Below are 55,235 nucleotides of genomic sequence, written 5' to 3'. Positions count from 1 at the left end.
GGATCAGAGATAACCTGACGTGCCTCAATAACGGCGCGCGCGGTGTGGGGTAGCGAATGGGTCTGCATGTTGAGCTCCATCCAAGGGTTACGGATGGCCTCAAGCTGTGTCAGTAAATCTGAATTGTCAATTGTCGTGTGTCAGAAAAAATGAATTATAAATTCCGATGCGAGGCGGTACCACACTCCAGTGCGGGGCGATTGATGTCTTCCGAATTTCGAGAATTTGTTAGATGCAGGCACACATTGGTGCGCATTACACCGCTCCGCATCGCGCCAGCGCGGTAAGTTTGCTCTTGCCCGTTGGGGTTGTTGTTGGGGCCTGCTCTTCGCGCGCCACGGGGATCGCCTGGCAAGGTTCTGCTGAACTTAACGGGAGGTTGGGTGAACGCGAGCTCCTTACATGCCTTCCGTTACGTCAATTGGAGAGTGCATGTCTGGATTTTTTCATACGTTGGCGCGCCTCGCAGTGAGGTGCGGCGTTAGTCTGAGTTTTCTCTTTGATCCCATTCATTTTTTGCGACTTCGAGTGCTGGGAATAGCCGGTCTTGCACGTCGCCTGGCAGTTGGGAAAAGTCGCCGTTCATGATGAAGTTGAAGTCAATTCGATGGGTTCGGTAGAGGTATTTCATAACCTCCCGGTTGGGGTAGGTTGACCCCGAAAGTGCATTGCTCAAGACGGTCCGCGAGATGTTCGCGGCCCGTGCTAATTCCTTCAGTTGACCTAAGCCGGTGACCAGGAAGGCCGCGCGTAGCCTTATAGCTGTGGCCGCAAGACCCATGTCGTTGAGGTGGGCAAGTCTGGTTTTGGTCTCAATATCCATTCCGGCATTATCGCTTGGGTTCAGAATTTGTGAATTACGAGTGGCCTGAATCTTGACGCGCCAGAAAATCTGACGCAGCTTGCCTTCATGGATCAGTCGTTTTCCACCACCGTATCTTCGATTTGTGAAGCTCTCGGCCGTCGCCGAATTGCTGCGAGGATTGGCGTCCGCGTTACAGCAGTCAGTAATGCTGTGTCCGACGGGTGCTTTTCGGCGCGCTGGTTCGATGTGATCGAGCGCATGTGTCTGGAGGCTGGTCTCGACTGCCCCCGACACCTGTTTTCTTTCGTGGGGAGAGGTGGCGGGAGCACGTCTGGTTCCTTTCAACCGACTGCACAAGCGGTCCCAAAATCCGAGATCCATCATGTCCCAACCTCACAGAACACCTGAATTTCGTCGAGCTTCATACTCCCCAGACCAAATGTCCCAAGAAAGGATATTTGACCGCAGGCGATCGGCGTCGGTTGCGCGGCGTGGCCATGTCCATGCCATTGACCGTGATGCGTTCCTGCGCCGTTGGTCGCTGCTCATGATCGCCAGCTTCTCTACGCGCGAGCAGTGCGCGGTGTATTTCGACGTCACCTACCAGACGTCCTGCAATTGGTTCGACGGCTTGTGCCGCCCCTATGGCGATATTGTCGACCACGCAGTCGCGACTCTTCCGCGCTACGCTGAGATCATGCAGGGGCGCTGATGAAGTTCGGGCTTTCAGGTTGCCCGGGGCGGGGATCGGGGAGGGGTAGCATGACCTGTCCTCACTGAACCCGTCACGATTCCGGCCGCCCTCGGCGCGATGACAGAACCGGGATCGTGGAACCTGTGGCTGGCCCGGCCAAGAGCCGCATTAGCGGCAGGGCAAACCATTCATCGACGGTTCTTCTCCGTTCACGTCGATGAGAAGGGCGCGGCGGTGCCTCCCCGAAGACGCCGCCGCGTCCACCAATTTCAACAGGTATCCGATCGTGACCGTACCAAAAGATTTTAGCGAGATGCCTGCCATGTCCGACAGGCGCTGGGCGCAGTCGCTCGCCGACCCCCTAAGAATCCGTCCATCGGTGATCTGCCATGAGCCATGACGCGACCAACTGGGCCATCAAGCAGCGCGGCCTCAAGCCGACCACCAAGCTGGTGCTATGGCATCTAGCCGACCGTCATAACCCAGACTACGGCTGCTTCCCCCGCCAGGACACTCTCTGCGACGATGTCGAGATCTCTCGCGCCTCGTTGAATAGCCACCTCGCTATCCTCGAGGAACGGAGGCTCATCCGGCGCATTTCGCGCATCGATCCCAAGACCAAGCGCCAAAAATCGACCCGCTACATATTGGCCTGTGAGCCTGACTTCGCCCAAGGTGATGCTGATCCGTGTCCGGATTCTGGACACGGAACAGACGCGGAACATTCCGAGGGGAATTGCGAATACCTGGGCGACCCGTGTCCAAAATCTGGACATGGAGCCGTGTCCAGAAAATCGCCCGAGCCGTGTCCAGAAAATGGCAAAAGCCGTGTCCAGAATCTGGACACTAACCCTGTAAGGGAACCTTTAAGAGAACCAGTAAGGCGCGCAGCGGCGCGCAAGGCGGGCAGGGGTGCAAAATCGGTTGATCGCCGATCCCCTGAAAACCCGCTGCTCGGTGAGGCCGAACGGGTCGAGAGCTTCAACCAGTTTTGGAACATATTCCCGAACCCCGTCGAACGGGATGCTGCCCGCAAGGCCTTCGACGCCGTGCTTGCTGCTGGGGAGGCTGACGCCGAGCGCCTGACCACCGCCGCTAGTGCCTATGCCCGAAGCCCGCAGGTGGAATGCGGCTTTACCATGAAGCCCGCAAACTGGTTGGCTCGTGGCAGCTGGCGCGATCACTCCGGCGCCGAGGATGTCAAGCCGACCGGAGATGCAACCGCCGAACTCGACACTGTGGCGCTGGGCTGGGTTAAGCCGGTGAGGGAAGGGTGGAGCTACGCCGCCTCCGGCATCCGCCCAGGTGTTGCCCGCCACATGCTGGCCCAGGGAATGGTCACCGAGGCCGAGCTGCGGCGCGCAGGGGTGAAGCTATGAGCGCTCAAGAAGCAGCGCCCAGCGCAGAACGGGAAAAGACCTTCGGCAGCATCTCGGTTCGCGTGCTGGACGGTGGAGGCATAGAGATCATCAGGAAGGGCGCGTCTGGACGCGGCAAAACCCTGCGGCAGGTCATGTGGCACCCAGAGCAGATAGAGGCCGCATGGATTGCAGCATCGTCTCGCAGGGGTACAGACGCCCGCGACCAATCTTCCGCTCTGCGCTGGGCACTGGATGAGATCGCCAATGGCTAAGCTGCTGCGCATCCGTCGTCCCACCAGTGGCAAGGCCCCGGGTATGCCCAGCGCCTCGGGAAAGCGCATCGATCGGGAAGGGCCAATTCACCGGGAGATCCTTGATCACCTGAGGAGGCTATTCCCTACAGGCAAGGTGCATCACTCGCCCAACTCAATAGGGCTTAGCGGCAAGCAAATCATGCGCCAGATCGCTCATAACGAAAGCATGGGCACCATTAAGGGATGGCCGGATCTACAAGTGCTTCTGCCTGGTCCGCTTACCTTGCTGTTCGAGGTGAAGGCACCAGCCAATTACCCGGATCCGGACCAGAAGGTGCTCCATCACGAACTGCGGGCGCTGGGCTGCCTTGTGGCAGTGGTCCGCTCTGTAGCCGACGTGGACGCTGCGCTGGCCGAATGGTGTGTCAGCCCCATCTACCAGGCAAAAACAGAAGGGACAGTGCGCCATGAGAAATAGGCCGAGCGTCGATGATGTACGCGAGATCGTCAGGGGCGTTTCTGTCGAGACGGGCGTCGAGGCCGATCTGATCTGCAGCAATGGCAGGGCACGGACCGTAGTTAATGCCCGCCGGCTGGCCATGCGACGGGCCAGACACGCCCGGGCGAGCTACCTCACGATCTCGGAGGCGCTGGGCGTGGCACATACAAGCGTCATCCGCACACTGGTGCGGAATGAGGAATTGGACGCCCGCGCGCCCATCGATGCCGAGACCAAGGCGAAGCTTATGCCATTCATGCGCCTCGGCGGGCGCTGGTCACCCCTGACGATCGACGATTACGCTCGGCGCGCGGCTATGGCGACACACGAGGCGAGGCGCGCCATAGCTGAATTGCTCAGAATCGGGATGGTGGTGTCGTGCGGGGACCGTGTGGTCGCGGTCTATGAGCTCACCGACGCGGCGCGCGAGGTGCAGCAATGATGGCGCTGCTTCAATCCTTGCCGCCGAGCGCACAGGAGATCGCCGACGTGATCGGCCGGGAGCGCACGCTGTACCTGATCGGGCAGTTGCCACGCTCGGGCAGCCGCAAATGGCGCGTGAATCTCTATGTGCCAAAGCGGGTCAACCCGGATCATCCTCTGGTTCGAATGATCGGCTGGGACGATGCCAATCGGTTGGTGGATGAATTCGGCGGGATGATCCTTCAGCCAAGCAACTGCAACTTCCTGCATCGTGAGTTCAGAAACCGTGAGGTGCGGCGGTTGCGAGACGAGGGGTGGTCGATCAGCGCGATTGCCGACGCAGTCGAGATCTCGGCGCGGCAAGTGTTCTATCTGCTTGCAGACGCCAGCAGCGACTGACCTCTGGAAAGCACGGCAGCCGAAAAAAAATGGCTCGCAACCGTGCATGGACTCCCCCAGCCAGGCTTGATCGGATGCAGAAGCTGAAGGGTATTCATCGGGGTTGATCGGCGCAGAATTTTGTCTCATGTTCCCGGATGAGTGCCCTGTGAGCGGGCTTCAAAGCCGACCGGGTCAGTGCTGCCGCGCTGCCCGGTCGGTACCTTTCAGGAACAGTGCTGCTAGACGCGAGGTTCGACACCCTCCGACGACAGAACCGCACTGAGTCACGTACGCGATTCGCCATCCTTTCCCCGTTTCGACTGGCACACGGGCGCATCGAGTACGATGTATGGTCGTTTCCGCGGGACGATTTCGGCATTCAGGCTGTGGCAGTTGGTCGCACCAAAGTCAGTCGTTGGGTTGCATCCAGAGCATCATCCCCCCTTGGAAGACGGCGATCCTCAAGCAAAGGAACTGGCGACGAACAGGCAGGTGCCGTTTTTTGGCACGTCACAAAAGTTCTAAAAACACAGCCGCCTAATTTGGGTTGCGATTACCGCGGGGCTGTGTTGGCCTTCCGCTCGTAGTCTTGTGTTCAGTTGTAATTGTTTACCCATCAAGAAGATTCTTCACTGCACCCCCAATCGTTGCCTGAGGCTTTTTGTTTCGGACCAGGTCTTCGGCCGTCATCGGCAGCTTGATCTTCCGTAGCCTCGTTCCGATCCGGCGCTCAGATTTCAGAACGAACGGCCCGGTTCGCGAAAATGGCCACATGTATCTGGAGTTACAGGAATGGCTACCTTCACAGTATCCGCTGACTCGGTCGCGACCGGAACCATACAGCAGGAAAACGGCAATAACGTCGTATCCGCCGATACGCTTCCGATTGATGATTTCTTGGCAGGCCTAGGATTGGATTCATCCAATGCGGTCCTGCATATCACTATCGACGACAGCAACATCGTAACGGACGAGGATCTTGACGGCGATGGCGTCAACGACGCTTACGTCGCAAGTGGTACTCCCGTTACGTACATGGAAATTGATGTGTACGGCGACGGTAGTCTCGTCTACACGCTCTCGCCCCAGAACCCTAATCAGAATGAGTTGCATACCGACAATCAGGTCAGTGGCAACGTCAGCCAGTTCAATGGCTCGTTCTACATCCTCGATTCCGAAGGCAACCAGGTCGGAGAGATCGACGGCAACGTCTACCTGTCCAGCGATGGTGGATTTACGGCAGGCGAGAACAAGGTCGTCGATTCCCAGTCCAACGGCGGGTTCGTCATCGATGACATGGCTGTCTGCTACCTTTACGGCACGCGTATAATGACCTCGCGCGGCGAAGTTCGAGTGGAAGATTTGCGCGAAGGCGATCTGGTAGTTTGCCGCTTTGGTGGTTTGCGGCCCGTCCAGTGGATTGGTCGGCAAGCACTATCGGGCTTCCGAGCTCGTGGCCAGGAAGCCATCCGCTTTGCCCGCGGCTCGATCGCTGAGAATGTTCCGCGCGAACCCCTGTTGGTGTCGGCCGGTCATTCGATGCTGGTTGGTGAAATTCTGGTGCTTGCAGCTGACCTAGTGAACGGGATCACCATCACGCGCGAGAAGGCGCGGAAGAAATGGGACTATTACCAAATCGACCTTGGCGTTCATGACCTCGTCCTTGCCGAAGGCGCCTGGTCGGAAACCTTTGCCGACTGTGGGAGCTTCCGGGATCGATTTGATAACGCCCATGACTATCGCGTCCTCTTCCCCGATGAGGTTGCCCCCGCCGTTCCAGTTCTGTGCGCACCGCGTCCCACTGCTGGCGCTGACTATCTCGCCGCGCTCGAGCAGACGGCCCGTATTGCACTAGGTGTGAAGCGAGTCTCGCCCGCAGGTCGTCTGGAAGGTACCATCGAAGGGCTCGCCGCACCTTCGCACGTGACTGGTTGGGCAATGGATACCACTAACCCGGGACAGCCGCTTGCGTTGGACCTGGTACTGGATGGGGAAGTGATCGGTACCACGATTGCCTGTGTCCCTCGTAGGGGTAAGGCCCGCAAAGGACAGATGGGCTTTGTGTTCAGTGGTGACGCGGTCCTATCCATGGACGAGCTCCAACGCGTAGCTGTCCGGCGCGCCGAGGATGGCCAGATCCTCGCGCCGGTACTTTACGCCAACCCGGGTCCAATGCACGGCCACGTCGATCTCATCGAGTCGAACGGCAGGATCGATGGTTGGGCGCGGGACAAGGTGCATCCCAATCACCCGGTGCTGCTGGAGGTGCTGCTCGGCAGCGAGGTACTTGGTACGGCGTTGGCCTGCCATCACCGTCCTGACCTTGCGAAGGTCGAGTTCGGAAACGTGGCGTTTTCCTTCCAAGCCGGGCGCGCGTTGTCCGTCGATGAGATGGCACTCGTCCAGGTGCGCCGGGCAGGGGATGCTGCCATCCTGCCTCGTAGTGACTCGACCCGCCTGATCACCGCCCAGACGGGTGCCACGAAGGCCGCGTAACAAAACGAAGTGACTTCAGGTCGGGGCTCGGCGAAAGGCGGGCCCCGGCGCTAGAACTCTTCCCAAGTGGATACGCTCAAATCAGTCATTGCTATACGACCGAACTTAACTGACTGCCCCAAATCGGCCTTCATCTCTCGGTCGGACTGTCACATGCTTTCGGGTGCATCAGCGACTAGACGTTCGCAAGCGTCCAGCTTAGTCGACTACTTTAGCGCGGCGTTTCGGCAAAGGTGATAATGCAGCAACTTACTGCTCTTGCGCACAAGCCTCCACGGCGAACGCGGAAACGTGTATCAGACAAAAAAATAGGAACGGCCTTCGAATCGTGCGTTACGGTCCGGGCTGGTAGGGAATAGAGGGCGATAATACTGAGTGTAGGGGTGACGGTTGAGGAAACTTAGTATCAGCGCGAGGCAATACGCTATTCGGCGTTGCGTTAAGCTCATTCGCAGAAGATTTAGAAAAAACAAAGAAGGGCATGACTGGTCGATACCCGCCAAGCAGCGACAGGTTAGTGTAGTAGATCTCTGGACCGGTCAGGAAAGTGAAAAGGCATTCTGCATTCGACCTCCCGTAAAGGCGCCTCGAATTATTTGCTTGGAGCGGAATGCTGAAGAGACGTTGTCTTTCGCGCGAATGATGCGAAAGAATTTCCATATTATGAAGGCGGGAAAGAACACTGAATTTATACGTCGCAAAGAAGGAAAAATGCCACGTATCAAGTCGTACTTAGATTTTTCAGGCGTGGAATATATCTCTACTGCTGGAGCGGTAATTATCGCATCTGAGTATCAAAAGGTAAAGGAAATTACTGGTAAAATCCCTCCTGCTGTTAACTTAGATTTGTGGTCAAAGGAGGCGTTTGATACGCTATTTGGCATCGGATTCTTTGAAGCTGTGGGGCTGGCGTCCGACGGAAGTCATCATGTGTATCAAAGCTCAAATTCAAAAATTCTCAAAGTGATTTCAGTTGGTAGGCGCGATGACATAAAGCTTCCTTTGATCGGACGTTATATCTCCGAGCTTTATGAATTTATTCATCCTGGAACCTCCGTTCCTAAAGAGGTTGTGCGGGAGACACTCACTTCGATCTCCGAAGGAATTACTAATACTCTTCACCATGCATATGACGACCCGGATGCCGACTACAGTCCGGAGGAGAAAATATGGATTACGGCATCCGCAGATCGGAGCGATGGGTCGCTAACAATCGTGCTTTTGGACCATGGTCGAGGTATCCCTGTTACCTACCCAAAGTTAGAACTCAAAGAAATTGTAACCCTCGCCGTCGAACGTTTAACCAAGAACTCGGGGGGGGTAGGCAAGGACGCCGCTTACATCGCTGCGGCGATGAGGTATGGTCGTTCACAGACTATGGAACCACAGCGAGGGAAAGGACTTCCGCAGATGCGATCCCTGATCAGGAGATTGAACCACGGTGGGAGCATGACCGTTCGCAGCAATGCAGGATGGTGGCACAGGCCAGAACGAGGCCCGATTCGAATGGGGAACTGGCCTGAAAGCCTTGAGGGAACTCTGATTGAATGGACAATCCGCTTGCCAAGAGAGCTAGTATGATGCGGATAGATGTTGCGAAAGATTTCAGCCCATTTCCTATCGGAAGGTTCACACCGCGGGACGGTGAATACACTGGCCAATCTTTTAGAGAACTTCACCTTGTTCCGGCAATGAAATCCGTGCTTGGAACCTCGGAGCGGATTTACGTTGATATTGAGGGGCTAATAACTTTGGGCTCCTCCTTTCTTGAGGAGGCGTTTGGTGGACTTGTCCGTGAAAGTGGCTTCAAGCGCAGTGATGTGGAAAAATATATTGTAATTGAGTTCAAGGACCCCAGTTTGAAGTTCTATTCTGACGAGATATCAAAATATATAAGAGAGGCTTGATGTTCACGGGCCTCAATGTCAATGGTATCTTTATCTATTTGGCGGGCCTCCTTACCGGATATCTTGCTGTCCGTTATAGGTTGACGATCTCCGATCGCGCTTCCCAAGTCAGCGATCACATAAAGGACATGGAAAAGCTACATGAGGCGGCTGTAGCTTTCTGGTCGAGTCCGTCAGATCCTGAGAAAGGGGACGATAAGAAAATTAGAGTCCTGTCAGGCCTGACGGTCTTCATGAGAATCTATCCAGCTATTTCTCGCATGGCCTCTCAGAAATCGCCGCACTACGAGTCGCTGGTGTCTGAGTACTTTAGAGCTTGCACTGGTGGGAATTTTGACGATCCAAAGAGGCAAGCTGACTTGCCTAAGGCTGTCGAGCTTTCTAACGTTCACGCTCAGTTGGTTGATCTGCTGCGCCAAATAAGATGCGATCTGAGTTCTGTCTCAATGTTGATTGAAGACTCCATTAATCTGGCTAAAGGAACTTGGGAAAGTTTCAACAGTACATTCCTTAAGCCATAGGGTTTTGGAAGATGGTTGGATCTATAGCCAAGTCAAATAGGCCGGTGCCAGTGCTTCTCTGACACGGTGCTAATTGGTATCCAGGTGCTGCGCCACTCGACAGCGGGGATGATCCTACTCCCGAAGGGCAATCCCTAGGAATTTTGAACTGGTCGCCAAAAATTTCTGTGGCGTAAACAGACTGTTTCAGTCGTCCTACACGTGAGTAGGAGCTACAGCCGAAGCACGATCAACAGGTAAGTTCTCATCGCTGGTGGGTTTGTAGCATTTCGCTGCAGGCTCTACAGATGAAATCCCGCCAGAGGAACCACGCTTTCTGATCCCTCACCTTGCCGTCATTGACGCGAGGCTGAGGAATGAACGGACCACACTGGACTGACCAGCTCTTGGTGATCGCCGCGCTCGTTTGGGCATGGGTGACCGGCGAGGCATGGCGCGCCTCGGTGGCGGGCGCAGCTGGCGGCTTTGTTCGCTGGCTGATGTCCGAACGCCGCCGGATCCGCGAATTCTTCGTTTCGGTCGTCGCGGGCTGGTTGATGGCGACCTATGCCGCGCCCCTGATGCTGGCGGTGATCGAAAGCCATCTCGGGCCACTCAAGGGGGACGCGAGTGGCGCGGCAGGATTTGCCGCCGGTATCGCTGGCATGAGCATCGCCAAACTGATCCTGGACATGATCGAGGCGCGCACGCGCCGCATCACCGGGGGTGGGCAGTCCGATGCCTGAATGGGTGCGTGCCTGGATCCGTGAAGAACTGAAGACCTGGGCCTTTGTCGGCTTCTGCTTCCTCGCCTTGCTGTCAATCGGTTGGCTCTAGGAGGCGCAATGTCAGGCATCGCAAGGATCATCATGCACTGGACGGCGGGGAGGAACGCGGTTTCCGCGCTCGACCGTCAGCACTACCACTTCATTATCGACGGCGCGGGCATCGTCTGTGAGGGCGATCACGCCCCGGAGGACAATCTCGGGGCGCTGCGCGAGGGCAGCTATGCCGCGCATACGCACAACTGCAACACGGCTGCGATCGGTGTCGCGCTGGCGGGCATGGCCGGGGCCGAGGAAGCGCCATTCAAGACCGGATCATACCCGCTGGGTGAGGTTCAGGTGGAGGCGCTGGCAGCGCTCTGCGCGAATCTCAGCAAGCGCTACGGCATTCCCGTGACCCGTCAGACCATCCTGTCCCATGCCGAGGTGCAACAGACCCTTGGCATCTCACAGCGCGGCAAGTGGGATATCGCGTGGCTGCCCGGCATGGCCAAGCCCGGCAACCCGGTCGATGTCGGCGACAAGATCCGTGCCCGCATCGCCGCAGCGATGGGCGCGGCCCCGGCACAGATCGAAACGCCCGCGGTGTCCAGTTCCCCGCCCAGCATCCAGCGCGGCGATGTCGGCGAGCTGGTCACGCGCGCTCAAACCATTCTCAGCCGGCTCGGCTTTGCGCTTGGCCGGATCGATGGCGATTTCGGCAGGCTCACCCGGGCCGCTGTGGTCGCATTTCAGAAGGCCGTGGGCCTGCCTGCCACCGGCATCATCACCGCGGCCACATGGGTCGCGCTCCTCAAGTGGAACTGACCATGACGTTATTGCTTTCTCTGGCGCTGATCGTCGGGGTTATCGCGGGATTGTCGCTGATTGCTCCTGTTCATCGCATTGTCCGCGACTTCGGCGCAGTTCTGATCGTGTTCCTGCTGCTTCCGGCGATGTCGGCATCTGCTGGCCCGTTCGATACCATCATCAGTGTCATCGCTCCCAGTTCGGCGGAACTCATCGGCGCGGTGCTGACCGCCTTCATCGGCTGGTTGGCTCTGATGTTGCGGCAGCGATTTGGCATCGAGATCGAAGCCCGGCACCGGGAGGCGTTGCATTGGGCGCTCTATACTGCAGCCCAGCTGGCCATGGCCCAGAAGCTGACCGGACCGGCCGCCATCAACCTGATCAAGGGATATGTGATCCGCAGCGTGCCGGACGCGATGGCCAGTCTCAATCCCTCGACTCAGGTGTTGACCGATCTGGCCAAGGCCAAGCTCGAGCAGGTCGCGGCAGAGAAGGGGACGGGCAGTTCGGAGGTGGTGGTCGACAAGCTGGCCGAGGCCCTGAAGCGCGCGGTCGCGGCCTGATCTGTGAACAGGGACACCCTTCCTCTGTGGTCGAGGCTTTCCCGTCGTGCGGTGCCTGCCGTCGGCGGGCTCTCGATCGTCGGACGGGGGCATGGCCCCGCGCTGCCCGCGCGCCGTCGGGGGCAGCTCTGTGTGGCATTCGCGCAACACCCCCCATGCCACGGGTCCTTTCGCGGGGGGCACGCCATGCGGGGGGCCATTCCCCGCGAAAACTCATTTGTGCGTGGCCGTGCCAGCCGCGCTTTATCTTTATGTTTGAGGGTCAGGGATGAGCCGTAAGGGCAAGCTGGTGTCCCGCGCGGAACTCGCTGATGTCATGGGAGTAACGCCTCCCACTGTCGATCGCTGGGTGGTGCGTGGTTGCCCGGTTGAAAATAAAGGCGGCCGTGGTCGCGCCTATCAGTTCAACACGGCTGTCGTGAAGGAATGGCTCCTCGAAGAGGAAAGGGCCTCCCTCCTTTCGACTGCTGACGCCAGCGAGACCGAGTTACTGCGGCGCGAGCTTTCGGCCAAGACCGAACTGGCAGAGCTCAAGCTGGCCCGGGAAAAGCGCGAGGTCGCACCGGTCACGGAATTGACCCGGGCGCTGTCCATCGCTTTCGCAGGTGTGCGTTCGAACATGCGGACCATCGCCGACAGGGTGCCGCGGATGATCGTCGGCGAGCTCGACGAGCGCCGTATCAAGAATGTCCTGCGGGCCGAGATCGATCAGGCCCTGCTTGTGATGTCGAAGGACGCGCTGGTCGAGGAAGATGACCTCGAGGAGGAAGACGAGGACGAATGACGATCCAGTTCAGCAACCGCGCAGCGGTGGTTGACGCGGTCTATTCGACCCAGAGCTTCCTTGAACCGCCGCCAGATCTGGCCCCCAGTGTCTGGGCCGAAAGCAGCGTCGTGATCCCGATCGGCAACGCAGTGCCGGGTCCGATCCGTTTCGACAATGCCCCTTACCAGAGAGAGCCGCTGAACATGACCGCGAACCCGGATTGCTTCCGGGTTTCGCTGATGTGGGGGGCGCAGGTGGGCAAGACCTTGCTGGCGCTCTGCGCGCAGGGATACCGCATCGAACAGAATCCGACCTCGCAGATCATGATGCAGCCAAGCCAGGGCGACCTTCACACCTGGCTTGAGACGAAATTCAATCCTCTCGTCGATGCCAATGAGAGGTTGCAGGAGCTGATCGCCAAGCCGCGAGGCCGCGACGGGGTGAATAACCAGCGCATGAAATCCTATCCGGGTGGCTTCATGATGTTCTCCTGGGCCGGATCCCCGAAGACCATGCGCGGCCGGTCGGCACCGTTCATCGTCTGCGATGAGACCGATGGTTATGACCGCACGGCAGAGGGTGACCCCGTCGAGTTGCTGGCGCAACGTGCGGCGACCTTCGGTGATCAGCGGCTGATGCTCGATATCTCGACGCCGACCTTCAAGGGTACGAGCCGGATCGAGGCGGCATTTCTTCAGGGCGACCAACGTCGCTTCCATGTTGTCTGTCCGCATTGCGGCCATCACCAGGTGCTGCGGTGGGAGCGGGTGCGTTGGGACAAAGAGGAAGATGGGACGGACCAACCAGAAACGGCGCGTTACGCCTGCGACCACCATGATCCCGAGACCGGCGAGATCCGGTGCGCGTCGCGCTGGACCGACGGCGAAAGGGTCGCGGCCATCCGGAACGCGGAAGCGCTCGGTGCGGGCTGGAAGGCGACAAAGCCGTTTCGCGGCCATGCGTCCTATCACCTGAACGAGCTCTACTCCTGCTTCAGAAAGCTGCGCGAAATCGTCCAGTCCTATCTCGACAAGAAGGCGGCGAACGATCTGCAGACCTTCACCAACGTCTCGCTGGCCGAGACCTGGGAAGAGCAGGGCGAACAGGTCGAGGCGGGATCCCTGATGGCGCGTGCCGAGGAATTCGCCGCTCCTGTCCCCGCAGGGGCCGCTGTCCTGACCGCCGGCATCGACATGCAGCAGGATCGCCTCGAGGTCGAGGTGGTCGGCTGGGGCTTGGGCGAAGAGAGCTGGTCGGTCGATTACCGGGTGCTTTGGGGAGATCCACTGCAGGGCGAGGTTTGGGACGAACTCGATGCTCTCCTTTCAGAAACCTGGCAGCATGAAAGCGGGGCGATGCTGTCGATCGGCGCGGCCTGTCTCGATACCGGCGGCACTGCCGGCATGACACAGGCAGCTTATGAATATGCTCGTGGCAAGACCGGCCGCCGCCTCTTTGCGGTGAAAGGCGTTCCTGGATGGGGCAAGCCAATCGTGACATCGCCCATGCGCAAGGCTAGCGGCAAGCGGGCGCGGAAGGTCGATCTGTTCAATGTCGGTGTCGATGAGGCGAAGGTGGTTGTCACCCGCCGCCTTGGGATTCAGCGGTCCGGGCCGGGCTATTGTCACTTTCCAATGTCGCGGGATCCCGAATTCTTCGCGCAGATGACTGCCGAAAAACTGATGACGAAGACCATTCGCGGTTTCGGGGTGCGGGAGTGGCACAAGACCCGTGATCGCAATGAGGCCTTCGACTGCCGGGTCTACGCCACCGCCGCGTTGAAGATCCTCAACCCGAACATCGCCCGCCTGGCCAAGAAGCTCGAGGTCGAAGAGGCCGAGATTGCGCCACCGATGGCGGCCATCGCCAAGACAGCGGTGAGGCTGAAAGACGCCTTGGATGCGATCGCCGCCGCGCGGGCGGCCAGCACTGAAATCCCGCCAGAGGAACCAGAGCCCACCAAACCCCAGTCTGTTGCAAAGCGTGGACAGCGCACGCGCCGTCGCCGGTCTGGCGGCGGGTGGGTAAACGGATGGTGAGGCGTGGCCTGTGTGATCCCTGAGAGTTTCGTGGCCGGGACCACGTTTGACCGGCTCCTGACCCTGACCGCCTATCCGGCACCCGACTGGGAGGTCAGGCTGTTCCTGCGCGGGCCGGTGGCCGTGGATGTGACCGGGGTGGCCGAGGGCTCGCAGCACCGGCTTGCGGCCGCGGCCGCGGTGACGTCGGATTGGCTGACCGGGCTTTATCTGTGGTCGCTGCGTGCGACGCGCGCGGACGAGGTGCTGACCGTCGATGAGGGCCGGATCCGCATCGCGCCGGATGTTGCATTGATCGCCGGTGCCTTCGATCCCCGCAGCCATGCTCGCAAGGTGCTGGATGCGATCGAGGCGGTGATCGAGGGCCGCGCCACCATCGACCAGCAGAAATATACGATCAACAATCGCGAGTTGTGGCGGACCCCGATCGCCGATCTCCTGCTGTTGCGCAGTCGCTATCGCGAAGAGGAGCGTCGCGAGAAGCGGGCGGGGCGCCATGGGCAATCCCTGCTTGGCCGCCAGGTGAAGGTGCGCATCTGATGGCGTGGCCATTCACCCGCAGTCGCGCTACCCGGAAGGTTGAACCTGCCTTGGCGCGCGCGCCCGAGATCCTGCCGAGTCGCGTGCCCCAGGTTGTCGCGCGGCGCGGCCCGACCGTGTCGCTGCGCATGTTTGAAAGCGCCGCGACCGATCGACTGACCGCCAGCTGGCCCAGCACGCCGATCCCGGCCGATTTCGTGGTGCGCCGGAACCAGAAGATCCTCGTCGCCCGCTCGCGTGAGCAGGCGGCGAACAATGATTACATGCGCGGGTTTCTCCGCATGGTGCGCCAGAATATCGTCGGCCCGCATGGGGTCAGGCTGCAGGCGCAAAGCCGCAACCCCGACGGTACGCTGGAAACCACCGCGAACGACGCCATTGAGGCGGCCTGGGACGAATGGTGCCGGGGCGAGAATTGCGATGTCTCGGGCAAGCGCAGCTTCCGGCTGTTGCAGGGTGTCGCCGCCACCGGAGCGGCGCGCGACGGTGAATTCATGTTCCGCGAGATCTGGGGTGCTGATGCCGGGTCTTGGGGCTATGCGCTGCAAGCCCTCGATCCGCAGCGCTGCCCGCTGGACTATGACGAAGAGCGCCGACCCGATGGCAGCTTCATCCGGCATGGCATCGAGTTCAACCGATACGGCAGGCCGCTCGCCTATCTGTTCACCACCACCGACGAGCAGGAAGCCGATTACATCTATGGCGGGCGCGCTTTCCAGCGCATCCCGGCGCGCGAGATCATCCATGGGTTCGTCGAGGATTTTACCGGCCAGAAGCGGGGCCTGCCATGGGCGGCAACCGCGCTCTGGCGCATGCGCATGCTTAGCGGCTTCGAAAACTCCGCCTTGGTCAATGCCCGTGTTGCGGCCAGCAAGGGGGGATTCTTTCAATGGAGGGAGAATTGCGGGCCTGAACATGACGAAGAGGAAGATCTCACCATGGAGGCCGAACCGGGGGTGTTCCAGGAGCTGCCAGCCGGGATCGAGTTCAAGGAATGGAACCCGCAATACCCGAATGGCGAGTTTGCAGCCTTCGTGAAAGCCAGCTTGCGCGGCATCTCGACCGGGCTTGGCGTTGCCTACAACAATCTCGCCAATGACCTCGAAGGGGTCAATTTCAGCTCCATCCGCCAGGGCGCGCTCGATGAGCGCGAGCATTGGAAGGACCTGCAGGAATGGCTGATCGAGGCCATGATCGACAGGGTCTATCGCAACTGGCTTCGCGTCGCCCTGCTCGCCGGCAGGATCCGTGTGGCCGGGCGACCGCTGCGCGCCGAGGGCCTGGAGAAATATCAGGCCGTCGCGTGGCAGGCCCGTCGCTGGGCATGGATCGATCCGCGCGCCGATGTCGCCGCGGCCGTGGAGATGAAGAACAACCTGATGGGTAGCTTCGGCCAGTTCATCCGGGACCAAGGCCGAGATCCACAGTCGGTTTGGCGCGAAGTGGCCGAGGACATCGCCCAGATGCGCGCGGCAGGCATTCCCGAAGAATACATCCTTCAGGCCATGGGCCGGAAGTTGAACCCGAAAATCCCAGAGCAAGAGGGGGATGGCAATGCAACCGGCTGAGTTCAAGCGCGGCGCGACCTTCAAGGCGGATCTGTCCTTCGATGACGATGACGAATGGGCGCTCGTCTATCCGCATGACAGCGTTGAGGCCGCCGTGAGGTTCGGGCATCGGCGCTATCCCCTCGCCATCACGGTCGATCCGGTGAACCGCAAGATCACTGCGGTCGCCGACGATACCGCGAATTGGCCGATCACCGGCACCGGGCTGGCAAGCTTCGATTACTGGATCACCAAGGGTGGCGAGCGGCTGCCATTTCCCGGATCGCACAATGTGCCGCTGAAGATCATCGAGGGGGCGACGCGCTGATGCAGATCACGATCTGGGGGGCCAACACCCAAGCGACGGTTCTGGCAGTTCCCTTGCTGGGCGTTCCCACCCTGAAGGGGGATAAGGGCGATCCGGGCGAGGTCTCTCCTGAGGCCCAGGCCCGTATCGACGCGGCGATTCAGGTCAACGCCAACCTGACAGCCGTCCGTGAGGAAATGGAATCCGCGCGCGGTCAAGCGGTCGCCTCAGCTGGTGCGACGGCAGGAGATCGCGTTGCGACCGGGCAGGATCGTGGCGCTACCGCCACGGATCGCGCACAGGTCGCAGCGGACCGCGCCGCCGTCGAGGCCGCTCGCGCAGCGGCCGAGGCTGCGGCAATCGCGGCGGCCCTGAATGCGGGGTATTTCGACACCATTGCGCTTGGCCGCGCTGCGGTCGCGGATAGTGAGGGCTTTGCGGTCATCGCAGGCGGTGCGGATGGCTTGTCACGCGCCTCGATCTTCCGCCGCGAGAGTGCGACGACCCAGAAACTCTTGGTCCAGATTGTCTCCCCAAGTGAGATCGAAGCCGAGGTGAGCGCGCGGCGCGCCCTTGCGTCCGATCTCGCAAATGGCGCGCCGCGAACTGATGCCTCTGTCGATCTGATCACCCTGTCCAATGCGGACGGTGACGCTGACCCGATTGTCGTGCTGCGTCCGGGTGGGGTTGATTTCATCCCGTCGTCCGAGTTGGGCGAAAAGCTGGCGCCGCTGATCGCAGGCGATATCGGGCCGCTGTTGCCCGAGCAGGATTTTGCGTCGGCACCGGATGATGATGACGCTGTCCCTCTGCTGCTGATCGGTGACGAGACGGCCAGCGAGGGCGAGACCCTTGAGAGCGGTATCGTCATGCGTCCGGATGGGCTGGATTTTATTCCGTCGCAACTATTAGCGGATCGGCTGGCCGAGAGGCTGCCTGAGCCATCCACTGCCACGCCACTATATCAGGTCGGCGAGCGCGGCATTCATGCACTCGATGAGCTGGACGAAATCGGCGGGCGGCTTTACCCCTCGATCTCGATCAATGGCGCGACCCGCAACGCGGTAATCGTGGCGGTCTATGGCCAGTCCAATGATGATCAGTACGTCATGCTCGACCCGCTCGTATGGCCCAATCCGCCCATGCCTCGGCACGTCCTGATGCTCAACGATGTGTCCAGCGTCTTCGGTGGCCTGCGTGGCTATACCGGTGGTGCGCCACCAGATCAGCATGATTTGGTCCCAGCGCGTGAGGCTGCGACCGGAGTGCAATCTATTGGCGCTGCTGCTGCGGCGCGGTTTATCGAGCTGATGGGGCAACCCTACAAAGTGGCGGCGGTGCGCGGCTCGTCGGTAGGGGGCACGGCTCTGATCGGCAATAGCGCCACCAATGGTATCTGGCGCGGCAATACCGGCGAACTTACTCCGGCCTGGAGCCGGCACACGCAGGATATCCGCAATTGCTACCTCGGTCTGGTGGCACTCGGCTATGAGGTTGAGGCGATACATCTGCTGTTCGGACATGGCGAGAGCGACTGGAACAATGCGTCCTACGCTGAAAACCTGCTGACCATGATGGATGAGCGCGAGGCGCTCTGCGCCATCGATTGCCCCGCCGTCCCGGTGCGCTGGTTCTTGTCGCAGCAGGGCGGGCGGTCGGTCGGCACCGAAACGTTGTCGAGCGGTGGCGGGCGTCATCGGTCCCGGCTGGAGATCCTGGACGTCGAGGACGCCCGTGCTAACGCATTGCTGACGATGCCCCGATACCGTTTTGCTCTTGGCATGTCGGATGACGGCGCGGGCGGGGCGCAGCTGGACACGATCCATATGGCCTATCGCTCGCGCGTACTGATCGGCGAGACGCACGCATTTGCTATGCAGGCCGTAGCGCGGGGCGAGGACTGGTATTGCCCCCGGATGATCTCGGCCACGATCAGCAGCAATGAGGTCGTGGTGGATTTCCGGTCGCTGCTGCCTCTGGTGATTGATTTCGGATTCTGCCGCGTCCGCAGGGCTGATGCCGGGTTCGAGATTGCTCAGGGGGCCGTGCCGATAACCGGCGTCCGGCAGACCGGAGCGCGGCAAATCACCCTGACCTGCGCGACGGCTCCGTCGATCGGGCAGGAGCTATCGCTGGCGTGGCGCGATTTGGGCGTGGGTGAGGCGGCGGACGAATACGTCGCCTCGACCAGCGCGATCCGTGACGCCTTCGAGGCCCCGAGCCTATTCCTCCCCGGCGAGCGCATCCTGCGCCCGGCGGTCGGCAATCGCATCTATCTGTAGGAGGGGTCGTCATGCCTCTGGTTATCCGCACGCCCAATAAGGCCGCCTATGCCGCCGCGTTCATGCCTCGCCCGCCGACTCTCGAGGAGGCGATGGCTGCCATTCCGGGACTGCTCGCCTTCGACGCCACGACCTATGAGGCGGGCCTTGCGGCATGGGATGCGGCCATTGGCGACGGCTCGCTAGAGTGGATTGGGGTCGCCCCCAGCAAGGTCGCGCAGGGCCATTTTGACAGCGTGGCTTTCACGTCGGCGTCGAAAGCGTGGGTACGCGGTGCGTCCGACTACCTGTCGGTGTCGTCATTTGCGGTCTTCGAGCGGTTTTTCTATCCAACCAGCGCCGCGACCACGCACCGCTTCTGGTGCGCCGGTCCCGGATCTGGCGCTGGCGCGGACAGCATTCAGGTGCAGCTGCAGCCGCTCAACGTGCCGCCGCGCTGGCGCGGGCTGTCCTATATCCCATTGGGAGCTGACACCGCGATTTTGGAGCTGTCCGCCGCGCCATTCGAGCAGTGGATCACCGCAGGCTACATCAAGCAGGGTTCGAATGGCGGGCTGCTGCGCCTCAATGGCGTCAGCAATTCGTTCGGAGTAAATGGCCGAGCCTATGCTGCCACGCGCCTCGGAATCGGCGATACGGTCGGGGCCACTAGTGCCGTGCGGCGCATGCGCCGACTGGTGGTCGTCAATGGTACCGCGCTGACAGTTGAGCAGATCGCTACCATTGAGACCTGGCTTGGGCTTTGAGCCTAATCGCAACTTGATGAGGGACAGAAAAGAATGAAGCCTCGCCGGCGTGAGACGAGGCTTCACTGACTTCGGCTTTCCGTCTTGTCGGTAAAACAACATTGAACCCCTGAAGGCTGCGCCTGACCCGCGATTCTGTCAATGGCGCGGATTGCGCCGACGATTCCGGCCTGAAATCCCGCCAGAGGATCACCGGTGCGTGGCGCGGCCTAATGCCCTCGTAACTCAAGAGGGCGGCATGAAGTATGCGAGCATTGTCGGGTCCTTCCTGACCCGATCCATCACCCCTGAACAGATCAACGCGCGGACCCGCGGGGCCGGTGAGTTCCGGCATCTGGGCGAGGTCCGACAGATCGATTTCGAGAATCGGACGGTCGAGCTCGCCTTTTCGAGCGAGATGCCGGTGGCGCGGTGGTTCGGCGACGAGGTGCTGGATCACAGGGAGGGGGCGATCCGCATGGACCGTCTTCAAAGCGGTGCGGCGCTCCTGGTCAATCACGATTGGGACGATCAGATCGGCGTCGTGGAAAGCGTGGAGATCGGGGAGGATCGGCGCGGCCGGGCCAAGGTCCGCTTCGGGCGCAGCGCACGCGCCGACGAGATCCTGCGAGATGTGGCCGACGGGATCCGTCGCCACGTCTCTTTCGGCTATGCCGTGCATGCGATCGAGATCGAGAAGCGGAATGGCGCGGCCGACCTGGTGCGTGTCACCGATTGGGAACCCTACGAGATTTCCCTGGTCAGCGTGCCCGCGGATCCGACGGTCGGCGTCGGGCGCTCGCATGAAATCACGCCAGAGGAAGCGAGTGATTTGCCGGTTCAACCTGCGAACACGCGGGCAGCGCCCGATCAGCAACCCCCCAATGGGAACCGTTCCATGAAGAAGAAACTCGTTCGCAATGCCACCGGTCAGCTGGTCTGGGCTGAGCTCGATGATGACGGCAAGATTGTTCGCGAACTGGAGGTGGTCGAGGAGGCCGGGGCCGAACGTGGCGCAGGCGAAACCGCCGAGCGCGCGCGCGTGGGCACGATCCTGGAACTGGGCCGCCAATATGACGCGAGCGATCTGGCCAATGCCGCGGTGCGCGACGGGCGCGGGGTGGACCAGTTCCGGGCCGACCTGCTCGCGAAAATGGGGACCAATCGCGGCCGTCCCCTGACCGAAGGCGGAAACCCGATTGGCATGACCGATGGCGAGGTGCGCCGCTATTCGTTCATGCGGCTGTTCCAATCGCTGACCAATCCCAATGATCGCGGCCTGCGTGAAGCGGCGGCCTTTGAGTTCGAATGCGCCGCGGCCGCGACCGAGCGCGCCGAACGCAGCCCGAAAGGCACCTTGATCCCGGTTGATGTGCTGACCCGGGCGCTGAATACCGGCACCGGTGGTGCCAATGCTGGCGATACCGGTGGCATCCTGGTCGCGACGGACATGCTGTCGCAATCCTTTGTCGACATGCTGCGCAACCGCACGACCCTGCTGCAGCTGGCAACCCCGATCGGCGGCCTTGTCGGCAATATCGATGTGCCGACGCAGGCGGGCGGCGCGTCCGGTTACTGGCTCGGCGAGGACGATGAGGCGACCCTTTCGGCCATGTCCTTCGACCAGTTCGGCCTGCGCCCGAAGACCGTCGCGGGCATGACCGAGGTCACCCGCAAGCTGATCATGCAATCCAGCCTTGATGTCGAGGCGATGATGCGCCGTGACATGTCAGCGGCGCTGGCACAGGCGGTGGACTATGCCGGCTATTACGGCGCGGGCTCCGATCATACGCCACGCGGCATCGCCCGCACCCCCGGCCTGAATGTCGTCGATTTTGCCGGGGCAAACCCGACCTATGCCGAACTGGTCGCGATGGAGACCGAGATCTCGGCCGACAATGCCGATGTGAACAGCATGGCCTATGTCTTCAATGCCCGGATGCGCGGTCATGCCAAGACCACGCCCAAGTTCGCCTCGGGCACTGACCAGGGCGTCATCTGGGAAAGCGGCGGGACGGTGAACGGCTATCGCTGCGAGGTCACGAACCAGATTGCGAACGGCGACGTCTTCCATGGCAATTTTGCCGATGTGCTGATCGGCATGTGGGGCGGCCTCGACGTCACCGTCGATCCGTTCACGCATTCGGCCCGCGGCCGGATCCGCATCGTGATGATGCAGGATGTCGATATCGCCGTGCGCCGCGCCGCGTCCCTGTGCTTGGGCCGGAACCTCTGATCCTGCAACCGCGGGACGAGCCTTCGGTCCTGCCAGTCCATGAGGAATCCATGTCGAAGACTTTCAAGGTGAAGCTGAGCTCGGCCGTGGTGGTCGGCGGTGTGCCCACCCGGGCCGGCAGCGTGGTCGAGGTCGATGAGACCATGGCGCGCCGCTTGCTCGACAACGGCAAAGCCGAGTTGGCGACCGCCGCCGATGTTGATGCCGGTCCTTCGGACGAACCCGGGACGCCGGACGAGCCAGGCCCGTCTGGCGAACCCACGGTGCCGGATGCACCCGAAACGGCTCCGGCCAAGAACAACCGCACCAAGCCCAAGGCGGCTGATGGCGCGCAGAGCAACGGAGAGGCAAAATGAAACTATCGATTAAACCGCTGGCCGCGCTGGCGGCGATCAGCGCGACTGCCGGTCTGACCGGGGTGGCGCTGGACGAGTTCCATGGCCATGCCAAGGTGATCCTGATGCACGGCCCGAGCGGTGGCGCGGGCCAGACGGTGGCCGCGAAGCTGCAGCATCGCAATGGCACCGACGCCTGGGAGGATATCGAGGACGCGGTATTCGCGACGATCACCAGTGCCGCAGGCGGCAGCCAGATGATCGAGGTCGATGCCGACGGCTTCAAGGACGAGGTGCGCGTGCATTGCACGGTTTCCGCCGGGGCGTCCGCCACACTGGCGGTCGCTGTGGTCGGCCAGAAGCAATACGGCTGAGGAACGATCCCATGCCTTTCGTCGAGGATCTGGACGCCTTCCTGCAGGAGGACGAATTCGCCCATGCCTGTGAGCTTCGGCTGGCAGGTGGCGCAATTCGGTCTGTCCGCGGGATCTTCGACGAGCCGTTCCTTGATGCCGGGATGGGCGAATACCGGCTCGATACCACGCAGCCGCGCCTGTTGGGCAAGGCGGCGGATTTTGCCGGGGTCAATCGCTTCGATACGATCATCATCGCGGGCCGGGAGTTTGATATCATGTCCCTGCCGCAGGTCGATGGCACCGGCATGGCGACCTTGCGGCTGGCGCCGAAGCACGGGCAGGGGGCGCGATGAGGCGCTGGAGCCACCGGATCCGCGGGGCCGATGTTGTCCTCGATCTGGAGGATGACCTCGATCGCGTGATCGCCGAGTTGAAGGCCAGCGAATCCGATGTTCGCAAATCGATGTCGCGGGCGCTGCGCCGCACCGCGACCACGTTGCGGGTGCAGGCCTCGAAACGCGTGGTGCCAGAACTGGAACTGCGCCGGGCAGGCGACTTTCGCCGCCGGCTTCGCGCCATGCGCGCCAGGATCAACCGGGATGGTGGCACGGTCGGCATCTGGGTCGGGCTGAATGACATGGGTGCGTCGAAGTTCAAGGGAAGGGTCAAGGAAACGGGCGCTGGCGCGTCCTTCCGCGATCAGGAATTCGCAGGCGCATTCGTGGCAAAGGGCAAGGACGGGCGGCGCTCGATCTTTCGGCGGAAGCGTTCGACCCGTTTCCCCTTGGCCGAGGAAAAGCTGCCGATCAAGGATCAGGTGGACGTGATCCTGGAAGACGAGATCCTGCCGGATGCGGTGGCGATATTCATGAAGCACTTCCTGTCCGATCTGCGCGCCAGAATGGTTTTAGGGGTGGGTAAAAATGGCTGATCCGATCGACCTGACCGGCCTGTCGGCACCCGATGCGGTCGAAGAGCTCGACTTCGAGCTGATCCTTTCCGAGATCAGGGCGCAGCTGTTGGCGCTGGCGCCGGAACTTGCCGACGTGCTCGAGCTGGAAAGCGAGCCGATCAACAAGCTGCTTGAGGTCGGGGCCTATCGCGAAGTGATCATGCGGGCTCGGGCGAACGATTCGGTTCGTGCGGTCTTGCTGGCCACGGCGACCGGCACGGATCTTGAGAATTTGGCGGCGCTGTATGGGGTGACCCGGCAGGTCGTGGTCGCGGCCAATCCCGATGCGACCCCGCCGGTTGCCGAGATCCGCGAAGACGATGCCGCGTTGCGCAAGCGCACCCAACTGTCGCTCGAGGCGCTGACCACCGCCGGCACGGTCGGGGCTTATAGCTTCCATGCGCTCAGTGCCGATGGCCGCGTGCGTGGGGTGGCGGTCACCAGCCCGGCTCCAGGGCGGGTGCTGATCACCGTGCTGTCCCATGAAGCGGGCGGGATGCCATCGGCCGGGCTGCTCGCCGTCGTTGCCGACGCGCTGGAGGATGTCCGGCCTCTTTGCGATGATCCGGTCGTCGCCGCCCCGAGCTTCACTGATTTCGCGGTCGATGCCACCCTGATCCTGTCGCATGGACCGGGTGCCGAGGTGGTGCAAGCAGCGGCGCGTGCGGCCGTGCAGGCCTATGTCGCGGATGAGCTGGCTGTCGGTCGGGTCGTCCGACTGACGGCGCTGCTCGCCCGGTTGCACCAGCCCGGTGTCGAAAGCGTGGTGCTGACCTCACCCACATCCGATATCAACCCGGGCCGCACCGGCGTGGCGCGGGCCAGTTCGATCGCGATCGGTCATCAGGTGATGTCGTGACTGACCTCTTGCCGAACAATGCGACGGCGACTGAACGGGCGGTTTCGACCGCGATGGCGCGTGCGAACCTCATCCCAACTCTGGCAGGGCAGATGTGGGACCCGGCCGATGTGCCGGTGGCATTCCTGCCATGGCTGGCCTGGGCACTGTCCGTCGATGAATGGAATCCCGACTGGACCGAGGCCGAGAAGCGCGCGGCAATGGCGGCCTCTATCGCGTTTCACCGCATCAAGGGCACGCGCCCGGCAGTCGCGCAGTTTCTGGCGATGCTCGGCCATCCGGATGCAATCCTGATCGAGGACCGTGACCTGCCCCGTATCGGAGGCGCGGACCTTGAGCTCGGTGGGGCATGGCGGTTGGGACCGGAAGATCCATTCTGGGCGGATTACTGGATCGAGATCCCGACGCGGATCCGCCACGGCGAGGCCGATCGCATTGCCATGCGCCTTGAAACCGTGGTTCCGGCGCGGTGCCGGCTGCGGCGCATTTCCCTTTCCGACCAGCGCTATCTGCTCGGCGACGATCAATGGCTGATCGGCGACCGCGTCACGCTTGGCAACACCTATATCTACGAGGGCCAAAATGGTTGATGTTGCATCAGTCCCCACCTTTGCCGAACTCGATCAGTTCCCCGAGACCGTGCCGATGCTGCAAAACGGCTGGCAACCGACCGGTGGCCCGGTGGATCCCGAGGATAACCAAGGCCTGCTGAACTGGCCGCTGCGCGAACTGACGGATCGCACGCGCTATCTGAAGACCCGGATCGACAATATGGCGGTCAAGGCCGCGGATCTGGTCACGGTCGGGGCAGGTGGGGAATTCCTTACCATCAATGAGGCGCTGATCGCGCTGTCCGAACGCCGACCGGCCTACAAACCGGGCGGCTTCATCACCGAACTGCGGCTGCTCTCGGGCTTCATCATGGCCGAGCAGGTGCTGATCTCAGGCCTCAACATGGGCTGGATCACCATCACCGGCGACGATGCCGAAACCTTCATTGACCGGGCCTATCTGACCCAGCAATTCGGTATCCGGATCCCGGCCTTCGGGGTGCTCGATGGTGGCGTCCTGCCCCGGATCGGGCAGCTGTTCACCATGATGAACACCGGCAGCGCGACTGATCGTTGCGGGGTGTTGTGCGGCGACGGTGGCGGCGCGACGGTGCTCGGCGGTGCCGGGGTCAAGTTGGCCGGGGCCGATGGCGCGAACGTGGCCATGGGCGGGCGCCTGAGTGCGACGGGTGCGATCTTCTCGAACGCGGGCGAGAACGGGATCAATGCCGGCGGATCGACCACGGTCAGCGCCATTGATGTCGACGTCAGCGGCTGCGCGGTGCGCGGCGTTCTGGCGCAGAACTTGGCCTCGGTGAATATCGGCAATGGCATCTGTACCGGGGCGGGCTCGGTGGGCATCGAGGCCCGCGACGGCGCGATCATCTATGCAGGGAATGCCCAATGCCGGAAGGCTGCCTCCGACAGCACCAGCGACATTGTCGCGACCCGCGGCAGCCGGATCAGCGCCTACGGTGCTATCGGCGGCACCAATATCGCGGTCAACACCCTGACGGCCAATGGCATCATCTACAGGTGAGCCGGGAATGAGAGACGCCGCGCGTCGTTCCCTTCAGGTGTGAGGACATAGAATGCCACAGCCGGATACCGCGCTTGATCTCGATCGGTTCTTCGCGGCCATCGTGAAATCGATCTGGTCGGCTTACCCCCGGCTTCAGCTGGTAGAAGCGTTCCGGACCGATCGCCGCAACTTGGCGCTGCCCGCCTGCCTGATCGAACTGGTCGAGCTGGAGCCGACGGACAATCCCGGAACTGAGCAGCTGGCCGTCATCGCTCATATCGAGGCGACGGTGATCGTGGGCTTCCGCGACATCGGCGCCAAGGTTCAGGTGGCCAAGCTGGCGGCCGACATCGCGCATCACGCGCAAGGGCAGCGCTGGGGTCTTCCGGTAGAAGCGGCGACCATTAGCGCGATCGCGCCCCGCGATTTTGATCCAGACCTGGACCAGTTCGAGGTCTGGGCCGTGGAATGGCGACAGACCATCCATATCGGCAAGAGCATCTGGGACGATGGTGATCCCATCCCGTCCGAGGTGCTGACCAGCCAGGTTCCGAATATCGGCGTGCCACATGCGGGGGATTACGCCCCCGTTGGGGGCATCTGATGCGCGGTGCCGACATGGGGCAGCTCGCGATGGCCGAGCTGGAGCGACGGCTTGCCAACCTGGTCCGCTTCGCGACGATCACCGAGGTCGACCCTGCCGCGGCCGAGGCGAAGGTCACCTTCGGCGGCGAGACCGAAAGCGCCTGGTTGCGCTTCAGCACTGCGCGAGCGGGCGGCGCAAGGATCTGGTCGCCACCGGTACCCGGCGAGCAGGTCGTGATCCTGTCGCCGATGGGTGACACCGGGCAGGGCGTCATCATCGGCAGCCTGCCCAGCGATGCCTATCCGGCACCCAGCTCGGATGGTGGCACCTACCGCATCGACATGCCGGGCGGGGTCTCGATCTCGGTCGTCGGCGGGTCGATATCGGTGACGGCACCCGGCAATATCATCGTGAATGGCGATGTCGTCGCCAATGGCATCAGCCTGACGCGGCATGTTCATGGCGGGGTCAGTTCGGGCGGCAGCCAGACCAGCGGGCCAGTGGGGTGAGGCAATGGCAGGCATGAACGCCACGACCGGACGCCGTCTCGATGGCATCGATCATCTGCGGCAGAGTATCCGCGACATCCTGACCACGCCGATTGGCACACGCGTGATGCGTCGCGCCTATGGCTCGCGCCTGCCCGAGCTGGTCGACGCACCGTTGAACGACGAAACGCTGGTCGATCTCTATGCCGAAACCTTCATCGCGCTGGCGACATGGGAACCGCGCATCTATGTCGAACAGGTCACCGCCAGCATCCCGGCGCCGGGCAAGGTTCACCTGTCACTGGTGGGCGTCTACACCCCAACCGGGACTCCGGTGCGGATCGACGGCCTCGAGATCAGTTGAAGTTAAAGGCAGAACTATTTCATCTGGCGAAGTAATTCGTGCCGCACGAAGCTGTGGTAGATGAGGTGTCGCGCGAAAACTGAAGACGACCAGAGGATTTGAACGTTATCGAAAGCCGCAGAATAGCTCTCCGCCGCCTTCATCGTCCTGTCACCCGGGATTCCGTCAATTGGCCCTGGATCGAATCCGGCGGCCGCCAGACACATTTGTCGTGCTTTCCAAACTTCCATCTCATGCTCTTTGGAGCGGAACTCGGTCGTCGACAGCATTTCTGCGGCTTCTCGTACAATCTCTTCGTTGTTCCCCTGCATCGAGGCGTTGATCGTACAGATGTATATGGGTTGGGTACGAAGACTGTAAGCGAAATCCATTGGCTCGGGACTGATCGCACAGCTCGCAAGAGCCGAGCCGATAAGGGTCGCAAGCACTGCCTTGACGACATCCTTTGTATCTTTCGAGGTGATAAGAATCCTGGTCCGCGTCTTGCGATAGATGCTTCCGCGTTCGATCTCTTGTCTCTCGAAGGCTATGAGGACGGTTAACCCAAGATTGGGGAGAGAGATCTCGTAGCTGTCGTCATACCGACGCCTGAAGCCCAGTTGTGCCAGGAAATTGTCCTGATGATCAGGAAGCTCGGTGAAGGAGTTTTCGAGCGAAAATGACAGAAGGCTTGCAACCGATGGATGTTGCTCGGTTTCGCCAATTGACCACAAGCATCTTGTGATCGCCTCGAACGCGATGGCCTTTTGGGTGGAGATAGCGATGGCCTCGAGACCAGCGCTGTTTGGATCTGCTGAAGGGGGAACGGCGTTTGTCGGCAAAACTGTCGCGGATGTCGAAACGTCGAGACGAATTGCAATCTCCAGATCTTCTTTGACCTGCATGCTCGAACTCCATCATCAATAACAAACAATGATTTCAGGGGAACGGTCTGCGACCGGTTTGGCAATCATTTTGTGATTTAAGCTCTCTGAAAAACCGCCAGAGGATTGGCGAGTTTCTGGCGGCCATCCTGCGGGAAGGATTTCAACCCCGCAGGTGAGGCATCATGCCCGAGACTTTCCTTCACGGCGTCGAGGTGATCGAGATCGACACCGGCCCGCGCCCCATTCGCACGGTTCGGTCGTCCGTGATCGGTATCGTCGGGACTGCCCCTGATGCGGACCCGGCCACCTTTCCGCTCGATACCCCGGTCCTGATCGCGGGCAGCCGCGCGGAAGCCGCCAAACTCGACATGACCGAAGCGCAGACCGGGGAGGGGACGCTTCCTGCCGCGCTGGACGGCATCCTCGACCAGATCGGCGCCGTGGTCATCGTGGTGCGCGTCGAGGAAGGCACGACCGAGGCCGAGACCCTGGCCAATATCCTGGGCGGGGTGAATGCGATCAATGGCCAGTATGAGGGCGTGCATGCGCTGCTCTCGGCCGAGAGCGTCGTTGGCTATTCGCCCCGGATCCTCTGCGTCCCGGGCTTCACCCATCAGCGTTCCGCGAATGGGATCACCGGCGTCACCATCACTGCCGGCGGTTCGGGATATACCAATGGCACCCACCGCCTGACCGTGACCGGCACCGGTTCGGGGGCCGCAATCGACGCGACGATTGCTGGCGGCAGTGTCACTGCGGTGACCGTCGTCAATCCTGGTTCCGGCTATACCTCAGCCCCAACCTTCGCCCTGCCTGCGGGCGCGGGCGCTGGCACCGGCGCGACCTTCACCTCGACCCGCGGCACTGTCGGCAATGCCGTCATGGCCGAACTGGTCGGTATCGCCGAGCGCCTTCGCGCGGTGATCATCGCCGACGGCCCGAACACCACGGATGCGGCCGCCATCGCCTATGGCGGCGATTTCGGATCGCCTCGCGTCTATGTCGTGGATCCATGGGTGCTGGTTGCCGACAGTGCCGGTGCCCTCACCTCCGAACCGGCCTCGGCCCGCGTTGCTGGCCTGATTGCCAAGATCGACAATGACCGCGGCTTCTGGTGGTCGCCATCGAACCAGGTGATCAACGGCATCGTCGGCACGGTGCGTGCTGTCGACTTCAAGCTTGGCGATGCCAATGCCCGGGCCAATCTGCTGAACGAACAGAATATCGCCACGATTATCCGCCAGGACGGCTTCCGGCTTTGGGGCAACCGCACCCTGTCCTCCGACGCGAAATGGGCATTCCTCTCGTTGCGCCGCACGGCGGACATGCTGAACGACAGCATCCTGAAGGCGCATCTCTGGGCCGTCGATCCCAACATCACCAAGAACTACCTGCGCGAGGTCGAGGAGGGCGTGAACGCCTATATCCGCCAGCTCGTCGCGCAGGGGGCGCTGATCGGCGGTCGCTGCTGGGCCGATCCGGACCTGAACACCGCTGCCGCGATTGCCGACGGCAAGGTGTTCTTCAACTTCGACTTCACCGCCCCCTATCCGGCCGAGCACATCACCTTCCGCTCGATCCTGACCACCGATTATCTCGAGGAGCTCGTCTGATGGCCGCGCGCGACGTTCTGAAGAACATCAATCTCTTCGTTGATGGCCGCGGCTATGCCGGCCAGATCGACGAATACAATCCGCCCGACCTCTCGCTGCAGACCGAGGACTATCGTGGCGGCGGCATGGACGGCTTCACCACCCTCGACATGGGGCAGGAGGTCATGGAATCGTCCTTTGCCCTGATCTCCTATGACGCCGATGTTCTGGCGCTGTGGGGCGTGGCCGAGGGGCAGGTAGTGCCCTTCACCGCGCGCGGTGCTCTCGAAAGCTATGATGGCAAGGTCAAGCCGGTGGTTCATACCATGCGCGGCAAGATCGTGACCCTGGCCCGCGGCACCTGGGCGGCGGGCCAGAAGCCTCAGCTGACCGTCACTATTCGCCTCGATTACTACAAGGAAGAGGTCGACGGCGTGGTGATCAGCGAAATCGACGTGATCAACATGATCCGCATCACCGGCGGCACCGATCGTCTGGCAGCTCAGCGCGCCGCGCTGGGTATCTGATCCTCGAAGCGAGCACGCAAATGACCGACAGACCCGACTACATCTCCGAAAACGCCGATGGCAGCCTGACCGTTGCGATGCATGGCGGATCGTTTGTGACCATGCGCGAGCCGCTGGTCGAAGATCAGCTGGCCACCAAGGGTACGGCTGAGCAGCGCGAGATCGCCATGCTGGGCAATCTATGCAGCCTTGCCCCAGAAGAGATCGCCAAGCTGACCAGCCGCAATTATCGCCGCCTGCAGAACGCGCTCACCAGTTTTTTGGACTGAAGCCGGAAGAGATCCGCCACTTCGCCTTGGCGCTTGCATCCCACACCGGCTGGGGCGCCGCAGAAATTGGGGCAATGCCCGTCAGCCGTTTCATCTGGTGGATAGAGGGGCTGCCCCGTGGCCGGAAACCAAAGACTTAATGCAACGATCACCATCGGCGGCGTGGTTGCGGCCACGCTCAGCCGCGCCGTTTCCGAGGCCAATGCCAAGCTTGGCGCAATCGGCAGCGCGCTTGGCTCTGCACAAAACCAGATCGGCACCGCGATCCGCCAGAACGACGCCGCGATCGAAAAGGCGCGCGGTGGCGTGCTCGATGCCGTCGGCGCGTTCTATGCGTTGAAAGGCGCAATCGGGGGGCCGGTGAAGGCCGCCATGGATTTTGAAAGCGCCATGGCCGATGTGACCAAGGTGGTCGACTTCGACTCTCCGGAAGCTTTGCAATTGTTCAAGAAGGATCTGCGGGACCTGTCGAAGGAAGTCCCGATGACCGTCACCGGCCTGGCCGAGATCGCGGCCGCTGCAGGGCAGGCGGGGATCGCTGGCGATGATCTCATTACCTTTACCGAAAGCGCCGCCAAAATCGGCACCGCATTCGATATCGCTGCGGGCGATGCCGGTGATGCGATGGCCAAGCTGAAGACCGGACTCGGGCTGACCATCGGCGAGACCGTCAAGCTCTTCGACGCCATGAACCATCTTTCCAATGCCCAGGCGTCGAGTGCGGCAGATGTTCTCGACGTGGTGCGCAGGGTCGGGGCCATGGGCAAGCAGTTCGGCTTTACCGCGGAACAGACCGCCGCCTTCGGCTCGGCCATGCTGTCCTCTGGTGCGCAAAGCGAGGTTGCGGCCACCAGCTTCCTCAATATGGGGCGTGCCCTGACCAAGGGCCGCAGCGCCACCAAGCGCCAGGCCGCGGCCATGCGAGCGCTTGGTCTGGACAGCGAGAAAGTCGCGCGCCGCATGCAGGAGGATGCAGTCGCAACGACCATCGATGTCATGGAACGCCTCGCAAAGCTGCCGAAGCATGTTCAGGCCTCGGTCTCGTCGGACATCTTCGGCGATGAGGCCCGGGCGCTCGGGCCGCTGTTGACCAACCTTGATCTGATCAGGGACAGTGTCGGCATGGTCTCGAACGAGGCGAGCTATGCAGGCTCGGCTTTCAAGGAGTTCCAGACCCGGAATGGGGTCTTCGCCTCCCAGCTGATCACCTTCGGCAACCGGATCACGGATCTTGCCATCGCGATCGGCGATGCCCTGATCCCGCCGCTGCGGCAGCTCATGGAGATTTTCGGGCCGGTGATCGATCAGGTGACCACCCTCGCAGCAGCCCATCCCAAGCTGATCGGTAATCTCGCGCTCGCCGCCGGCGGTTTCATCGCCTTCCGGGGTGCGCTCGTTGCGCTTCGCTTTGCCGGGCTGTTCGCTCTTGGCGGCGCCTTGCGCACGCTCTCCATCGGGCTCAATGCCATCAGCGTCAGCCTCGGTCTTGTTTCGACCGGGTTTCGGCTTGTCTCTCTGGCGATTGCCGCGAACCCGATTGGCGCGACGATCACGGCGATCGCTGGTGCGGCCTACTTGATTTACCGGAACTGGGACGCGGTCGGGCCGTGGTTCCAGAAGCTCTGGGGGAATGTCGGCAAGACCTTCATCGGCTTCGCCCAGTTCGTCAGTGGCGTCTTCACCGGCGATCTCGGGCAAGCTTGGCAGGGCATCAAGACCGTCTGGAGTGGGATGACCGGATATTGGGAAACACTCTGGGAAGGTGTGGCGAACATCTTCACCGTGGCGTGGACCAACTGGATCGCGCCAGTTCTCGACAAGATCGGGATGCTCGATCCGATCAAGGCGGCATGGGACGGATTGAAGGCCTATTTCGGGCCGGTGCTGCAGTGGATCGGCGACAAGTTTGCCTGGCTCGGAGGCGTCCTGAAGCCGGTTCTCGACGGCCTGACATGGGTCAAAGAAAATGGCGCTGCCATTGGGGACAAGGTCTCGGGCTGGTTCACCGGTCGGCAGCCGGGCGAAACCGCCGAGGGTGAATGGAACCGCCGCGTCAACGGCGCGCCGCAGATGCGTGCCGTCGGCGGGGCATTCCGGCCCGGCCCGCTGATCGTCGGCGAACGCGGGCCTGAGGCGATGTATGAACACCGCGCCGGCTTCATTGCCCATAACCGCCAGTTGCTGGTGATGGCCCGCAATGCCGGGAAGATCGCGGCCCTGGGCAGCGCCCTCGGGGCAATGCCTTCTGCAGCGGCCTCGATCGAGGACATTATGCCGGCTGCACCGCGCATGTCTGCCGGCCATCAGGTCGCGGCGACTGCGGCGCCGCAGGTCAATGTCGGTGGGATCACCGTCTATGCCCAACCCGGGCAAGACCCGCGACAGATCGCCGATGCAGTCCTGCGCGAGTTGGAGAGCCGCGCCCGCGGCGCCCTCTTCGATGGGGGCTATTGATGGGATCGATCATGATGCGGCTCGGGGTCTACAAGTTCAGCCTGGACACCGCCGCCTATCAGGAACTGAGCCGGACGGCGGAATACCGATGGGCGCGGCAGGAACGGATCGGCACCAACGATGCGCTGCAGTTCACTGGCCTCGGCCCGGAAACGCTGGAACTGCGCGGGGTCGTCTTCCCGCTGTTTCGGGGCGGGCTGGACCAGGTCAAGAGGATGCGGGCCCAGGCTTCGCTCGGTGTGCCGCTGCCGCTGATCGATGGTTTGGGGAGGGTCTGGGGGCTGTGGGCCCTCGAACAGATCAGCGAACGGCAATCCATCTTCATGCCGCGCGGCGCGGCCAAGCGGATCGAGTTCGATCTGCGGCTATCACGCTATGATGGAGGCTTGCGTGCGCTCCTACCGTTCTAAGGCAGGCGACACCGCCGATAGCATTGCCTGGCGCGTTTACGATCGGCAGGACGGGCTCCTGGTCGAGGGCATCCTCGATGCGAATCCGGGGCTGGCCGGGCAGGGCGAAGAACTTCCCGCCGGCCTGTTGATCCTGATCCCGGATGAACAGGCGCCAGCACAGGTCGAGGGGGTGCGGCTATGGGGCTGACAGAATGGAAGCCCGCGCTGAAGGTGACGGTCAATGGCAAGGACCAGACGTCGGCCTTCCTGCCGCGCGTCAGTTCAATCCGGATCTCGGACACCGCCGGGATCCAGTCGGACCAATGCGAGATCGAGCTGACGGATCACCTGCCGCTGACGCCCTTGGTGATCCCGGAAACGGGTGCCGAGATCCAGATCGCCCTCGGCTATCTCTTCAGCTCACAGGTGATTGGCGTCTACATCGTCGATGAAGTCGAGGTGACGGGGCCGCCGAACCGGATGCGGATCACCGCCTATGCTGCGGCCCATGGCACGAGCGATCAGGGCAAGTCGGCGATTTCGAACGCGCGCACCCGCAGCTGGCCGGATGGAACGACGGTGGCGAAGCTGGTCGGGATGATCGCGGCCGAGAGCGGCTTCAAGGCATCGGTCTCCGAGGCGGCGGGCAAGGTGAGCCTGCCGCATATCGACCAGATCGACGAAAGCGACATGAACCTGCTGACACGCATCGCGCGTGAGAACGGCTTGGTGTTCAAACCCGGGGGCGGTGCCCTCATCGTTTGCCAGACCGGCGAAAGCGTCAGCGGCACGGGAACGAAACTGCCCGTCGTCGCGCTGACCCCAAAACAGGTCTCGGCCTGGTCGATGCGGATCACGCGCCGGGGGGCCTTCGCCAAGGTGATCGCCAGCTATCGTGATTTCGGCAAGTCGGAGCCGGTTGAGGTCGAAGCGGATGGCGTGCCTGCCGGGGTTGCGGGCGTGACGCAAGTGAAGCGGCTGAAGAAGATCTATCCCACCGAGGCGGCAGCGCGGGCCGCCGCGGCCGCCGAGGCGCGGCGCGGACAGCGAGGGGCGCGGACACTGCGGCTCCAGCTTCCGGGACGGGCCGACCTGATGGCCGAGGGCCGTGTGGCGCTTGCAGGGTTCAGGGAAGGTGTTGCTGGGGAATGGCTGATCTCGGAGGTCAGCCACACCTTTTCCGCTGACGGTTGGCAGTCGAACATTTCGGCCGAGGTTCCGCCGATTTAGGCACGTTAAGAGTCCGTTCCGGGCGTTCAGAAAAAAATCCCAATACACAGCTTTAGGCTGTGACGAAACACGGCTATACACCTCAGTGTGTGTTAAACGTTTATTAATGGGTGTGCGGGATATGAAATGGCTCATCATCATTAATTTGAGCGTCTCCGCCTTCCTCATTCTCCAAACGATCCCGGCCTCGATCAAAGAGGACGTTAAGATCAAGCCAACGAAATTGCTTCATTATCTTGGCTACTCGGATACGGACGAACCTTGGCGCGCAGTGGCGGCGAAAGAGGATGGTGATTGCTAGGGTGAGGCGATACGGCACGCGCGCCTCTTCGAGCCCGTTTTGCGCTTGGTACCGCTCTTGGCCTCAGCCATGAACCGGTCAGGCGAATACTCCCCAAAGCCGGTTCCCACGTTTCAGCTTCGTTCACGATATGTCTGTGGGATATTTTTGGTTTAGTGGGCTGCAATCATTTGGTTTCTACATGATTACAAATCAGCTGCTCTGCCCGCTGAGCTAAACCGACCCGCGTTCCGGAGGCGGGTGACATGGCAAGGGCCATGCGTGGGGATTGTGCGGCGCTAGGTCCGCAGGGGCTTGCATTCAAGCTGAAAACGGACTAGATGGCGCGCACTTCACAGGTGGGGTCGGGCCGACGAGGGGAGAAATCCCTCGCAGGTCCACCGGTTGGGGCCTTGGTCCCTGAAAACCCCGCCCAGGCTCAAACCGGAAAGGACCTTGATATGGCGCTTCCTGAATTCTCCATGCGTCAGCTGCTTGAAGCTGGCGTTCACTACGGCCACCAGACCCAGCGCTGGAACCCCCGTATGGCCGAGTTCATCTATGGTGAACGTAACGGCATCCACATTTTCGACCTGACCCAGACCGTCCCGATGCTGGACGCCGCTCTGCAGGCGATCCGTGACACCGTCGCCAAAGGCGGCCGCGTTCTGTTCGTCGGCACCAAGCGTCAGGCTCAGAAAGCCGTCGCCGAAGCCGCCGAGAAATCGGCTCAGTACTACATGAACCACCGCTGGCTGGGTGGCACGCTGACCAACTGGAAAACCGTTTCCCAGTCGATCCAGCGCCTGAAAGCCATCGACGAGACCCTGGCCGGTGGCGCCGAAGGTCTGACGAAAAAAGAGCGTCTGCAGATGGACCGCGAGCAGGCCAAACTGCAAGCGTCGCTGGGCGGCATCCGCGAAATGGGCGGCCTGCCGGACCTGCTGTTCGTCATCGACGTGAACAAGGAAGACCTGGCCATCCTGGAAGCCAAGAAACTTGGCATCCCGGTCGTCGCCATCGTCGACACCAACTGCTCGCCCAAAGGCGTTGACTATGTCATCCCGGGCAACGACGACGCCGCTCGCGCCATCGCTCTGTATTGCGACCTGGCCTCGCGCGCTGCTCTGGACGGCATGACCGCTCAGATGGGCGCTGCCGGTGTCGACCTCGGCGCGCTGGAAGCCAGCATCGAGGAAGAGCTGGAAGGCGAAACCGAAGTCGTCGCCGAAGCCTGATCGGGCCACGGCCTGGCCTTGGGCCGGGCCGGTAGCCCCGCCCTTGCGGGGCTTCATGGAACATTCATCAGGCGGGGATAAGCCCCGCCTGACGCAATTTCAGAACAAGGAGACATCGGATGGCTATCACCGCTGCTATGGTGAAAGAGCTGCGCGAAACGACCGGCGCAGGCATGATGGACGCCAAGAAGGCGCTGACCGAGACCGACGGCAACATGGAAGCCGCCATCGACTGGCTGCGCACCAAGGGCCTGGCCAAAGCCGCCAAGAAGGCTGACCGCGTTGCGGCCGAAGGCCTTGTCGGCGTGCAGGTTGTCGATGGCCGCGGCGTTGCGGTCGAGATCAACTCGGAAACCGACTTCGTCGCCAAGAATGCCGACTTCCAGCAGCTGGTCCGCGAGATTACCGATGTCGCGCTGTCGACCTCGAATGATGTCGAGGTGCTGAAAGCCACCCATCTGAACGGCAAGCCGGTTTCGGAAGTCGTGACCGATGCCATCGCTCGTATCGGCGAGAACCTGACGCTGCGCCGCATGCACGTTCTGGAAGGCGACACCGTCGTTTCCTACGTCCATAACGCTGCCGCTGACGGTCTGGGCCGCATCGGCGTTCTGGTTGCGCTGAAAGGCGATGCGGACAAGGCGCAGGCGATTGGCAAGCAATTCGCCATGCACATCGCCGCGACCAACCCGGTCTCGCTGTCGGAAGCGACCCTCGACCCGACGCTGCTGGCCCGTGAGCTGGAAGTCCAGACCGCCAAGGCTCTGGAAGAGAACGCGACCTCGGACAAGCCGAAGCCGGAAGCCGTGATCCAGAACAACATCATCCCGGGCCGGATGAAGAAGTTCGTCGCTGAAAACACCCTGCTGGGCCAGGCTTTCGTCATCAACCCCGACCTGACGGTCGAGGCTGCGGCGAAAGAAGCTGGCGTCGAGATCACCGGCTATGCCCGCGTGATGGTCGGCGACGGCATCGAGAAGAAAGAAGAGGACTTCGCAGCCGAGGTCGCCAAGACCCTTGGCGGCAACTGATCCTGCGCTGTCTTCGATGATTACGAAACGCCGGTCCCCAGGGGCCGGCGTTTTCGCATGTCAGGTCCCGGACGGTTCGTGCCCGGCGGAATCCGGGAACTGCCGATAGGTCCAAGGCCCGGTCGGCCCCCGTCGCCCGGTTTCGCTGACCGCGCTGCAACCTTCGCCCGGATCGACAAAGATCTGCCGCCGGGTGACCGCGATCATCACGGCCTGCGCCGTGGTTCGTGCCCCCAGCGCATGCCGCGCCAGACGCATGTGCTTTTCGACCGTGGCGGCGCTCAGGTCCAGACGGGTGGCGATCTCCTGCGTGTTGAAGCCGATGCCCGCCAGTTCCAGTGCCTCGCGCTGACGCAAGGTCAGGATCTGCTCGGGGCTGCGGAAGGGCAGGTTGGCCAGCCGCTGATGCAGCAACAGGGTCAGCGTTTCTACCTCGCGCCCGCGGGTCTGCCAGATTCCGTCAAGCTCGGCCTGCGTCGCGCCAATCGGGCCAAGGATCAACGCGCCGCCGCGCAGACGGGGCGCGCGATCGGCCAGACTGATCGCCATGCCATGGCCCAGTCCGTGATCGCGAAACAACGCCAGACAGCGCGCGTCTTCGGGCTGCAGCCGCCCTTGTGCCTGAGGCTCGTGCAGCCAGTCAAAACTCTGGCAGCCCAGATTGCGGACGATCCAGCGCAGCATCGGTACGTGATGCATCAGCCCCTGATCCAGAACCTCGGACAGCAGCCGACCGGGCAGCGAGGTCAGCTCGATCGCCTCGTCCACCACGTTCTCTTCGCCCGTGCGGATGATCCGATGGGTGAAGTAAAGCAGATGGGGAAAACCGAAATAGGTCAGTCGCTCGACATATCTGTCCCAGGCATCTTCGACGGTCCTTGCCGACAGGACATGTTTGAAGGAGTCAATTGTCGGCATGGTGTTGTTCGTCATCCTCATCAGCTCTGGAGCGGTAATTATGAACCGTCAGAACCCAGAGGCAAGGCACCCCGGCCACAACCGGTAACGATAACGAACTTGACCAAGGTGCCGCGCGATGGTTAGCCCCCGGTGAAAAGCCGGATCCAACAGGAAAGCCCATATATGTCCTTTACCATTGCCATCGACGGTCCCGCCGCTTCGGGCAAGGGCACCATCGCCCGCGCCCTTGCCGCCCGCTTCGGCTTTGCGCATCTGGACACGGGGCTGCTTTACCGTGCGGTCGGCGCGCTTGGCGGCGATCCGATCCTTGCAGCACGCGAACTCACACCCGATGACCTGCGCCGTGACGACCTGCGCAGCGCCGCCGCCGGACAGGCCGCCAGCCGCGTTGCCGCCATCCCCGAGGTCCGCTCGGCTCTGGTCGATTTCCAGCGCCGCTTCGCGCGGACGGAACCCGGTGCGGTGCTTGACGGGCGCGACATCGGCACCGTGATCTGCCCCGAGGCCGAGGTGAAGCTGTACGTCACCGCCTCGGACGAAATCCGCGCTCGTCGCCGCGCACTTGAGCTTGGCGCGGATGAAGGCGTGATCCTGACCGAACTGCGCGAACGCGACGCCCGCGACGCGGCGCGGGACGTGGCACCGATGCGGCAGGCCGATGACGCGGTGCTGATCGACACCTCGACACTGACTATCGACGAGGCGGTCGAACTGGCGATCAACCTTGCCAGGCGGGCAGGGGCCTGACCCGTCTGGGCTTTCATCGTTTCTTAAACACCCAATCCGGTTTTGCGGCCCGTGGAAGCTGTCACATCGCTCTTGCTGGCCGCGGAAATACCCGGAAATGCTTGCCAGCCTGTGGATTAATCGCTATATCGCCCGCGTTGGGACAAGAGATAAGGCCATAACAGGCCAAATCACTCAGGGGTCGGGCTTTGCCGCGACCCTTTGTGCTTGACCCAGGGCTACAAAAGACCGGCGGAGCCAACCGCAAGGCCAGAAAACCACGCAAAGGAAACTGTATTACATATGTGCGCTAAAGCGACCATGGAGGAATTCGAGGCCCTCCTGAACGAAAGCCTCGCAATTGACACCCCGGACGAAGGTTCGGTTGTCAAAGGCCGTGTCATCGCCATCGAGGCGGGTCAGGCCATCATCGACGTCGGCTACAAGATGGAAGGCCGCGTTGATCTGAAAGAATTCGCAAATCCCGGCGAAGCTCCCTCGATCGCGGTTGGCGACGAAGTCGAGGTTTACCTCGACCGCGTCGAAAACGCCCGCGGCGAAGCCTCGATCTCGCGCGAGAAAGCTCGCCGCGAAGAGGCCTGGGACCGTCTGGAAAAAGCCTACGCCGCTGAAGAGCGCGTTGAAGGCGCTATCTTCGGTCGCGTCAAAGGCGGTTTCACCGTCGATCTGGGCGGCGCTGTTGCCTTCCTGCCGGGCTCGCAAGTCGACGTCCGTCCGGTTCGCGATGCCGGCCCGCTGATGGGTCTGAAGCAGCCGTTCCAAATCCTGAAAATGGACCGTCGCCGTGGCAACATCGTTGTCTCGCGTCGCGCGATCCTGGAAGAAAGCCGCGCCGAACAGCGCGCCGAAGTCATCGCCAACCTGACCGAAGGTCAGACGGTCGAGGGCGTTGTCAAGAACATCACCGAATACGGTGCGTTCGTTGACCTCGGCGGTGTTGACGGTCTGCTGCACGTCACCGACATGGCCTGGCGCCGCGTCAACCACCCGTCCGAGATCCTGTCGATCGGCGAGACCGTCAAGGTCCAGGTCGTCAAGATCAACAAAGACACCCACCGTATCAGCCTGGGCATGAAACAGCTCCAAGCCGATCCGTGGGATACGGTTGCCAACAAGTTCCCGATCGGCTCGGTTCACTCCGGCCGCGTGACCAACATCACCGATTACGGCGCGTTCGTTGAACTCGAAGCCGGCGTCGAAGGTCTGGTCCACGTTTCGGAAATGTCCTGGACCAAGAAAAACGTCCATCCCGGCAAGATCGTCTCGACCTCGCAAGAAGTCGACGTCATGGTCCTGGAAATCGACGAAGCCAAACGCCGCGTGTCGCTGGGTCTCAAGCAGACCATGCGCAACCCGTGGGAAGTCTTCGCCGAGACCCACCCGGTCGGCACCGTCATCGAAGGCGAAGTCAAGAACATCACCGAATTCGGTCTGTTCGTTGGCCTCGAAGGCGATATCGACGGCATGGTTCACCTGTCGGACATCTCGTGGGATACCCGTGGCGAAGACGCCATCCAGGACTTCCGCAAGGGCGACATGGTGAAAGCCGTTGTCCAGGAAGTCGACGTCGAGAAAGAGCGCATCTCGCTCTCGATCAAGGCTCTGGAAAACGAAGCCATGGCTGAAGCCGTCGAAGGCGTGAAGCGTGGTTCGGTCATCACCGTCGCGGTCACCGCGATCGAAGATGGCGGCATCGAGGTCGAATACAACGGCATGAAATCCTTCATCCGTCGTTCGGACCTGGCCCGCGACCGTCAGGACCAGCGCCCCGAGCGCTTCCAGGTCGGCGACAACGTGGACGTCCGCGTCACCAACATCGACACCAAGACCCGTCGTCTGGGCCTGTCGATCAAGGCACGCGAAATCGCCGAAGAGCGTGAAGCCGTCGAGCAGTTCGGCTCGTCCGACTCGGGCGCTTCGCTGGGCGACATCCTCGGCGCCGCGCTGAAGAACAAGAACTGATCCCCGGATCAGCGTCTTTTGCGCCCCCGGTCCATGTGGCCGGGGGCGTTTTCATGTCTGAAACCATGCCTGTCGCGCGCCCGATAGCTGCCGCGACGTCATGTCGCGCCGTCGATCCGGGCCGGCGGATCGCCCCGACAGGCCGCAAAAGACCGAAATTCGGTCGAAGCGCGTGATCTTTCTGAAAAATTCGGCAACCTTTTGCCCTTGGGCACGTTCAGGCATTGAAAGCCTGTCCCGCTGAATTAAGATTGGGAAAGCAGGTCGTTGTTGGAACTTGCCAAAATTCGGGAACCAAGATGATCCGATCCGAACTGATCCAGAAGATTTCAGAAGAGAATCCGCATCTGTTCCAGCGAGACGTCGAACGGATCGTGAATACGGTCTTCGACGAGATCATTGATGCGATGGCCCGCGGCGACCGGGTTGAACTGCGCGGCTTCGGGGCCTTCTCGGTCAAGAAGCGCGACTCGCGTCAGGGGCGCAATCCGCGCACCGGCGAATCCGTCAGCGTCGACGAGAAGCACGTCCCGTTCTTCAAGACCGGTAAACTCCTGCGCGAGCGGTTGAACGGGCTTGAGGAATAGGCCAGATTGGCGGCGGAAATTTCTGCTGCGAGGTAAGTCATGCGCGTGATCCGGCTGTCCCTTCTTCTTGTTCTGGCCGTGGTGCTGATCCTCGTCGCGCTTGCCAATCGCGATCCGATCACCGTCAACCTTGTCCCCGAGGGACTGGCCCGCTTTACCAATGGCCAATGGTCGTTGACCGCGCCGGCCTTCCTGGCGCTGTTCGTGGCCATGGTCTTTGGTCTGATCGTCGGGCTGGTCTGGGAATGGCTGCGCGAATCCGGCCAACGCTCGGAAGCCAAGGCCCGCGCCCGCGAACTGGCCCGGCTGGAGCGTGAGCTTGGCGATCTGCGCCGCACGCATGCCAAGCCCAAGGATGAGGTGCTGGCGATCCTCGACGAATCCGCCGCACGTCCCGGTTCAGCCGGGGCCGGCCTTCCGGCGACGCGTTAAGCCATGTCCGTTTCGGTCAAGATCTGCGGGTTGAACACGCCCGAGGCCGTCGATGCGGCCATCACGGCGGGTGCTCGCTATCTGGGTTTCGTGTTCTTCCCCAAATCGCCGCGTCATGTGACCCCGGAAACCGCCGCCGCATTGGTGGCGCCGGTTCCCTTGGGGATCGCGCGCGTCGGGTTGTTCGTCAATCCTGACGATGCCACGCTGGAACAGACGCTGGCGCAGGTGGCGTTGGACATCATCCAGCTGCATGGCGATGAAAGCCCGGCCCGCGTGGCCGAGGTCAAGGCCCTGACCGGCTTGCCGGTGATGAAGGCCGTTGGCGTTGCCGAGCCGAAGGATCTGGACGCGCTTTGGGAATACGGGTTGGCCGCGGACATGCTGCTGATCGACGCCAAGGCACCGAAGGATGCGGTGCTGCCGGGTGGAAACGGGCTGGCCTTTGACTGGCGGCTGCTGGCCGGGCGTCAGATCCTGAAGCCTTGGCTGCTGGCGGGCGGGCTGACCCCGGAAAACGTCAACACCGCGATCCGCCTGACCCGCGCGCAGGGCGTCGATGTTTCGTCCGGCGTCGAAAGCGCCCCGGGCGTCAAGGATGCCGAGAAGATCCGCAGCTTCATCGCCCGCGCCACGGCCCCGATCCTGTGACTGCTGTCAGCTTTCGCCCCGCCCAAGCCGCCGACGTGGCCGCGGTGGTGGCCCTGCTGGCCGACGATATTCTGGGCCGGGGACGCGAAGGCACCGACCTTGCACCCTATCTGGCCGCGTTCGAGGCGATGCAGGCCGAGGCCGCGAACCAGCTGATCGTCGGGACCATCGGTCCCGACATCATCGCCTGTTATCAGATCACCTTCATTTCGGGCCTGTCGCTGACCGCCGCCCGCCGCGCCCAGATCGAGGGCGTGCGCGTCGCGCCCGATCTGCGAGGGCAGGGCATCGGGGCAGACCTGATCGCTGACGCCGAAAACCGCGCCCGCGCAGCGGGTTGCACGCTGCTGCAGTTCACCACCAACAAAGCCCGCCTTGAGGCCCATCGTTTCTACGACAGGCTCGGCTTTACCGCCTCTCATATCGGCTATAAGAAATCCCTCTGACGGGCTTTCACCGTTTCACAAATACCCAAATCGCGACCGCGCACGAGGAGAGCCATGGCCGAAGATCTCATCAACAGCTTCATGAACGGCCCGGACGAACAGGGGCGTTTCGGCATCTTTGGCGGACGCTTCGTCAGCGAAACGCTGATGCCGCTGATCCTTGACCTGCAGGCCGAATACGAACGCGCCAAGACCGATCCCGGCTTCTGGGCCGAGATGGACGATCTGTGGAAATACTATGTCGGCCGTCCCAGCCCGCTGTATTTCGCCCCCCGCCTGACCGAGGAGCTGGGAGGCGCCAAGATCTATCTCAAGCGCGAAGAGCTGAACCACACGGGCAGCCACAAGATCAACAACGTGCTGGGTCAGATCCTGCTGGCGCGCCGCATGGGCAAGACCCGGATCATCGCGGAAACCGGTGCGGGCCAGCATGGCGTGGCCACGGCGACAGTCTGCGCCCGCTTCGGACTTCAATGCGTGGTTTATATGGGCGCGCATGACGTGGAACGTCAGGCCCCGAACGTCTTCCGCATGCGGCTGCTGGGGGCCGAGGTCGTCCCGGTCACTTCGGGTCGCGGCACGCTGAAGGACGCGATGAACGACGCGCTGCGCGACTGGGTGACCAATGTGCGCGACACCTTCTACTGCATCGGCACGGTCGCAGGCCCGCATCCCTATCCGGCGATGGTGCGCGATTTTCAATGCATCATCGGCCGCGAAACCCGCGAGCAACTGGCCGAGCAAGAGGGCGAAGGCCGTCTGCCCGATACCGTCATTGCAGCCATCGGCGGCGGCTCGAACGCCATGGGCCTGTTCCACCCCTTCCTTGATGACGCATCGGTTCGCATCATCGGCGTCGAAGCCGGTGGCAAGGGCGTCGATGAGCGTATGCAGCATTGCGCCAGCCTGACCGGCGGTCGTCCGGGCGTGCTGCACGGCAACCGCACCTATCTGCTGATGGATCACGAAGGCCAGATCCTCGAAGGGCATTCGATCAGTGCGGGTCTCGATTATCCCGGCATCGGCCCGGAACATGCCTGGCTGAAGGAACAGGGCCGCGCCGAATATGTCAGCGTGACCGATACCGAGGCTCTGGCCGCCTTCCAGACGCTTTGCCGCCTTGAAGGGATCATCCCTGCGCTGGAGCCCAGCCATGCGCTGGCCCATGTCATCAAGATCGCGCCGGAACTGCCCAAGGACCACATCATCGTGGTCAACCTGTCGGGTCGGGGCGACAAGGACATCTTCGCGGTGGCCAAGCACCTAGGCTTCGACATCAAGACCTGATCGCGGACGATCAAACCGGATACCAAGGGCGCGACCGCAGGCAACTGTCGGTCGCGCTTTGCGTTCCTGCCCTGTCGCAATGACAGGCCACAGGAGGCCAAGATGTTCACCCGAACCCTGACGATCGCACTGCTTGCCGCCGCGCCGGTAATGGCGGGCGGCATGGCCCATGCCGACAGCTTCATGGCGGTTCGTCACTACCCGCCGCATGAAAGCGCGCGCACCACGGATATGGTGCTGACCGCGCCGCTGCAGCAACAGAACTTCAAGGATCTGCGGGTCTATCATGACCCTGGCCGGGTCAAGGTCATGGGCGACCATGACTACGAACTGGTGACGCTGGTCTATGACAGCTCGACCGGCCGACTGATCGGCGCCAGCGAGCGTTCAGACTGGAAAGAGCTTGCCGACAACAGCTGACCGCGCAAGGGCAGGGCGCGCCTGCGCCTTGCCCTATTTCTTCTGCGCGCGGGCCTCGGCCACCAGTTCGGCCAGATCCTCGGGGGGCAGCGCGCCAAAGACGGCCCGGTCGCCCGCGACAAAGCTGGGCGTCCCCGCCAGCCCGATCTGATCGGCCAGCAGCAGGGATTGTTCGATCTGGGCGGTGATCGCGGGATCGGCCATGTCGCGTTCCAGCCGGTCCACATCCAGCCCGACCTGACGGGCGACGCGCAGGACCGATGCCTTTTCGGCCCGGCCCTTCATCGCCATCAGGGCGCTATGGAATTCGGGATACTTGCCCTGCCGCTGGGCTGCCAGCGCGGCCATCGCGGCCTCACGCGAGCCTTCGCCAAAGATCGGGATCTCATGGACCACCAGCTTGACGTTCGGATCGGATTTCAGAAAGGCCGCCACATCCGGCGCGGCCTTGCGGCAGAAGCCGCAATTGTAGTCCGAGAATTCGACCAGCGTGACATCGCCCTTGGGATTGCCCATGACCGGGGCGTCGGGGTCATTGAAGACGCCCTTCTTGATCTCGGCGATCTGCGCCTCGGTGAAATCCTGCGCCAATGCCGGAGACAGGATGAGGGTCAGCGCGGTGGCGATTGCGGCAAGGCGGCGATGCATGGGATGCTCCTTGGATATGATCCGATCTGACCGCGCCCGGCGGTCAGGTCAAGCACAAGGCAATGACATTCGCGTGGGAGGGGTGATGCAGGAAGACCTGTTCGGAGCAAACCGCGAGGAAAGCATCGGCCCCGGCGCGATGATCCTGCGCGGCTTTGCGCTGGATGTTGGGCTGCTTGTCGGGATTGCCGCCGTCGCGGCACAGGCACCGTTCCGGCATATGCTGACCCCGGGAGGCAAGCAGATCGGGGTCGAGATGACGAATTGCGGCGCGTTTGGCTGGGTCAGCGACCGGCGCGGCTACCGCTATGCCCCGCGCGATCCGCTGACCGACCTGCCTTGGCCAAAGATGCCCGATCTGTTCCTGTCGCTGGCCACCCGCGCCGCGCAGCAGGCGGGCTTTTCCGGCTTTCGCCCCGATGCCTGCCTGATCAACCGCTACGCGCCGGGGGTGAAGATGGGCCTGCATCAGGACAGGGACGAGGCGGGCTTTGACGCGCCCATCGTTTCGGTCTCGTTGGGGTTGCCTGCAACGTTCCAGTTCGGCGGTACGGATCGCCGCGACCCGGTCGCCCGCCATACACTGCAACATGGCGATGTTGTGGTCTGGGGCGGCGTGTCGCGGCTGGCATGGCACGGCATCCTGACCCTGAAGCCGGGCCAGCATCCCGAAACGGGGGCGACCCGGCTGAACCTGACCTTCAGGCAGGCGGGTTACAGGTAGCGGCCGCCGCGTTGCAAAACCTCGATCTGGTAGCCATCGGGATCGGCGATAAAGAAGAAGCGCGCGATCACCTCTCCGCCCGGTGCGAAATCGACCAGCTTGCGCGGGGCAAGGCCGGCTTCCGACAGGCGGGCATGTTCGGCGGTCACATCGGCGACCGAGACCGCGATATGACCATAGCCATCGCCCAGATCGTAGGGCTCGGTCCGGCCCTTGTTCACCGTCAACTCCAGTTCGAACTCGGATTCCGGGTTCGACAGGTAGATCAGGGTGAATGTCTCATAATCCAGCCGCTCGGCCACGGTCAGGCCGAAGGCGGTTTCGTAGAATGCCAGTGAGCGCGCCTCATCCAGCACGCGGATCATCGAATGGATTGCCTTGGCCATGATTGTCCCCTTGTCGGTTTGCGGCACTTTAAGCGCAGGGCGGGGGAATGCGAAAGGGGCCCGAAGGCCCCTTGGCTTAGCGCCACAGCGTGGCGTGACGGTTCACGTCCTTGTAAAGCAGGTAGCGGAAGTTGCCCGGCCCGCCCGCGTAGCAGCATTGCGGGCAGAAGGCGCGCAGCCACATGAAGTCGCCGGGGCCGACCTCGACCCAGTCGCGGTTCAGGCGATAGACCGCCTTGCCCTCGATGACGAAGAGGCCATGTTCCATCACGTGGGTCTCGGCAAAGGGGATGGTGCCGCCGGGGGTCAGCGTGACGATAGTGATATGCATGTCATGGCGCAGATCATTCGGGTTCATGAAGCGGGTCGTGGCCCAGCTGCCGCCAGTATCGGGCATCGCAATCGGCGCGATCTCGCGTTCATTGGCGATGATAACATCGGGCTTGTCCAGACCCTCGACCGCCTGCCAGCGCTTGCGCCACCAATGGAAGCGCGAGACCTGATCGCCATTCGCGACAGACCATTCCATGCCCGCCGGGATATAGGCAAAGCCACCGGGGGTCAGTTCGTGGGTCTTGCCGTCGATGGTCAGGGTCACGTCGCCATCGGTGACGAAGATCGCGGATTGCACGCCTTCGTCGGTCTCGGGGCGGGTGGAACCGCCGCCGGGCTGCAATTCCACGATATATTGGCTGAAGGTCTCGGCAAAGCCTGACAGGGGGCGGGCGATCACCCACATGCGCATGCCCGTCCAGCCCGGCAGGAAGCTGGTGACGATATCGCGCATCGTGCTGGCCGGGATCACCGCATAGGCCTCGGTAAAGACGGCGGTGTCGGTGGACAGGTCGGTCTGCGGCGGCAGGCCCGCATAGGGTCCGGCGTAAAGGGGGGCGGCTTTCGGGTGGCTCATCTTGTTCATCCTTTCAGCGCGTCCTGCAGGCGCAGCTGGGCGATGCGCATGACCTGACGTTCGGCCGTGTCGCGCTCGGTTTCGGTGTCGTTGGCCAGGCGGGCCCGCATGGCCGCCATGATGCCTGCCTTGTCATGGTCCCGCACGGCAATGATGAAGGGGAAGCCGTGCTTGGCCACATATTCGGTATTCACGCGCTGGAACTCGGCGCGTTCGGCATCGGTCAGCGCGTCCAGACCAGCCGAAGCCTGTTCCGAGGTGCTTTCCGCCGTCAGCCGCTTGGCCAGTGCCAGTTTTCCCGCCAGATCCGGGTGGGCGATCAGCACGCCCAGCCGTTCCGCATCGCTGGCGGAACGGAAGATCTGCGCCATCCGTGCCGCCAGACCGGCAGGGGTGTCATGGATCGCGCCCATCTCGGCGTCCCAGACGCGCTCGGCGATGAAGGGGGAATGCTCATAGATGCCGCCGAACTTCTGGACAAAGGCGTCACGCTCCATCTGCGAGGGGCGCAGGCGCGGAGCATAGGGGTGCTCCTTGGCCCAGTGGCGGGCAATGTCCAGACGGGTGGCGAACCAGACGCCTTCATGCGCGCGAGCGTGCTCAAGAAAGCGTTGCAGGGCAATGGCCCGGCCCGGACGGCCCATCAGGCGGCAATGCAGCCCGATCGACATCATCTTGGGCGCGCCGGCCTCGCCCTCGGCGTAAAGCACGTCAAAGCTGTCGCGCAGGTAGTCGAAGAACTCGACCCCGGTGCCGAAACCCTGACCCGAGGAGAAGCGCATGTCATTGGCGTCCATCGTATAGGGCACCATCAACTGCGGCTTGCCATTGTGGACATGCCAATAGGGCAGGTCATCGGCAATGGTGTCGGCCAGATATTCGAAGCCACCTTCCTCGCAGCCAAGCGCCACCGTGTTCATCGAGGTGCGGCCCTGATAGAAGCCGCGCGGACGTTCTCCGGTGACCCGGGTATGCAGCTCAACGGCGCGGGCGATATGCTCGGCCTCGACCTCGGGCGGCACGTCGCGGTAGTCGATCCATTTCAGGCCGTGGGTCGCAATCTCCCAGCCCGAGGCCTGCATGGCGGCGACCTGCTCGGGGGCGCGCTCAAGTGCGGTCGCCACGCCATAGACGGTGACGGGCACGTCCTTCAGCATCCGGTGCAGCCGCCAGAAGCCCGCCCGCGCGCCGTAGTCGTAGATCGATTCCATGTTCCAGTGGCGCTTGCCGGGCCAGGGCTGGGCGCCGATGATCTCGGACAGGAAGGCTTCCGACGCGGCATCGCCATGCTCGATGCTGTTTTCGCCGCCTTCCTCGTAGTTCATGACGATCTGGACCGCGATCCGGGCGCCTCCCGGCCAGCGCGGGTCGGGGGTATTTTCGCCATATCCGATCATGTCGCGGCTGTATCGCATCGCCATTTCCTTCTGTTCAGGCCGTTTGCCGCAGTCATCACCCTTGGGCGGGTTCCGGCAAGAGCGGAATTCGTATAAACAAACGCGAGGCGCGGTTGAAAATGCCGTTTCTAAATGACGCGTTGAAACTCTGTCGCCAGAGCCTGCATTTGCGTAACAGGTCACTGATCCTAGTCTGCCGTGATGGCGGGCGAACTGCCAGTGGGAGGATTGATGCTGGAAAAGCAATTCGGCCTAGCGGCCAAGGGGACCAATGTCAGGACCGAGGTGATCGCTGGGATCACCACTTTCCTGACCATGGCCTATATTATTTTCGTGAACCCCGACATCCTGTCAACAACCGGGATGGACCGGAATGCAGTCTTTGTCGCGACCTGTCTGGCCGCGGCGCTAGGCTCGGCCATCATGGCGCTTTGGGCGAACTGGCCCATCGGCATGGCACCGGGTATGGGCTTGAACGCCTTCTTCGCCTTTACCGTGGTGGCGGGCTTGGGCTTTACCTGGCAGCAGGCGCTGGGGGCGGTGTTCATCTCGGGTCTGGTGTTTCTGTTCCTGTCGGTGACGGGGATACGGCGCTGGCTGATCGCGGGCATTCCGACATCCATGCGCAGCGCCATTGCTGCGGGGATCGGGATGTTCCTTGGTCTGATCGCGCTGAAGAATGCCGGGCTGGTCGTCGACAACCCGGCGACGCTGGTTGCCCTGGGTGATCTGACGCAGGCACCGACGCTGCTGGCGGCGGCGGGCTTCTTCATCATCGCGGCGCTGGATGCGCTGAAGGTGCGAGGCTCGATCCTGATCGGCATCCTTGCGGTCACCGTCGTCTCTATCCTGATCGGGGCCAGCGAGTTCGGAGGCATCATGTCCATGCCGCCCTCGATCCTGCCGACCTTCATGCAGCTGGATATCGCGGGCGCGCTGACCGTGGGCATCTTCCACGTCATCCTTGTCATGGTGCTGGTCGAGGTGTTTGACGCCACCGGCACGCTGATCGGCGTCGCCAAACGCGCGGGCCTGCTGACCGAGGGGCCGACCCATACCAATACCGGGCTTGGCCGTGCGCTGATGGCGGATTCGACCGCGATCCTTGCCGGTTCGATGCTGGGGACCAGTTCGACCACCGCCTATGTCGAAAGCGCCTCGGGCGTGCAGGCAGGGGGGCGGACGGGTCTGACCGCGCTGGTCGTGGCGGTGCTGTTCCTGCTGGCGATGTTCTTTGCGCCGCTGGCGGGTTCGGTCCCGGCCTATGCGACAGCGCCGGCGCTGCTGTACGTGGCCTGTCTGATGGTGCGCGAGTTCGAGGAAATCGAATGGCGCGATGTCACGGAAAGCGCGCCCGCCGTGCTGACCGCGCTGATGATGCCCTTTACCTATTCCATCGCCAATGGTCTGGCTTTCGGTTTTGTCAGCTATGCGCTGATCAAGCTGCTGACCGGCCGCGCGCGCGAGGTGCATCTGGCAACCTGGGTGGTCGCCGCCCTGTTCGTCATCCGCTTCGCCTTCTTCATGGAATGAACCCAGCGTCGGGGGCTTTGCGGCCCCCGCGCATTCCCTCTTGACCAATCGCGCCATTACCGCAGTCTCGGGGTGAAACCGGGGGCCGTGCCGCATCCGACAGCATGCGCGCCCCGCAGCAGGGAAAGCCCGCATGTCTCAGCCTGCAATGACCACGGCGGATGTCTATTGGCGCACCCTCACCCTGTTGGGCGGCGAGAAATGGCTGGCCGCGCTGCTGTCGGCAACGGGCGTGGCCATCGCCATCGTGCAACTGGCCGAGCCGGTGCTGTTCGGCCGCATGGTCGACCGGCTGGCAGAAGGGTCGGGGGCCTTCACCCTGATTGGCACATGGGCGGCCTTCGGGCTGTTCGGGATCTTTGCATCCGCGATCACTGCGGTTTCCTCTGACCGGCTGGCGCATCGCGCGCGGCTGTCGGCGCTGGGCGAGGCTTACAGCCGCGCGATCACCCTGCCGATTTCCTACCATGCGGAAAAGGGCACCGGATCGGTGGTGCGCGCCATCCTTGCCGGGACCGACGCGCTGTTCGCCCTGTGGCTGGGCATCCTGCGCGAGCAGTTGACCGCGCTGGCCGGGATCATCCTGCTGATCCCGACAGCGATCAGTCTGGACGCGCGCATGGCCGCGATCCTTGCAATGCTGGGTTTGGTCTATCTGGTGATCAACATCCTTGTCATCCGCAAGACGCGCGAAGGGCAGGCACAGGTCGAAAAGCATTCGGGCCGTCTTTATGGCCGGGTGGGGGACGTTCTGGGCAATGTCACCGTGGTGCAAAGCTATTCCCGCTTCGCGCGCGAAATGCAGGCGATGCGCCAGATCACCGCGAACCTGCTGGCGGCGCAATATCCGGTGCTGACATGGTGGGGGTTGTTGACGGTCCTGACCCGCGCCGCCGCCACGGTGACGATGGTGGTGGTCTTTGCCGCGGGCGCGGTTCTGGCGCAGCGGGGTGAGATCACCGTGGGCGAGATTGTGTCCTTCGGGGCTTTTGCCGGGCTGATGATCGGTCAGTTGGACCGGCTGTCGGCATTCGTCGGCAATATCTTTCGCTCGACCCCGACCATCCGCAGTTACTTTGAGCTGCTGGACGCACCCGCCGATGTCACCGACACGCAGAAGGCCAAGGCCCTTGTCGCGCCGGTGCTGGGGCAGATCGAATATCGCGATGTCAGCTACTGCTTTCCCGGCAGCGATCAGGGCGTGTTCGACCTGAGCTTTGAGGCAAAGCCCGGCCAGACCATCGCGCTGGTGGGGCCGACCGGTTCGGGCAAGACCACGACGCTGGCTTTGCTGCAGCGCCTGCGCCAGCCGGACGCCGGATCGATCAGGGTCGATGGGCACGATATTGCCGGGCTGAAGCTGGCATCCTTGCGTGCCAATATCGCGGTGGTGTTTCAGGAAGCCGGGCTGTTCAACCGCTCGATTGCCGAAAACATCCGCGTCGGCCGTCCCGAGGCCACCGATGCCGAGGTCGAGCAGGCCGCCCGTCTGGCCGAGGCGCATCACTTCATCCTGCGCAAACCCGGCAATTACGGCTTCGTCATCGGCGAACGCGGCAATGCCCTGTCAGGGGGTGAGCGGCAGCGTATCGCCATTGCCCGCGCGGTGCTGAAGAATGCTCCGATCCTGATCCTCGATGAGGCCACCTCGGCCCTTGATCCCGCGACCGAGGCCAAGATCAAGCGCGCCATCGACAAGCTGCGCGCCAACCGCACCACCCTGATCATTGCGCACAGGCTGTCCACCGTGGCCTCGGCTGATCAGATCCTTGTGCTTGAGGGGGGGCGGATCGTCGAGCGCGGCAGCTATCACGATCTGGCGCAACAGGACGGGCTGTTCGCCGAACTGGTCCGCGAGGGCCAGATCGTTGAGCCGAAGTCGGATTGACCGCGCCGCGATAGATTGCAAAGCAAGCGGCATGATGGCCGAATGCGGCCAGGGATCGGATTGGGGACGGGATGCGCCTGCTAGTGATTGAGGACGAGGCCGATCTGGCCACTGCCGTCCGCGACCATCTTTGCGCCGCGGGCCATGCCGTCGACATTGCCGTCAGCCGCGATCTGGCCGAGGCGGCGCTGCAGGGCACGGGCTTTGACCTGATCCTGCTGGACCTGCAACTGCCCGACGGGGACGGGCTGGCGCTGCTGCGCTGGCTGCGGCAACGGGGCGACGCCACGCCGGTCCTGATTGCCACCGCCCGCGACCGCATCACCGAACGCATCGCCGGGCTTCAGGCGGGCGCGGACGACTATCTGGTCAAGCCCTATGACCTTGACGAGATGCTGGCGCGCATCGCCGCCATCCGCCGCCGCAGCGATGGCCGCGCCGAACCCGAACGACGCTTTGGCCCGCTTCGACTGCTGCCCGAACGCAAGCAGGCCCTGCTGGAGGATGTCACCATCCACCTGACCGCGCGTGAATGGGCGCTGCTCGAACGCCTGAGCCGTCGTCCCGGCGTGATCGTCAGCCGACAGGAGCTTGAGGACACGCTGTATGAATTCGGGGCCGAAGTCGAAAGCAATGCGATCGAGGCCCATATCAGCCGCCTGCGCGCCAAGTTGGGCCGTGCCGTGGTCGAGACCGTGCGCGGCATGGGCTACCGGATGGGACAGGCGTGACGCCGCGTCGTCCGACATTGGCGCGGCGGCTGGCGCTGCTGATCAGCGCCGTGCTGGCGGCGGCCTGGGTGGTCGCTATCGCAGCGATGGCGCTGATCCTGCATCATGAGCAGGACGAGCTATACGACCAGATCCTGATCACCTCGGCCGAGGCGCTGCTGCCAACGCTGGCCAGTGACGCGGCCCGGGCCTCGGCCCAGATGTCCTCGGCTCACGACGATCCCAATGAAGCATTGGTCTGGCGGCTGATCGACCGTCAGGGCCGCGTGCTGGCCGCATCCCCGATGTCCGAGGCCGCGCAATTTCCTGACACGCCCCGGCCCGGCAAGGTCAAGCGGACGCTGACCCATACGGTCTACACGACCAAATACACGGCGCAGGATATGGCATTGCAGCTGGCCGATCCTCTGGCCGAACGGCGCGAGGCTTGGCGCGAAAGCTTTCTGGCCTTCCTGCTGCCGATGCTGGCGTTGCTGCCCTTGGGGTGGCTGGCGGGTGGCTGGGTGTCCCGGCTGGCCCTGCGTCCGGTCGAGGATCTGCGTGCCGAAATGGCGCAGCGCGACGGGCTGCGGCTGGAGCCGATGGATGCCGACGCCCATCCCGCCGAACTGGCCCAGATCGTGACCACGCTGAACGGGTTCATGGCGCGGGTGTCGCAGGCGCTGGATGGAGAGCGCGCCTTTGCCACCAATGCCGCGCATGAGCTGCGCACGCCGGTTGCGGTGGCGCTGGCGCAGGTGCAGCGGCTGGCGCAGGAAACCGGCGACCCCGCCGCATCCGCCCGCATCGCCTCGGTCGAGACGGCGCTGCGCCGTATGGCGCGGCTGGTCGCGCGGCTGCTGCAGCTGGCGCGGGCCGAATCCGGGATCGGTCTGGGCGAAGAGCGCGTCGATGCCGCCGCACTTCTGCCGCATGTGCTCCGCGAGATTGGCCGCGACGCCGACAGGTTGGCGCTGTCGGTGGCGCAAGGACCGGTCTGGACGGTGATGGATGCCGATGCGCTGGCGATTGTCGCCGGAAACCTGATCGAGAACGCCTTGCAGCACAGCCCGCCCGACAGCCGGGTCGAGGTCAGCCTGAACGATCAAGGCCTGCTCTCGATCAGCAATCCCGGTCCGGTCCTGCCCGCTGAACAATTGGCGCAGATGGGGAAAAGGTTCTCGCATCGCAAGGGCGGTGGCTTTGGCTTGGGCCTGCATATCGTCAGCCAGATTGCGCGACAGGCCGGGACGGCGCTGGAACTGGCCTCGCCCGTGCCGGACCGCGATGGCGGATTTCAGGCCCGCATCCAGCTTCCACCCGCCCAGCCGTAAGGTTGCGGTAAGAATCGTCGGGCAGAAGCGCTCCATCGTGTGACGATGGAAGATTTGATGCCTGTTCCCAATCCGGCTAACCGGCCGCTCACCCGCACCCCATTCGGTAGGGTTGGCCTGAAACGGCTTTTGCGACCGCTCCTTTTAGGGGCGGTGCTTTGCGTTGCCGGGGCATCGGGCTGGGCGGCTTGGCTGCAATCCAGTGGGAACTTCCACCCGGTCATCGCCGGAGAGCTTTACCGCTCGGCCCAGCCGGATGCGCTGAAGCTGCAAGATTGGAGCAAGGCCCACGGCTTGCGCAGCGTCATCAACCTGCGCGGTGCCTCGGACGCGGCATGGTACGACACCGAGGTTGCAACCGCGCGCCGCCTTGGCCTGACCCATGCCGATTTCGCCATGAAGGACAGCGAACAGCTTGATCCGGCCCGCGCCGCCGAACTGGTCGCGCTGATCGCAAGCCTGCCGAAACCTGTCCTGATCCATTGCAAGGCGGGGGCGGACCGTACCGGCCTTGCCGCCGCACTTTACCTTGCCGCGCAAGGCGCGCGCGAACATCTGGCCGAGGGCCAGCTTTCCTTCCGTTTCGGTCATGTCGGGCTGCCGGTCAGCGCTGCATGGGCCATGGATCAAAGCTGGGATGCCGCCGAGCCGATGTTCGGTTTCGAAAGCTGAAGGAAACAAGATGTCGCTGATCGTTGACAATATCCCAAGCGTGGCCCCCGCCAATCAGCGGCTTCGGCTGAACGTACTGCGGCTGGCCTTTGTGGCGGCCCTGCTGCCAATGCTGTGGGGGTACACGCGATGGTCCGAAGGTCCGGCCGCGATCCTGCATCTGGCGGGCACGCTTTGCGTCTTTGCCGCGGTGCTGGGACGGTTCTGGGCGATCCTTTACATCGGCGGTCGCAAGAATGCCGATGTGATGCGGGACGGTCCCTATTCGCTTTGCCGCCACCCGCTTTACC

61 protein-coding genes (1 of these 61 only partly in view) are annotated in these 55,235 nt (G+C 62.5%); 54 read left to right on the top strand and 7 right to left on the bottom strand.

The genetic code is table 11. The features are described 5' to 3' along the window. Positions 1-481: 481 nt before the first annotated feature. Positions 482-1,189: a helix-turn-helix domain-containing protein gene (locus GL300_RS26725; protein ID WP_246195208.1), complete on the bottom strand. Its 708-nt coding sequence runs from the start codon at positions 1,187-1,189 to the stop codon at positions 482-484. A 55-nt stretch (positions 1,190-1,244) separates the two neighbouring features. On the opposite strand from GL300_RS26725, the gene GL300_RS15795 reads away from it, so the two are divergent. From GL300_RS15795 to GL300_RS15645, 30 genes are all read left to right on the top strand, one after another. Next, entirely contained in the window at positions 1,245-1,517 is a 273-nt protein-coding gene (locus tag GL300_RS15795; protein ID WP_155040616.1) for a hypothetical protein, read from the top strand. 371 nt (positions 1,518-1,888) lie between these two features. Next, positions 1,889-2,878 (top strand): helix-turn-helix domain-containing protein, encoded by a 990-nt coding sequence (locus GL300_RS15790; protein ID WP_155040615.1) that lies wholly within the window; start codon positions 1,889-1,891, stop codon positions 2,876-2,878. Further along, the gene (locus GL300_RS15785; RefSeq protein ID WP_155040614.1) at positions 2,875-3,132 is read left to right on the top strand and encodes a hypothetical protein; all 258 of its coding nucleotides are present in this window, start codon (positions 2,875-2,877) and stop codon (positions 3,130-3,132) included. Before GL300_RS15790 ends, GL300_RS15785 begins: the two co-directional genes overlap by 4 nt. Beyond that, on the top strand, positions 3,125-3,592 hold the full coding sequence (locus GL300_RS15780; protein ID WP_170297689.1) for a PDDEXK family nuclease: 468 nt from the start codon (positions 3,125-3,127) through the stop codon (positions 3,590-3,592). Before GL300_RS15785 ends, GL300_RS15780 begins: the two co-directional genes overlap by 8 nt. Next, on the top strand, positions 3,582-4,055 hold the full coding sequence (locus GL300_RS15775; protein WP_155040612.1) for a helix-turn-helix domain-containing protein: 474 nt from the start codon (positions 3,582-3,584) through the stop codon (positions 4,053-4,055). Before GL300_RS15780 ends, GL300_RS15775 begins: the two co-directional genes overlap by 11 nt. Further along, complete coding sequence (locus GL300_RS15770) at positions 4,052-4,435, top strand: hypothetical protein (RefSeq protein WP_155040611.1); 384 nt, start codon at positions 4,052-4,054, stop codon at positions 4,433-4,435. The genes GL300_RS15775 and GL300_RS15770 overlap by 4 nt, the downstream gene beginning before the upstream one ends. A 774-nt stretch (positions 4,436-5,209) precedes the next feature. Then, the gene (locus tag GL300_RS15765; protein WP_155040610.1) at positions 5,210-6,913 is read left to right on the top strand and encodes a Hint domain-containing protein; all 1,704 of its coding nucleotides are present in this window, start codon (positions 5,210-5,212) and stop codon (positions 6,911-6,913) included. 663 nt (positions 6,914-7,576) lie between these two features. Next, the gene (locus GL300_RS15760; protein WP_155040609.1) at positions 7,577-8,494 is read left to right on the top strand and encodes an ATP-binding protein; all 918 of its coding nucleotides are present in this window, start codon (positions 7,577-7,579) and stop codon (positions 8,492-8,494) included. Further along, entirely contained in the window at positions 8,461-8,820 is a 360-nt protein-coding gene (locus GL300_RS15755) for an STAS-like domain-containing protein (protein ID WP_155040608.1), read from the top strand. Before GL300_RS15760 ends, GL300_RS15755 begins: the two co-directional genes overlap by 34 nt. Continuing rightward, positions 8,820-9,341, top strand: coding sequence for a hypothetical protein (locus GL300_RS15750; RefSeq protein WP_155040607.1), 522 nt, complete (start codon positions 8,820-8,822; stop codon positions 9,339-9,341). Before GL300_RS15755 ends, GL300_RS15750 begins: the two co-directional genes overlap by 1 nt. A 356-nt stretch (positions 9,342-9,697) precedes the next feature. Next, on the top strand, positions 9,698-10,066 hold the full coding sequence (locus GL300_RS15745; protein ID WP_155040606.1) for a hypothetical protein: 369 nt from the start codon (positions 9,698-9,700) through the stop codon (positions 10,064-10,066). A 99-nt stretch (positions 10,067-10,165) separates the two neighbouring features. Beyond that, positions 10,166-10,912, top strand: a complete 747-nt coding sequence (locus GL300_RS15740; protein WP_155040605.1) for a peptidoglycan recognition protein family protein — start codon at positions 10,166-10,168, stop codon at positions 10,910-10,912. Between the two features lie 2 nt (positions 10,913-10,914). Beyond that, positions 10,915-11,457, top strand: coding sequence for a hypothetical protein (locus GL300_RS15735; RefSeq protein ID WP_246195207.1), 543 nt, complete (start codon positions 10,915-10,917; stop codon positions 11,455-11,457). 268 nt (positions 11,458-11,725) lie between these two features. Then, a complete protein-coding gene (locus GL300_RS15730) occupies positions 11,726-12,241 on the top strand; it encodes a terminase small subunit (RefSeq protein WP_155040604.1) in 516 nt (171 codons plus the stop codon). Next, positions 12,238-14,262: a phage terminase large subunit family protein gene (locus GL300_RS15725; RefSeq protein ID WP_155040603.1), complete on the top strand. Its 2,025-nt coding sequence runs from the start codon at positions 12,238-12,240 to the stop codon at positions 14,260-14,262. The genes GL300_RS15730 and GL300_RS15725 overlap by 4 nt, the downstream gene beginning before the upstream one ends. A 30-nt stretch (positions 14,263-14,292) precedes the next feature. Beyond that, positions 14,293-14,802, top strand: coding sequence for a hypothetical protein (locus GL300_RS15720; RefSeq protein WP_155040602.1), 510 nt, complete (start codon positions 14,293-14,295; stop codon positions 14,800-14,802). After that, positions 14,802-16,370 carry a phage portal protein gene (locus GL300_RS15715; protein ID WP_155040601.1) on the top strand — a complete coding sequence of 523 codons (1,569 nt, stop codon included), beginning with the start codon at positions 14,802-14,804 and terminating at the stop codon, positions 16,368-16,370. Before GL300_RS15720 ends, GL300_RS15715 begins: the two co-directional genes overlap by 1 nt. Positions 16,371-16,553: 183 nt before the next feature. Next, the gene (locus tag GL300_RS15705; protein WP_170297687.1) at positions 16,554-18,938 is read left to right on the top strand and encodes a hypothetical protein; all 2,385 of its coding nucleotides are present in this window, start codon (positions 16,554-16,556) and stop codon (positions 18,936-18,938) included. 11 nt (positions 18,939-18,949) lie between these two features. Next, positions 18,950-19,684 (top strand): hypothetical protein, encoded by a 735-nt coding sequence (locus tag GL300_RS15700; RefSeq protein ID WP_155040598.1) that lies wholly within the window; start codon positions 18,950-18,952, stop codon positions 19,682-19,684. Positions 19,685-19,922: 238 nt separating this feature from the next. Beyond that, on the top strand, positions 19,923-21,899 hold the full coding sequence (locus GL300_RS15695; protein ID WP_246195206.1) for a phage major capsid protein: 1,977 nt from the start codon (positions 19,923-19,925) through the stop codon (positions 21,897-21,899). A gap of 50 nt (positions 21,900-21,949) precedes the next feature. After that, positions 21,950-22,255 (top strand): hypothetical protein, encoded by a 306-nt coding sequence (locus tag GL300_RS15690; protein WP_155040597.1) that lies wholly within the window; start codon positions 21,950-21,952, stop codon positions 22,253-22,255. Next, positions 22,252-22,608, top strand: coding sequence for a hypothetical protein (locus GL300_RS15685; protein WP_155040596.1), 357 nt, complete (start codon positions 22,252-22,254; stop codon positions 22,606-22,608). Before GL300_RS15690 ends, GL300_RS15685 begins: the two co-directional genes overlap by 4 nt. Positions 22,609-22,619: 11 nt before the next feature. Beyond that, positions 22,620-22,943, top strand: coding sequence for a head-tail joining protein (locus GL300_RS15680; protein ID WP_155040595.1), 324 nt, complete (start codon positions 22,620-22,622; stop codon positions 22,941-22,943). Continuing rightward, complete coding sequence (locus tag GL300_RS15675) at positions 22,940-23,521, top strand: phage tail protein (protein ID WP_155040594.1); 582 nt, start codon at positions 22,940-22,942, stop codon at positions 23,519-23,521. Before GL300_RS15680 ends, GL300_RS15675 begins: the two co-directional genes overlap by 4 nt. Beyond that, positions 23,514-24,401 carry a baseplate assembly protein gene (locus tag GL300_RS15670; protein ID WP_155040593.1) on the top strand — a complete coding sequence of 296 codons (888 nt, stop codon included), beginning with the start codon at positions 23,514-23,516 and terminating at the stop codon, positions 24,399-24,401. Before GL300_RS15675 ends, GL300_RS15670 begins: the two co-directional genes overlap by 8 nt. After that, positions 24,398-24,991 carry a phage tail protein I gene (locus tag GL300_RS15665; RefSeq protein WP_155040592.1) on the top strand — a complete coding sequence of 198 codons (594 nt, stop codon included), beginning with the start codon at positions 24,398-24,400 and terminating at the stop codon, positions 24,989-24,991. Before GL300_RS15670 ends, GL300_RS15665 begins: the two co-directional genes overlap by 4 nt. Then, complete coding sequence (locus GL300_RS15660; protein WP_155040591.1) at positions 24,984-25,991, top strand: hypothetical protein; 1,008 nt, start codon at positions 24,984-24,986, stop codon at positions 25,989-25,991. Before GL300_RS15665 ends, GL300_RS15660 begins: the two co-directional genes overlap by 8 nt. A 52-nt stretch (positions 25,992-26,043) precedes the next feature. Then, entirely contained in the window at positions 26,044-26,577 is a 534-nt protein-coding gene (locus tag GL300_RS15655) for a hypothetical protein (protein ID WP_155040590.1), read from the top strand. Beyond that, positions 26,577-27,068 carry a phage baseplate assembly protein V gene (locus GL300_RS15650; RefSeq protein WP_246195205.1) on the top strand — a complete coding sequence of 164 codons (492 nt, stop codon included), beginning with the start codon at positions 26,577-26,579 and terminating at the stop codon, positions 27,066-27,068. Before GL300_RS15655 ends, GL300_RS15650 begins: the two co-directional genes overlap by 1 nt. Before the next feature lie 13 nt (positions 27,069-27,081). Then, positions 27,082-27,411 carry a GPW/gp25 family protein gene (locus GL300_RS15645; RefSeq protein WP_246195204.1) on the top strand — a complete coding sequence of 110 codons (330 nt, stop codon included), beginning with the start codon at positions 27,082-27,084 and terminating at the stop codon, positions 27,409-27,411. A 14-nt stretch (positions 27,412-27,425) separates the two neighbouring features. On the opposite strand, the gene GL300_RS15640 is transcribed toward GL300_RS15645, so the two are convergent. Continuing rightward, positions 27,426-28,295 (bottom strand): peptidoglycan-binding domain-containing protein, encoded by an 870-nt coding sequence (locus GL300_RS15640; RefSeq protein WP_155040588.1) that lies wholly within the window; start codon positions 28,293-28,295, stop codon positions 27,426-27,428. Between the two features lie 164 nt (positions 28,296-28,459). Here GL300_RS15640 and GL300_RS26720 point away from each other — a divergent pair, with 164 nt between their 5' ends. From GL300_RS26720 to tsf, 9 genes are all read left to right on the top strand, one after another. Next, the gene (locus GL300_RS26720) at positions 28,460-29,890 is read left to right on the top strand and encodes a phage tail sheath subtilisin-like domain-containing protein (RefSeq protein WP_155040587.1); all 1,431 of its coding nucleotides are present in this window, start codon (positions 28,460-28,462) and stop codon (positions 29,888-29,890) included. Beyond that, positions 29,890-30,396 (top strand): phage major tail tube protein, encoded by a 507-nt coding sequence (locus tag GL300_RS15630; RefSeq protein ID WP_155040586.1) that lies wholly within the window; start codon positions 29,890-29,892, stop codon positions 30,394-30,396. Before GL300_RS26720 ends, GL300_RS15630 begins: the two co-directional genes overlap by 1 nt. 20 nt (positions 30,397-30,416) lie before the next feature. Next, entirely contained in the window at positions 30,417-30,665 is a 249-nt protein-coding gene (locus GL300_RS15625; RefSeq protein WP_155040585.1) for a phage tail assembly protein, read from the top strand. Between the two features lie 306 nt (positions 30,666-30,971). Continuing rightward, on the top strand, positions 30,972-33,119 hold the full coding sequence (locus GL300_RS15620) for a phage tail tape measure protein (protein ID WP_155040584.1): 2,148 nt from the start codon (positions 30,972-30,974) through the stop codon (positions 33,117-33,119). Then, positions 33,119-33,529, top strand: coding sequence for a phage tail protein (locus GL300_RS15615; protein WP_155040583.1), 411 nt, complete (start codon positions 33,119-33,121; stop codon positions 33,527-33,529). Before GL300_RS15620 ends, GL300_RS15615 begins: the two co-directional genes overlap by 1 nt. Further along, positions 33,510-33,719: a tail protein X gene (locus GL300_RS15610; RefSeq protein WP_343043070.1), complete on the top strand. Its 210-nt coding sequence runs from the start codon at positions 33,510-33,512 to the stop codon at positions 33,717-33,719. The genes GL300_RS15615 and GL300_RS15610 overlap by 20 nt, the downstream gene beginning before the upstream one ends. Then, entirely contained in the window at positions 33,710-34,741 is a 1,032-nt protein-coding gene (locus GL300_RS15605) for a phage late control D family protein (RefSeq protein ID WP_155040582.1), read from the top strand. Before GL300_RS15610 ends, GL300_RS15605 begins: the two co-directional genes overlap by 10 nt. 741 nt (positions 34,742-35,482) lie before the next feature. After that, complete coding sequence (gene rpsB, locus GL300_RS15600) at positions 35,483-36,259, top strand: 30S ribosomal protein S2 (RefSeq protein ID WP_155040653.1); 777 nt, start codon at positions 35,483-35,485, stop codon at positions 36,257-36,259. A 119-nt stretch (positions 36,260-36,378) separates the two neighbouring features. Continuing rightward, complete coding sequence (gene tsf / locus GL300_RS15595) at positions 36,379-37,290, top strand: translation elongation factor Ts (RefSeq protein WP_155040581.1); 912 nt, start codon at positions 36,379-36,381, stop codon at positions 37,288-37,290. A 60-nt stretch (positions 37,291-37,350) separates the two neighbouring features. Here tsf and GL300_RS15590 read toward each other — a convergent pair whose 3' ends face one another. Beyond that, positions 37,351-38,208: a helix-turn-helix transcriptional regulator gene (locus GL300_RS15590; RefSeq protein ID WP_170297686.1), complete on the bottom strand. Its 858-nt coding sequence runs from the start codon at positions 38,206-38,208 to the stop codon at positions 37,351-37,353. Positions 38,209-38,373: 165 nt separating this feature from the next. Between GL300_RS15590 and GL300_RS15585 the strand changes: the two genes are divergently transcribed. From GL300_RS15585 to GL300_RS15550, 8 genes are all read left to right on the top strand, one after another. Beyond that, complete coding sequence (locus tag GL300_RS15585; protein WP_155040579.1) at positions 38,374-38,958, top strand: (d)CMP kinase; 585 nt, start codon at positions 38,374-38,376, stop codon at positions 38,956-38,958. A gap of 282 nt (positions 38,959-39,240) precedes the next feature. Beyond that, positions 39,241-40,920: a 30S ribosomal protein S1 gene (rpsA, locus tag GL300_RS15580; RefSeq protein WP_155040578.1), complete on the top strand. Its 1,680-nt coding sequence runs from the start codon at positions 39,241-39,243 to the stop codon at positions 40,918-40,920. A gap of 251 nt (positions 40,921-41,171) precedes the next feature. Then, the gene (ihfB, locus tag GL300_RS15575) at positions 41,172-41,507 is read left to right on the top strand and encodes an integration host factor subunit beta (RefSeq protein WP_225612433.1); all 336 of its coding nucleotides are present in this window, start codon (positions 41,172-41,174) and stop codon (positions 41,505-41,507) included. 39 nt (positions 41,508-41,546) lie between these two features. Further along, the gene (locus GL300_RS15570; RefSeq protein ID WP_155040576.1) at positions 41,547-41,939 is read left to right on the top strand and encodes a LapA family protein; all 393 of its coding nucleotides are present in this window, start codon (positions 41,547-41,549) and stop codon (positions 41,937-41,939) included. A gap of 3 nt (positions 41,940-41,942) precedes the next feature. Further along, a complete protein-coding gene (locus GL300_RS15565; RefSeq protein ID WP_155040575.1) occupies positions 41,943-42,590 on the top strand; it encodes a phosphoribosylanthranilate isomerase in 648 nt (215 codons plus the stop codon). After that, the gene (locus tag GL300_RS15560) at positions 42,587-43,036 is read left to right on the top strand and encodes a GNAT family N-acetyltransferase (protein WP_343043069.1); all 450 of its coding nucleotides are present in this window, start codon (positions 42,587-42,589) and stop codon (positions 43,034-43,036) included. Before GL300_RS15565 ends, GL300_RS15560 begins: the two co-directional genes overlap by 4 nt. 54 nt (positions 43,037-43,090) lie before the next feature. Next, complete coding sequence (trpB, locus tag GL300_RS15555; RefSeq protein ID WP_155040574.1) at positions 43,091-44,323, top strand: tryptophan synthase subunit beta; 1,233 nt, start codon at positions 43,091-43,093, stop codon at positions 44,321-44,323. A gap of 102 nt (positions 44,324-44,425) precedes the next feature. Next, positions 44,426-44,743: a hypothetical protein gene (locus tag GL300_RS15550; protein ID WP_155040573.1), complete on the top strand. Its 318-nt coding sequence runs from the start codon at positions 44,426-44,428 to the stop codon at positions 44,741-44,743. A gap of 33 nt (positions 44,744-44,776) precedes the next feature. Here GL300_RS15550 and GL300_RS15545 read toward each other — a convergent pair whose 3' ends face one another. Further along, positions 44,777-45,391, bottom strand: coding sequence for a DsbA family protein (locus GL300_RS15545; RefSeq protein ID WP_155040572.1), 615 nt, complete (start codon positions 45,389-45,391; stop codon positions 44,777-44,779). An 85-nt stretch (positions 45,392-45,476) separates the two neighbouring features. Here GL300_RS15545 and alkB point away from each other — a divergent pair, with 85 nt between their 5' ends. Continuing rightward, on the top strand, positions 45,477-46,115 hold the full coding sequence (alkB, locus tag GL300_RS15540; protein WP_155040571.1) for a DNA oxidative demethylase AlkB: 639 nt from the start codon (positions 45,477-45,479) through the stop codon (positions 46,113-46,115). Here the strand turns inward: alkB and GL300_RS15535 are convergent. The 3 genes from GL300_RS15535 to puuE all read right to left on the bottom strand — a co-directional run bounded on the left by GL300_RS15535 (position 46,106) and on the right by puuE (position 48,826). Then, positions 46,106-46,501, bottom strand: coding sequence for a VOC family protein (locus GL300_RS15535; protein ID WP_155040570.1), 396 nt, complete (start codon positions 46,499-46,501; stop codon positions 46,106-46,108). The genes alkB and GL300_RS15535 overlap by 10 nt on opposite strands. A gap of 76 nt (positions 46,502-46,577) precedes the next feature. After that, on the bottom strand, positions 46,578-47,411 hold the full coding sequence (locus tag GL300_RS15530) for a bifunctional allantoicase/(S)-ureidoglycine aminohydrolase (protein ID WP_155040569.1): 834 nt from the start codon (positions 47,409-47,411) through the stop codon (positions 46,578-46,580). 5 nt (positions 47,412-47,416) lie between these two features. After that, positions 47,417-48,826: an allantoinase PuuE gene (gene puuE / locus GL300_RS15525; protein WP_155040568.1), complete on the bottom strand. Its 1,410-nt coding sequence runs from the start codon at positions 48,824-48,826 to the stop codon at positions 47,417-47,419. Between the two features lie 213 nt (positions 48,827-49,039). Between puuE and GL300_RS15520 the strand changes: the two genes are divergently transcribed. From GL300_RS15520 to GL300_RS15495, 6 genes are all read left to right on the top strand, one after another. After that, the gene (locus tag GL300_RS15520) at positions 49,040-50,341 is read left to right on the top strand and encodes an NCS2 family permease (protein ID WP_155040567.1); all 1,302 of its coding nucleotides are present in this window, start codon (positions 49,040-49,042) and stop codon (positions 50,339-50,341) included. Between the two features lie 133 nt (positions 50,342-50,474). Then, a complete protein-coding gene (locus tag GL300_RS15515) occupies positions 50,475-52,229 on the top strand; it encodes a glucan ABC transporter ATP-binding protein/ permease (protein ID WP_211595121.1) in 1,755 nt (584 codons plus the stop codon). Positions 52,230-52,300: 71 nt separating this feature from the next. Beyond that, complete coding sequence (locus tag GL300_RS15510) at positions 52,301-52,960, top strand: response regulator transcription factor (RefSeq protein ID WP_155040566.1); 660 nt, start codon at positions 52,301-52,303, stop codon at positions 52,958-52,960. Beyond that, positions 52,957-54,273, top strand: a complete 1,317-nt coding sequence (locus GL300_RS27285) for an ATP-binding protein (RefSeq protein WP_155040565.1) — start codon at positions 52,957-52,959, stop codon at positions 54,271-54,273. The genes GL300_RS15510 and GL300_RS27285 overlap by 4 nt, the downstream gene beginning before the upstream one ends. A gap of 129 nt (positions 54,274-54,402) precedes the next feature. Then, the gene (locus GL300_RS15500) at positions 54,403-54,945 is read left to right on the top strand and encodes a tyrosine-protein phosphatase (RefSeq protein ID WP_246195203.1); all 543 of its coding nucleotides are present in this window, start codon (positions 54,403-54,405) and stop codon (positions 54,943-54,945) included. Between the two features lie 10 nt (positions 54,946-54,955). Further along, positions 54,956-55,235, top strand: the start of a protein-coding gene (locus GL300_RS15495; protein WP_155040563.1) for a methyltransferase family protein. The gene runs 347 nt beyond the window's last position; only the first 280 of its 627 coding nucleotides appear in the window; its start codon is at positions 54,956-54,958; its stop codon lies beyond the right edge, outside the window.

Source organism: Paracoccus litorisediminis (assembly GCF_009711205.1).
In the GTDB taxonomy this organism is placed as follows: Bacteria; Pseudomonadota; Alphaproteobacteria; order Rhodobacterales; family Rhodobacteraceae; genus Paracoccus; species Paracoccus litorisediminis.
The sequence above is the reverse complement of the archived record's forward strand: the minus strand, read 5'-3'. Positions and strand labels throughout refer to the sequence as shown.

Coding starts and splice junctions, on each gene's coding strand:
- GL300_RS26725 (WP_246195208.1), bottom strand. CDS start 1,189: ATGATGGATCTCGGATTTTGGGACCGCTTGTGCAGTCGGTTGAAAGGA.
- GL300_RS15795 (WP_155040616.1), top strand. CDS start 1,245: ATGTCCCAAGAAAGGATATTTGACCGCAGGCGATCGGCGTCGGTTGCG.
- GL300_RS15790 (WP_155040615.1), top strand. CDS start 1,889: ATGAGCCATGACGCGACCAACTGGGCCATCAAGCAGCGCGGCCTCAAG.
- GL300_RS15785 (WP_155040614.1), top strand. CDS start 2,875: ATGAGCGCTCAAGAAGCAGCGCCCAGCGCAGAACGGGAAAAGACCTTC.
- GL300_RS15780 (WP_170297689.1), top strand. CDS start 3,125: ATGGCTAAGCTGCTGCGCATCCGTCGTCCCACCAGTGGCAAGGCCCCG.
- GL300_RS15775 (WP_155040612.1), top strand. CDS start 3,582: ATGAGAAATAGGCCGAGCGTCGATGATGTACGCGAGATCGTCAGGGGC.
- GL300_RS15770 (WP_155040611.1), top strand. CDS start 4,052: ATGATGGCGCTGCTTCAATCCTTGCCGCCGAGCGCACAGGAGATCGCC.
- GL300_RS15765 (WP_155040610.1), top strand. CDS start 5,210: ATGGCTACCTTCACAGTATCCGCTGACTCGGTCGCGACCGGAACCATA.
- GL300_RS15760 (WP_155040609.1), top strand. CDS start 7,577: ATGAAGGCGGGAAAGAACACTGAATTTATACGTCGCAAAGAAGGAAAA.
- GL300_RS15755 (WP_155040608.1), top strand. CDS start 8,461: ATGGACAATCCGCTTGCCAAGAGAGCTAGTATGATGCGGATAGATGTT.
- GL300_RS15750 (WP_155040607.1), top strand. CDS start 8,820: ATGTTCACGGGCCTCAATGTCAATGGTATCTTTATCTATTTGGCGGGC.
- GL300_RS15745 (WP_155040606.1), top strand. CDS start 9,698: ATGAACGGACCACACTGGACTGACCAGCTCTTGGTGATCGCCGCGCTC.
- GL300_RS15740 (WP_155040605.1), top strand. CDS start 10,166: ATGTCAGGCATCGCAAGGATCATCATGCACTGGACGGCGGGGAGGAAC.
- GL300_RS15735 (WP_246195207.1), top strand. CDS start 10,915: ATGACGTTATTGCTTTCTCTGGCGCTGATCGTCGGGGTTATCGCGGGA.
- GL300_RS15730 (WP_155040604.1), top strand. CDS start 11,726: ATGAGCCGTAAGGGCAAGCTGGTGTCCCGCGCGGAACTCGCTGATGTC.
- GL300_RS15725 (WP_155040603.1), top strand. CDS start 12,238: ATGACGATCCAGTTCAGCAACCGCGCAGCGGTGGTTGACGCGGTCTAT.
- GL300_RS15715 (WP_155040601.1), top strand. CDS start 14,802: ATGGCGTGGCCATTCACCCGCAGTCGCGCTACCCGGAAGGTTGAACCT.
- GL300_RS15700 (WP_155040598.1), top strand. CDS start 18,950: ATGCCTCTGGTTATCCGCACGCCCAATAAGGCCGCCTATGCCGCCGCG.
- GL300_RS15695 (WP_246195206.1), top strand. CDS start 19,923: ATGAAGTATGCGAGCATTGTCGGGTCCTTCCTGACCCGATCCATCACC.
- GL300_RS15690 (WP_155040597.1), top strand. CDS start 21,950: ATGTCGAAGACTTTCAAGGTGAAGCTGAGCTCGGCCGTGGTGGTCGGC.
- GL300_RS15685 (WP_155040596.1), top strand. CDS start 22,252: ATGAAACTATCGATTAAACCGCTGGCCGCGCTGGCGGCGATCAGCGCG.
- GL300_RS15680 (WP_155040595.1), top strand. CDS start 22,620: ATGCCTTTCGTCGAGGATCTGGACGCCTTCCTGCAGGAGGACGAATTC.
- GL300_RS15675 (WP_155040594.1), top strand. CDS start 22,940: ATGAGGCGCTGGAGCCACCGGATCCGCGGGGCCGATGTTGTCCTCGAT.
- GL300_RS15670 (WP_155040593.1), top strand. CDS start 23,514: ATGGCTGATCCGATCGACCTGACCGGCCTGTCGGCACCCGATGCGGTC.
- GL300_RS15660 (WP_155040591.1), top strand. CDS start 24,984: ATGGTTGATGTTGCATCAGTCCCCACCTTTGCCGAACTCGATCAGTTC.
- GL300_RS15655 (WP_155040590.1), top strand. CDS start 26,044: ATGCCACAGCCGGATACCGCGCTTGATCTCGATCGGTTCTTCGCGGCC.
- GL300_RS15650 (WP_246195205.1), top strand. CDS start 26,577: ATGCGCGGTGCCGACATGGGGCAGCTCGCGATGGCCGAGCTGGAGCGA.
- GL300_RS15645 (WP_246195204.1), top strand. CDS start 27,082: ATGAACGCCACGACCGGACGCCGTCTCGATGGCATCGATCATCTGCGG.
- GL300_RS15640 (WP_155040588.1), bottom strand. CDS start 28,295: ATGCAGGTCAAAGAAGATCTGGAGATTGCAATTCGTCTCGACGTTTCG.
- GL300_RS26720 (WP_155040587.1), top strand. CDS start 28,460: ATGCCCGAGACTTTCCTTCACGGCGTCGAGGTGATCGAGATCGACACC.
- GL300_RS15630 (WP_155040586.1), top strand. CDS start 29,890: ATGGCCGCGCGCGACGTTCTGAAGAACATCAATCTCTTCGTTGATGGC.
- GL300_RS15625 (WP_155040585.1), top strand. CDS start 30,417: ATGACCGACAGACCCGACTACATCTCCGAAAACGCCGATGGCAGCCTG.
- GL300_RS15615 (WP_155040583.1), top strand. CDS start 33,119: ATGGGATCGATCATGATGCGGCTCGGGGTCTACAAGTTCAGCCTGGAC.
- GL300_RS15605 (WP_155040582.1), top strand. CDS start 33,710: ATGGGGCTGACAGAATGGAAGCCCGCGCTGAAGGTGACGGTCAATGGC.
- rpsB (WP_155040653.1), top strand. CDS start 35,483: ATGGCGCTTCCTGAATTCTCCATGCGTCAGCTGCTTGAAGCTGGCGTT.
- tsf (WP_155040581.1), top strand. CDS start 36,379: ATGGCTATCACCGCTGCTATGGTGAAAGAGCTGCGCGAAACGACCGGC.
- GL300_RS15590 (WP_170297686.1), bottom strand. CDS start 38,208: ATGCCGACAATTGACTCCTTCAAACATGTCCTGTCGGCAAGGACCGTC.
- GL300_RS15585 (WP_155040579.1), top strand. CDS start 38,374: ATGTCCTTTACCATTGCCATCGACGGTCCCGCCGCTTCGGGCAAGGGC.
- rpsA (WP_155040578.1), top strand. CDS start 39,241: ATGTGCGCTAAAGCGACCATGGAGGAATTCGAGGCCCTCCTGAACGAA.
- GL300_RS15570 (WP_155040576.1), top strand. CDS start 41,547: ATGCGCGTGATCCGGCTGTCCCTTCTTCTTGTTCTGGCCGTGGTGCTG.
- GL300_RS15565 (WP_155040575.1), top strand. CDS start 41,943: ATGTCCGTTTCGGTCAAGATCTGCGGGTTGAACACGCCCGAGGCCGTC.
- trpB (WP_155040574.1), top strand. CDS start 43,091: ATGGCCGAAGATCTCATCAACAGCTTCATGAACGGCCCGGACGAACAG.
- GL300_RS15550 (WP_155040573.1), top strand. CDS start 44,426: ATGTTCACCCGAACCCTGACGATCGCACTGCTTGCCGCCGCGCCGGTA.
- GL300_RS15545 (WP_155040572.1), bottom strand. CDS start 45,391: ATGCATCGCCGCCTTGCCGCAATCGCCACCGCGCTGACCCTCATCCTG.
- alkB (WP_155040571.1), top strand. CDS start 45,477: ATGCAGGAAGACCTGTTCGGAGCAAACCGCGAGGAAAGCATCGGCCCC.
- GL300_RS15535 (WP_155040570.1), bottom strand. CDS start 46,501: ATGGCCAAGGCAATCCATTCGATGATCCGCGTGCTGGATGAGGCGCGC.
- GL300_RS15530 (WP_155040569.1), bottom strand. CDS start 47,411: ATGAGCCACCCGAAAGCCGCCCCCCTTTACGCCGGACCCTATGCGGGC.
- puuE (WP_155040568.1), bottom strand. CDS start 48,826: ATGCGATACAGCCGCGACATGATCGGATATGGCGAAAATACCCCCGAC.
- GL300_RS15520 (WP_155040567.1), top strand. CDS start 49,040: ATGCTGGAAAAGCAATTCGGCCTAGCGGCCAAGGGGACCAATGTCAGG.
- GL300_RS15515 (WP_211595121.1), top strand. CDS start 50,475: ATGTCTCAGCCTGCAATGACCACGGCGGATGTCTATTGGCGCACCCTC.
- GL300_RS15510 (WP_155040566.1), top strand. CDS start 52,301: ATGCGCCTGCTAGTGATTGAGGACGAGGCCGATCTGGCCACTGCCGTC.